Origin of the sequence: Paenibacillus sp. ALJ109b, from assembly GCF_010747435.1 — a bacterium.
GTDB classification, from domain to species: Bacteria; Bacillota; Bacilli; order Paenibacillales; family Paenibacillaceae; genus Paenibacillus; species Paenibacillus taichungensis.
This window is the reverse complement of record NZ_JAAIFP010000035.1, coordinates 57,672-115,342: the sequence shown is the minus strand read 5'-3', so window position 1 is coordinate 115,342 and position 57,671 is coordinate 57,672. Positions and strand designations below refer to the sequence as shown.

Sequence of the window (57,671 nt, the reverse complement as noted above, 5' to 3'; positions counted from 1 at the left end):
ATAATCAATGGTTACAAATGATTTTCCGGTCGAGACCATATCCTGCCACTGCTTGGTTTGCAATGATAAGAAATCGGGTGGGACCAACCCTTCATCATAAAAACTTTTCCACATCCCTACCATGGCCTTGTAGTTGTCTTCAGTCGGTCCATAACGCCATTCCTTCTGGTCAAAATCATAGTAGGCACCCTCACCCGTTCCGTAGTTCACCGTCATATTGGCATTCATCTCATCCGGGATCTGACCGTAACGGATGGAGAGAGGGTAACTGTCCGGGTATTTCTCCTTCAGCGTCTTCAGCGCCGCATGCAACTCTTCATAGGTTGTTGGAACCTGAATGCCTTCCTTGTCAAAAACATCCTTGCGGTACATCCAGATCATACGATTCGTCTCGCCGAAGCCCTGATTCGGGAACATATACATTTTGCCGTCGGCGGACAGGGCAGCCTTCGCTTCCTCGGGATACTGCTTCATCCATGCCTTCAGGTTCGGCATATTGTCCATATACTCCATCAGGTCCACCAGCGCGCCCTGTTGACCAAACTTGTTCGAATCCTTGCGATTAGGCATATACATCAGATCAGGCAGCGCTTTGGAGGCAATTGCAAGGTTCAGGCTCTCATCCAGCTTGCCGGAAGGTGTCTGAACTTCCAGCGTGACACCGGTCTTTTCCTTCAACCAGCCCCAGATGGGCCAACTCTTGGAATAGGGGAACGTGGCATTGTTGTCCAGCAGGGCCGTGAAGGTCTTTCCCGCCCCGGTTGAGTTATCGGTTATTCCAGTACTGTTCCCCTTGGTATCTGTTTGCGGGTCGGAACCATTGCCACCACTGCACCCTGCCACCATCGTTACTGCAATCAGCAGGGGAAGTATTACCGATTTCCATTTGCCCATAAGCTTCTCTCCCTTAATCTGAATTCGCGGTGCATTTCTTGCCTTACTTTAACCTTTGACCGCACCAACCATGGCTCCCTTGACGAAATACTTCTGTACAAACGGATAGATGACCAGAATTGGCAGGGTTGAGACCATGATGGTCGCATACTTGAGCGATTCCTCCACCACCAGGTTATCTCCCCCAATGGATGTTACGTCGCCTGAGCTTGCGCTGCCGGCCAACACTAGATTACGCAGCAGCACTTGGAGCGGAAACAAATCGGGAGACCGTAGATAGAGCAGCGGAAAGATAAAATTGTTCCACATACCCACAGCATAGAACAGGGCAATCGTCGCAAAGGATGCCTTGGACAGCGGTACAATAATACGTATGAAGATTCCAATATCGTTCAAACCGTCCATCCGGCCCGATTCCTCCAGCTCTTTGGGGATGCCTGAGAAGAATGTGCGCATCAGAATGAGGTTCCAGGTGCTGACTGCCCCCGGAAGAACCATACCCCACACGGTGTCCACCAGATTCAGGGAACGGACCACCAGGAAGGTTGGAATCATCCCGCCGCTGAAAAACATCGTAATTACAATCAAGACGGTGAAGCTATTACGCAGTGCCATGTCTTTTCTGGACAATGCGTAAGCTCCGGTGGAGGTGACCACCAGCGAGATTAGTGTGCCAAGCATGGTGTAAATGATCGTATTTCGGTAAGCCGTCCAGATTTGCGGATCGCCCAGCACCAATTTGTACATGCTCAGATTAAAACCCTTGGGCCAGAAGGAAATATTGTTTTGGATGACGTTTACGTTGCTGCTGAGGGAAACCGCCAGCATATGAAGGAACGGATAGAGTGTGACCACCACAACGAACAGCAGAATCAGCGATGCCACAACGTTAAACCAGGAAAATCGGAGTGAGTTCACGCCACACCTCTTTCTACCATAGACTGGTCTCACTTAATCGGCGGCTAAGCCAGTTGGCCGTATAGATGAAAATCAGACTGATGACACCCATGAACAAATCAATGGACGCACCATAGCTGAAATTCCCCTGTACCATACCCACCCTGTAAACATACGTGCTGATAATATCCGCTGTATCGTAGATCGCCGGATTCTGCATCAGGAAGACTTTCTCGAAGCCGATCTCCAGCACTTTGCCGATATTTAGAATCAATGTAATGACGATCGCGGGAGATATGCCGGGCAGTGTAACATGCCAGATTTTGCGCAATCGGCTTGCTCCGTCCATATCCGCGGCTTCATACAACTGCGGGTCGATCGCCGTCAGCGCAGCCAGATAAATAATGGTCTCCCAGCCGATGTGCTGCCAAATTTCTGACAGGACGTAGATGCCCCGGAACAGCCCGGGCTCATTCATGAAATTAATCGGTCCAATGCCGATGCCTGCCAGCAAATTGTTAATTAGCCCTCCCGTTGGGGATAGAAACATAATCACCATACTCGCCACGATTACATTCGAGATGAAATGCGGCAGATAGCTGACCGTCTGTACAAAACGCTTGAATGCTGCCCTTCGCACCTCATTCAGCAGAATGGCCAGCAAGATTGGGGCTGGAAAGCCGAACACCAGCTTATACAGTCCCAGCAGAAACGTATTCTTCATCAGCGGCCAAAAATCGGGATTCTCCAGAAACATCCGGTAATATTTGAATCCCACCCAATCACTCGCCCAAATTCCTTTAAACAGATTGTAATCCTTGAACGTGATGACCAGACCAAACATCGGCGCATAGCGGAAGATCAAATAATACAGGAGGCATGGCAGGAATAGCAGCCATAGCGCCTTGTTCCTGTTCCAGGTTCTGATCAAACGCGACTTCCGCCGAGGCGGCCGGTGCGCTTCTTTTTGCGGTTTGCTTTGCATTACGCTAGCATCAGCCATCGGCATGCCCCCTCTTGCTTAGATGAGTTAATTCGACTTGTATGTCAGCTAACTTACCCTGGAATTCCGGGGTTCGTATTCGAATTATAGCTATATTTCTTTAGAAAGCGCTATCTACATGTTATATAACTTTTCGCCTTTACTCCTTTTTTCCAGATATCCGCGTATAATTCAGTAAAAGTGTATATTGTTTGTGTCAGCTTTATGCCGCTATGATAGGATTAACTACTCGATCCGGGGCTTTACTCAAGGGGGAATGTCATAATGAAGGGACTGCTTACAAGCAAATTTGCGCTGAATGGACTGTTTGTCAAGCTAATGCTGAGCTTCCTCAGTGTCATCCTGATTTTGGCTTCATTTAATCTGTTCTCCCATCTGTACTTAAGCAACAAGGTCTATCAGGAGATGGTCAGACAAAATGAACTAGGCCTTGCGCAGACTGTTGAAGGGTATGAGAATCATTTCCGTCTGACCCAGAACATGATTCTGGCCCTCACCCAATCGGATACCTGGACAGCCAATCTGGGCATTATGAGCCACATTAAGGAGAACCGCCGTTACGATATTCCCGCTGAGGTGAAGTCGGACCTCTCCACGCTGTACGCTAATCCTTTTCTGCATATCGACAATTTCATTCTCTATTTCAAGCAAGAAGACTATGTACTGGAGAAGGAAGGTCTTAGCAGTGCCAGCGATATGTTCGGTAAATATTATTATAGTAAAGAATATCCTCCGGACTATTGGAAAACTCAAACGATGAACAACCAGTTCCTGAAAGTAATGCCTGCCGCAGCTTTTACGGAAAATACCCTTCACTCATCCCGCTCTCTCGGTCAACTGATGCCGGTCATGATGAAAGCCATTCCCTACGAAGATGTGTACGGCATTATTATGCTGGATCCACAACGTATGCAGGACACATATGGCGATGCCGCTAATAATCCGTTCTACATTCTGGACAACGAGGGGCGCCTGCTTTTTACCACGATGGAGGAGGAACTGCAGAATCCGCAGCTACCTGCAGACGGAAGCAAACATGAACGTATTGGGGATCAGTATTACTTCTATGAAAAAGGTATGCAAACCGGATTTACCTATGTCCGGGTCACCCAGGCCGCAGTAATCGCCGCGGAAATGCGGGGCATGCAGCTGCTGCTGGCTTTCCTGCTTGGCGCTGCTGTGCTGATTAGCGTGATCTCCTCCCTGTTTTTCAGCATAAGATTAAACCAGCCGCTCCAGCGCCTTATTGCCGCTCTGGACCGAAATCCGGACAGCGGACCAGACAAATGGAGCAGTGTAAAAGAATTCGCCTTGATCGGCGACCGCCTGAGCTCTATTCTGGAGAATAACCGTTACATTCAAAGCGACCTTGCGCAGAAGAACTCTCTCGTACGCCAGTACGCTTATATCCATAAGGTAAAAAATATACCGCTCAGCTCCTATCTGGCGGAGCTTGAGGATGCCCAGCATTCCGAGCAGCCTTATGTTTCCATTCTGTTCAAGGTGGGCTTCAAATCCCAGCCGGATGAATTCGGGCAGCATACCCTGTTATTATGGAAGCTAATTCAGAGCCTGTTCACTAGCAGCAAAACCAATAGCGTTGCCATTCAGCCCGAGCAGGACCAACTGCTCCTGCTGCTGTTCGATCCAGGTCCACAGAGTGGTATTCTTCAAGCGCTCGATACACTGAAGGAGTTGCTGGCTGTCGAGGAAACCCTTTATCTGACCATCGCGGTAAGTCCGGTGTATTCCGGAGAAATTCCATTTACCGATGCGTACAGCAATCTGTCCATGCTGTTGAAAGAGCGCAGGTTGAATGGTGAGACACAAGTTATTGTGGAGCCGCGCGCTTCTTCGTCAAATGCCTTCCATGTGAAGGTCACCTATGGGGAGGAACTGCACAACCTGCTGCAATCCGGCAATGAAGAGGCCGTATTCGCTTGGCTGGATCGCCAGCTGGAGCAACTGCAGCACAAGGATGCGGCCGCAGAAGACTTCCGCACCTTTGCCATCGGTGCAGTCGAACAGATCAGCAAGACGGTGATGAAGCTGAATTTGACGAACATCGAATCCGAGCTTCGCTCTTCTCCTCCGGGAGAGGCATTTGCTGGATTCCATTCCATGCAGCAATACAGGGAATGGCTTCAGGCGCTGGCTCAACCGGTACTTGCGGCAGTACGCAGCCAGTTGGAAACGCGTGATCCGGTTATCAGCTTTGTGCTGGATTACCTGGATCATCATTATGGGGAAGATATTAATTTGAATATTGTCGCCGACAAGTTGAATTTAACATCGGGGTACCTCTCCAGTATTTTCAAGGAAAAGACTAACATCAACTTCAGCGAATATCTGAACAATCTGCGGGTTGAGCGGGCCAAAGAACTGCTTATGAATGTAGATCTTCGGATCCAGGACATTGCGACACAGGTCGGCTATCAAAATGTGAACTCGTTCATCCGTATGTTCAAGCGTCGGTACGGGCTGACCCCCGGAGAATACCGCAAGCGTCATGCGGGTGATGAGCCATTCATCTCCTCCAGCCATGGTTAGCCAGGCATGAGCGGGTAAGGACCGAAGATTGTAATACACAAACGCCCGCTTCGGAGGCGGGCATTTGTGTATGATCTACATTAGAATTTTGGACAGGTGCACAAGAGCCATCGAAGGAATTCGCTGTTCTTCAGGGATATGTTCATAAAGCAGATGCCCTTTTCCCGCTTCAATCATTTGTTTGCTCATACCGGCAATCCGACCTTTACTATGATCAATAAAACGAAAATCCACCTGTCGCAAACTTTGCATTTCGGTCAAACGTTCGAATGCCTCAGCCTTGATCCCCTTATGGATCTCTTTCAGTTCCAGCACCTCCAATTGATCCGCAGTCCACAGGTTCTCAATCTCTTGCAGAGACTTCATGAAATCCAATTCAAGCTGACGCAGATTCTTCATGTGCGAGAAGTCGCACAACCGCTCGATTTTGGGCAATGACAGATGCAGATAGACCAGATGATGTAATGCCCCCACTGCATCGATCTCGGTTAGATTCTTTACGGACGATAATCTCAGCATACGGATATTCGATTCAGCCAGTACTTCGAGTGAACCAGCCAATGTACCGTGATCGAGAGCCAAATACTCGATAAATGGTAAGTCTACAACAAAATCAAGCTGATCAATGTCACAGTTCAGGACGAGGGTACTCAACCGAATGCAGTCCTCAATCGGCGAGAGATCGGGAAATTTCCCGCTAAGTGCAAGGTAATTCAAGTATTTGTAATTTCGGATGAAGTCCAGGTTTTGCTTTTTGGGTGAGCGAATGTTCAGAAACTCCATCTTTTGCAGCGCACTCAATATACTTAAATCTTGTGGTTGCTTGAGATCCAGCTGCAAAGCAGTGACATGTTTTAAACCAGCAAGTGCCTCCAGAAACTCTTCTGAATACCGCCCCTTCACATCTGTATTGGACACATTTAAAATCAAATCGGGTCGTTTGGCAAACACATGTTCATCCAATGTTCGCAGATCATGCATCTCGTCCAGCCCAACTACAAAGCTAATTGTAGCCCTGTTCCGCAGTTGTACGATAGCCTTGTCCATTTTATCCTCGTTCCAGGGAACTCCACTCATCGAAGCGGCCCACGGTTCGTTCATTATTGGTCACCCTCCAATTCTCTGATACTTATCCATGTCTAGCTTTCCTTTAATTGTAAATCAAGAAGAGTACATTGAGAAGTCGGATATTCGATTGCAATACTGTATTCTGCACTCTGTACTCGGTAACAACTGGTGTATTCATGAAAATGGGAAAGAGATAATCTTTTAAAATCCATAATGTTACATCTAAAGAACATTTATCCGATATAAAGAGATATCTATTTGAAAGAGGGGTGAAATCTGATGAATAGTTCATTAATAGGTCCTGGAACAGGACTTATTGCCATTGCTGCGGGTGTAATGATGATTGCTACTTCCAAAAAAGAAAAGCGGATAGAAAACAGCTTCATCTACAAACACGGCTTTAAACCAGGCTACGAAGATAAAGCTCGCAGAACATCAATACGGGCGAATCGCGTCGCAGGGTTCGGTTTGATTCTGATTGGTCTAGCTGCGATCGGAATTATCTAATACCTGTTAGAAGCTTTAAAGCTCATTTCGTGGTTACTTATCACCTGAAAACTCTGCTATAATACCTCCAAGTGTTATTCCCCAAGGGGAGATCAGGATGGAGGATAATCATCATGAAGTTTGCTAAACGTATGGAACATTTCAGTGAGGGGATATTCACACGTTTGCTGGAAATCAAGAGGAAACGACTGGAGAATGGAGAACCTGTCATCGATTTAAGTGTAGGCACACCGAATATTCCCCCTGCCCAACATATCATGACGGCTTTATGCGCGGCAGCAGCAGATGCTTCAAACTATACATATGCTGTAAATGATCAGAGCGAATTGCTGCAAGCAGTCAGTGAATGGTACAAGCGCCGTTACCATGTTGAACTGAACCCGAAAACCCAAATTTGCTCCTTGCTTGGATCACAGGAAGGTCTCGCCCACATCTCTTTGGCGATCGTTGATGAAGGAGATCTGGTCCTTGTACCCGATCCTTGTTATCCAGTCTTTGCTGATGGACCTCTACTTGCAGGAGCCAAACTGTATTATATGCCCCAAAAAGAAGAACATGGATATGTTATTCAACTTCAGGACATTCCTGAAGATGTTGCGCGCAAAGCGAAATTCATGCTTGTATCCTATCCCAACAATCCGACGACAGCAATGGCACCCGATCAGTTCTATCTGGATCTAATTGATTTTGCCAAGAAATATGACATTATCGTTCTTCATGACAATGCATACAGCGAGCTAGTGTTCGATGGGAAAACGTGCGGTAGTTTCCTTGCTTGTCCCGGGGCGATGGATGTCGGCATTGAATTCAACTCGTTATCCAAAACCTATGGATTGGCTGGGGCACGAATCGGCTTTTGTGTGGGAAACCCGGATGTGGTATCTGTGCTTAAAAAGCTGAAATCCAACATGGATTACGGCATGTTTCTTCCGATTCAGAAGGCAGCCATTGCTGCAATCACAGGGGATCAGAGTGAAGTTGAGCGGGTCAGAAATATCTACGAGGAGCGCAGAGATATTCTTTGCGAAGGATTCAGCAACCTCGGTTGGCATATTGCCAAACCCGAAGCCAGCATGTTCATCTGGAGTCGGATTCCAGACCACTACGATACCTCAGAACAGTTTGCCATGGATCTGGTTACACAAGCGGGTGTAATCGTAACGCCTGGGAGTGCCTTCGGACCTTCGGGTGAAGGATATGTGAGATTCGCTTTGGTTCAGGATAAAGAGACGTTGCAGCAAGCGATCCAATCGGTAGATAACTGTGGAATTTTAAAAAACAACTCCGTTATACCACGATAAGAGTTCAGCGTTACTTGTTAGAGTTATCCCCCAAGTCCTACACAGCGAGTATGAGTCTCACGTTGGTTAACGTGATCTCCATACACTGTGGACCAAGGGGATTTTTTACTTTCAGCCAGGGTAAATAAAAGGGATACCTTTCTAAATCAGAAATACGGGACAAACGGGTAATAAAAAGCCTGCTCGATGGCAGGCTTCCTGAATTTAAAATCATTATATTGACTTGCGCCAGTTGGAACGATACATCAGATACAGGAAATACGGTGTACCAATGATTGCAATGAGTATTCCTGATGGAATCTCTGTTGGCGCCATGACCGTTCTCCCGATCGTATCGGCCAGCACCAGCATGACAGCCCCCGCCAATGCAGATAAAAACATCGATCGTCTTAATTTGTGTCCCGTGAGCAGGCGAACCATATGGGGTGCAATAAGACCGATAAAGCCGACAGTCCCTACACAGGCAACAGCCCCTGCTGCCAGTAACACCCCTGTCGTCATCGCTAGTAATCGTGTACGACGCACACTCAGTCCAAGTCCTGATGCGCTATTGTCGTCGAAGACCAACAATTCAAATCTGCGAGCCAACCACCAAGCCACCGGAACCAGAATAATTAAAAACAGGCCGATAATTTTAACCTGATCCCAGGTCCGAGCATAGGTACTTCCTGTTAGCCAGATGTATCCACTACTACCGTATACCGCACCACGGACAATCAGAATCTGAATTCCTGCTCCTGCAATGGCAGACATCGCAATTCCCAGCAACACAACCGCAGACGGGTTCAGCCCTTTCTTCCAAGAGAGGGAGAAAACAACTACTGCGGCGATGGCTGCACCGATGATTGCTGCTATGGGCAGCAAATAAATTGGTAGACCCGGGAACAAAATGATGACCATCATTGCTCCAAGCCCAGCACCAGAGGATACACCAACAATTGAGGCATCCGCCAGCGGATTACGTACCGCCATCTGAATGAGCACACCACTGATTGCCAGTGCAGCCCCCGCACCTGCAGCAACTAGCGTACGCGGAATTCGAAGTTGAATTAACGCGGAGAATAGTCCATCTGATTGGAATAGACTCGGTAATAGATCGGCCAGCGGAATTCGCATACCGCCAAACATGGTACTGAGCAAGATCAGCAATACAGTGATGACCGAAAATAATACGGCCATCGGACCGAATGCAAAGCGACGTGAAGGTGCTCCTGTACTCATCGAAGTGGACATGCCCGACCCGTTCGCTGCCTTCATACGTGTGAGTACAAGCCAGATCAGCCACGGTGCACCAATAATTGCCATTACAGCCCCTGTCGGCAGCTCCATGCTGGAGTTATGCACCATCTTGGCGAGTACGTCCGCACCAACCAAGAGAGCCGCTCCCCATATAAAAACACCAGGCAGCAGCAATCGATTGGAGCGTACTCCACTCAATCGAACCAAATGTGGTGCCACGAGTCCCACGAAGCCAATCGGCCCGATTACACTGACAATCACCGCAGCCAGCAATACCGCAATAATCAAACCGCCAGCACGAGCGAGTCCAACCTTTTGTCCCAATGAGGATGCCGTTGATTCATCCAGTTCCAGCATATCCCACTGTCTGGACAAAATTAGCGCAAGAATGGTAATGCCCACCACCCAGGGCCAAGCATAAGCAACACCACTCCAGTCATTCTGAACAAGTGTTCCTGAGCCCCAAAGAAACAGTCCCTGCGTCTCCATAGAGAAAAAAATATGCAGTGCACTTGTAAATGAACCAAGTACCATCGATACAATCATACCCGACAACGCAAGTCGAACAGGGCTGGATGTTCGTCCGCCGCCCATGAAATAAGCTGCGAATGCTGCAAGCAAACCGCCAAGAACTGCAAACAAAAATGGCGACTGACTTAGCAAGCCTGGAAAGAGAATAGTTCCCAGCACCACGATAAAGTACGCTCCTGCATTAATGCCCAGCGTGTCTGACGCAGCAAGCGGATTTCGAGTAATCGTCTGTAACAGCGCTCCCGCTACAGCCAGAGCACCTCCTGCAATAATACCAATAACCGTACGTGGCATACGTAAATCCCAAATCATATTATGCTCTAAAGTATTCTGTCTGCCAGTAAGTGCGTCCCAAACGGTGTGTAATGAAATGGCTGCCTCACCATAACAAAGGCTTACAAAAAAAAGCACGATGAGAGCGGTTAGACCGCCCCCATATATGCTTATTGTACGCCAGTTCATTGCTGGCCTAGTTGCCTGAACCGAACTCATTTGGTAATCGCCTCAACAACGCCATCAACCAATGCTTTGGAGGAAATGGGTCCACCAAATGTCCATGTCGTGCTATCCAGTTGATATGTGCGTTTTTCCTTGACAAAGTTGAGTCCGTTCCACACCGAGTTATCTTTCATTGCTGTGCCAAAAACATCATCGTCTGGCTGTGTAATATAAATGAAGTTACTATCCTGCACATCAGATAAAGATTCAATCCCCACTGTAGAGAAACCATAACCTTCTAATTTTTCTGGCTGCCAATCGTTAACCAAACCAATTTTGTTCAACGTGCCAATCACAACCGAGTTATCGGTAAACATGCGCAGACTGGCCGCATTTTGATACGTGAATGCCTGTGTCAGAGCAAAGTGGAAATTATCTTTACCCGCAGCAGCCAATTTTTCTTTGGCTTCTGCATAATGCTGATCCAGTTCATCCAGTACTTGCTTTGCTTTGTCCTCTTTGCCCAGAGCAGTTGCGATGTTATTAAAGATCTCTGTCATTTTGTCATAATTATAGCCATCGCCATCATACGGGTCGTATTCAATCGTTGGTGCAATTGCATTAAGCTGATCGTACACCGCAGTATTATTGTCTGCATTGGCAATGATGAGATCTGGCTTCAATGCAGCGATAGCTTCCAGATTCGGCTCACTCCGAGTTCCAATATCCGTCACACTGTCATCCAGTCCTGCTTCGGATGATACATAGACTTTGTAATTGGCGTTATCTGCATTACCTACTGGTTGAACGCCCAGTGCAACCACATCTTCGGTGTATGTCCATTCCAACGTAACCACACGCTCTGCTGGCTTATCCAGCGTCAGCTCTCCGCGTTTATGCTTCACCGTCACAGGACCTGCTGTCTCTTCTGCCGGAGTACTTCCTGAATCAGCATCCTTACTTGCATCTGTAGTAGTATTGGCTTTACCGCATCCTGCCAGGACCAGCACAAACGCCAGCATGATCAAAAGTCCTTTTAATCCTTTTTTCATATTTCTTGTCTCCCCTATTTATATGTATTAATATGATAACAATTATCATTATCACTAATGGATTATCCTGTAGAATTGCGATTTTGTCAATTCAAAAGAGCTATTATTTTCATTTGAAAAATATCCCCTGTTATCGCATGAACAGGAAAAATGGAAGAACCCGCATTTATGACGGGCTCTCATAACTGTTATTAATCTAATACTTGATTAAGTTAATTTCAGGATGCGCTATCCGAATTTCATCCAGAGTATGGTCGGTTATTCCTTTGAGATGCTGATCAAAGAAGCTCAGCGACAACTCATTAATAAGCTGAAAATTGGCTGATACATCGGCTCCTGCCTCATTAATGATTGGAGATACGCCAGCCAGATCGGTATAGCTCCCGTGATTGGTTTTAGGAATGGTGGCCGTATATGCACCCGGTTTCTGAATCGTTTGATTGCGAAGATAAGCCTCGGCAAAAAGCTCATCCCTATTCCCGGGCTCTCCCTTATTGGCCTCTTCCATGAATCGGATGGAAGCCTCGGAATTCAAGAGCAGAAACGCCTTTCCAGGACCATCTATCGGCATGGGATCACCGTATAATCCACCGTCCATATCGATCGCTGCCTTGATCCTTTCATCCTTAACCAGCATTTGGGCCGATGTTGCACCACCAAAGGAGTGACCCAGCATGCCAATCTGATCCGGGTTGATCATCGCTGCAATGGGCTTGAATGCTTCGTCAAAATCGCCGCCGATCACTTCATCCAGAACAAAGGATACATCCTGTTCCCAAATATGAATACGTTCATTTAAGAAGGTAATTGTGTTCTCAATGGGTGTAAAATCCACCTGATCTCCATCAGGGAAAACAGTTGTTGCGGCATCACCCGTAAAGTTGAGCGCCACGATAACATAGCCGTGACTGGCCAGCTCCTCCAATTGGAATGTATTTTGTTGTCCATATAGACTCATTCCCTGTGCGAACAGCAGTATGGGGAACTTACTGTCCGTTTGCACAGGCACTGCTTGGGTAAATGAATGGGTTTGGGTCACCCCAAGATGTGTGGTTGCAATATACGGAAATCCTTGAGTTACCGATAATTGCTTACTCAGCGCTTTTATATCTGCATGATATGGAGCCGGTTCACCTGTATTCTTTTCCGCCGGATAATAGACCTGTACCATCAATTCCCGGTGCACCTGGTGGTTGGGAACAACCAGCTCTTTTCGACTTGTATCTGTCAGATGAAAAGACTGCGTTCCCACTGCATAAGGTCCTGTAGGTGCAGCAAAAGTCAGAATTGGAAAGAGCATCGGTAAAGCAAACATCAGAATGGTGGCAAGGATAATACCCGTTCCCTTTAGCAGCTTCATCGCTTTTTTGCGGGATACCTCTATGGCTTTGTGCTTAATAAATACCTGTATTGTAACAGCGATCAACATCATATACGCCGGAATCATGCGCCAGTTGGCCCCCACTGCAATCAGGGTTGTCAATAAAGCAAGGTAGTCTACACCCAGAATGATGACGTTGTTTCTTGTTACACCTCGTTGTCTAAACGTAAATAAAAGGCTCGATAGAATAAGTACAGCTACAAATAGTATCTCGGTTAATTTCATATCGTAATCTCCTTAAGCAATTATACATTCAAATGAATGTATATAAGCAAAATAATAAGCTACAACATGTAGCCTATTTTTCTACCGCATCAAACAATTGAATAAATACGCCTTTCAGTTCCTCATTCACAAGTGCTATGCCTACACCTTCAAACAGCAAACGGATATGCTCTATCTTCTGCAAAAATTCCTCTCGACTGACTTCGAATATGCCTGGATTCATCCAGATGTCAAACAGCATCGTAAAGGTTTCCGCTGCTTGCTTGGGGTAGGCTACTTGCATGGAACCGTCCCGGTTTCCATCCTCAATGATTCTTTTGATGCCAGGAGCTACCACTCTTGCCCCTTCTGTAATCCGGCTAAATACAAATTCAGCTGAATGCATGTTGGACGAAACATTCGACAGGTCACCTTCCTTGATACTTTGCAAAATGGAAAAGGATACGCCCCGTCTTAGACGTTCAAGTGCATTTAAGCTGGCCAGATCAATAGCTTTGTGAAATACACTTTTTTCGGCCATGGTTTCTTTGGTGACCTCCTGGATCACGTCTGCGAGTGTTTTGAAATGATGATAGAATGCACCTCGAGTAATGTCTCCTACATCATTCACAATATCCTGAATGGATACATTGTTGTACCCGTTAAGGGTAAACAATCTCACAGCCGATTCCATAATGCGCCTTCTTGTAATTTCCGGATATTTGTTTCTCGCCATATGAACTCCCCACATACATTCATTTAAATGTATCTGAATCGTAAATGAATTTATACCGTTTGTCAAACCGTAGAATAGACGATCAAGCACCCTTCTCTGTACGACGATTTAACTCAACTGCATCGTTGTGATACACGTATTATCTTCTTCATAGGTAGATAGCTGTGTCTCAGCAACCTTTCCATCATGCACCACACGAATGAGGTATGACTTATCTCTGGCTAACCAAAAATCCATAAAACCGTTGGAGCCTGCCTTCATCTCGGCATCCTTCATGAGCGTATTCCCTTCGGAGTCATGGATCGTCACAATGAACTTCTTATTTTTCATTTCACCCTGACATCCGGTCAGACTATGAATTGCACAGGGATGTGTCTGTTCCACATAGGGTGCAATGGAAAGGAAAAACTCCTTTTCAGGCAAGTCGTAGGTTGTCGTTTGGTTACCTTTGTCCGTGACGATTAACTGGGTGGCATTAATGGAGGCCGATTCAGGTGTCTCCTTGCCTGTACTGATATCTTCTACTAATTTCTTGATATTGGGCGCTTCTGCGTTATCTGCTTCTTCTGTCCCCACATTGTTTGCAATAAGGAAGGCCCCCAACACAATTACAACCACTAAGCTGGCAATGATCCACATTTGTTTTTTCATCTGGAGTTCATCTCCTCGTCCGTTTTAGTTTATTATAATGGAGAACGAATCATCATGGACTGAGAGCGTATGTAATTCACCATTTATTCACATATTTGTATGTCTTATTTGTACAAGTAATCGCATCACCCGTTGCTCTTCTGTCAGGGCGTAAATTCTGAAAAACATTTTGAACATATGAATCCATTATACGTGTCTAACTCATTCTAGCTTGAGCAGGAGGAATTTCAATTGAAGTGGCACCGTGTACATAAAGAAAAACCTAATACCATCCATTCCATCGACTGGAACGGATTCATCCCCAAACATATTGCAATCATGATGGATGGAAATGGAAGATGGGCTACGCGAAAAGGATTACCTCGAAGTGCCGGACACTATGCAGGAATGCAGACGATGCGGGAAACGATAAGCATGTGCCACAAAAACGGGATTGCTTCTCTTACTCTGTATGCCTTCTCTACAGAAAACTGGAAAAGGCCCAAGGAAGAGGTCGACTACATCATTAGTCTGGTGGTCGAATTTGTACAGGATACAACTGTTCAGGAACTGAATCAGAATAATATCAAAGTTAATTTTATTGGTGATATCTCGAAATTCCCAGACGAAACACAGGAAGCGATGCGCAAAGTGGTGGAACTAACCCAAACGAACAGCGGGATGGCTGTGTATTTTGCGATGAATTATGGAGGTAAAAACGATATTGTGCAAGCCATCAAAACGTACATTATAGAAAACAACGAAGAAAACAAAGAAACCTCGGAAATCTCCGAGGCGGAATTCGAAAAGTTTTTGTATACCGGACTCAATCCTGCCCCCGATCTGCTGATCCGAACAAGTGGGGAGAAACGGTTAAGCAATTTTCTATTATGGCAAGCCGCTTATTCCGAGCTCTGGTTTACGGATGTGATGTGGCCGGATTTCAACGAGCAATTGTTATATGAATCCATCTTGGATTATCAACAGCGCAAACAAAGAGCCTTGGACGATGTAACGCAGTAATCCAACATTGTTTCTGCCGCTCCTCAGCTTAAATGAGCTTTTAACCAGGGAAGGATACTAGGGAGAACGGTACTGGGCTGCATGGCTTTGGTGTGATCCATATCCGCTCCCTTGATTATTTCGACGGTCCAGCCGAAGTTTTCAAGAATTTTTTTATTCTTTTGCAACCGTCCGGCGATATCCACCGTCACATTCCCAAACTTTTCACCATATACAATTGTATCTTTCTCACCTGCAAAAGTTAATCTCGGGATACTCAGCTGATCTTGAATGAGTTGGTCATCAAAATCCAATAAACTTTGGTACATGGTCACAAATTGTTTTGTTTGAGCCGGATCAATTTGGATCTGAATGTTGTCCCAATCCACTTCTTCCGGGCACATCTGCTCCGAATTCATCGATGCTTGTCCTTCTGGTTCATGTTCCAATTTCCCATGCTGCTTCAATGCTGCTTCATATGTCCTAGCGGTAACTACTCGCATTTCCTCATACGGTCCTTTGTATGGCGGAAATCCTCCCATGATGAGACTTTCGAGTCTATTGGTTCGAATGGCGACCTGCAACCCGACAAGCGCCAGCCAGGAGTATCCATAATAACTGAACCGCTTCACATTCATTTGATCCGCAATCCTTAATAAATCCTGGGTTATATACTCAGACGTAAAATGTTCCGGATAGGGATGCGCCATATAGTGGCCTTCATAATCAAAATGCAGAATCTGAAATTCATCCGAAAGTCCAGCGATAAACTTTGCACCCAATTCAGGATCAACACCCCATAATTTTAGGGTTTCGGCTTCTTGTCCGGTTACGGACTTTTTAGCGATGGGCAGCATAATGACTTTGCGATCTGGATTTCCGGTTAATCCCACTTCCAGCTCTGAACCGTTTTTCATTTTAATCATTTTCTTCAATTGCACCACTCCTTTGGCGAGTAAAACATTCATAATATCGTTTTATTAGACTCTTCATCTTATAGCAACAGCTTCCTCGTGCTTAAGTATCTTGTCCAGCTTTTACGTGACGTAGGGCGTAATCTCAGTGACCTTCATCCCTTCGGTAGATACCAGCACCGTGAACCTCTTACCAGACTTTGGCGGCTCGGCTTCGGAAACGAAAGAGAGCAGCGGCGATGTCTCTTAGCTTCATCGTCCCGCCGCTCTCCAGTCCCCGATAATTCAGACTATCTTTTAGAATAAATAGACTTATTGACTGGATAAAAGACATAAACTTTTATTTTTATGCTCACATAAACTATATTGAGAATCGGAATTAAGGAGTCAATTTCAGAATTGTCAAAGTGGTATTTAGATTGTTATGCAACTGTGCAGGAGTTGCATTCGCATTTACCAGTTGGATCGTCGTCGGAACTGTTGTGACCGTAATAATAACTTCAGCAGATATGGGCCCTCCTCCATTACCCGTAAAAGGTACTGGTGTTATGGGTGTTCCATTAACCGTAAGGTTGAAATCCGCATTACCCTGATTATGAATGGTGAAGGAGATAAAGTAACTTCCTGTTTCATTAATTGTTATCGTCGAAGATGGCGGCACGAAGGTGAATGCTCCGCCTACATTAGCCAAAACTCCGGTTAAAGTGATTGGTGAGTTTCCTGGAACGGTGTCAGTACCTGTACCGGGATCTGCTCGAAAAACACTCAAGAAATCGGATATTCCAGCCCCGGCTGGACCGGCTGGGCCCGTGGCTCCAGCAGGGCCAGTTGCACCTACTGCACCTACTGCACCTACGGGGCCGGCAGGGCCGACAGGGCCCACTGGGCCAACTGGGCCAGCAGGACCAGCAGGGCCAACTGCTCCGATCGCGCCAGCCGGACCCGCTGGTCCTTGTATACCAGGAACCCCCTGCAATCCCGCTGGTCCCGGTATCCCCTGAGCACCAGTCGCCCCTTTGGGACCTATCGGTCCAAGTGGGCCAGGAATCCCTGGAGAGCCTTGCGGTGCATTAACAACAATTTTAGGTTTAACCCTTAAAAAAATCTTACCCTTAACTCCACAATGCAAATGTTTTTTGAATTTACGTCTACAAATACGTTTCCCATGACGATTTATCAATTAACTCACCTCCGTGATATTTCTCCTCATACTATGTGTAATGATCACGGGGGGCATAGACAATTAACTATAATTCAGAAAGTTATAGCGCCTATTATGAGATAAGTTGTCTATTAAAACGATTAATTCACATCACATCCTTCTTCAGTTCAGTGTCCAACTCCCCACCATTTCAGTTTTTTTGCATTTTAATTATTTTCTTTTTAATACTACTCCTTTGCTGTTTATACATTCAGTCTATAACATTGATGCAATATTCCGGTTTTTATTATAAAATGCGGATCAAATATGAACTTTGGCGCGTTATATGTTAGTGTAGCACTTGAAGGTTTTACTTGAAGCATGAGGAGTAGAAGCAAATGAACTTTACATATACACCTGGACAGATTGCAACTGAACTGGCTATTAGCACAACCACGCTGAGACGTTATGAAAAGGAAGGCTTGATTCCCCATGTTCCACGGACCCCAAGCAATCACAGGTACTACACGTCCATTCACTTCCAAGCATTCATCGCGATTCGTTCGTTATTAAAGGGTTATGAGATTCCGGCTGTATATGAAGTCTTGAGGAAAGTTAAACGTGGGGAAACCAACGACGCACTTTGGCTCGTGAACCAGCAGTTGTATAACAGCCAACTGGAGAAGCAACGAATGGAAGACATATGGAAGATGGTGCAACAGGTGGATTTTGCTAACGAGCGAAAGGTTGGAACGACAGAGGCGATGACGATTGGAAAAGTCGCTGAAGCAGCCGGGGTCAACACTTCTGCTATCAGGCATTGGGAAACCGAAGGCTTAATTTTCTCGGAAAGAGACCCTAACAACGGTTATCGTATGTATACCCGATCCGAATTAAGAAAGATATTGGTCATTAGCAGTTTAAGAAAATCTGTCTACTACATTGAACATATGAAAGAGCTTCTGAACACTGTCGGCACGCAGGATTATACACAGATTAATAAAGCCTTCCAGCTGGCCCTGCAAAAGCTTAACAGCCAACTGTCCCTGCAATTTGCAGGCGTGAAGGAACTTATGACATATATCGAATTACATCAGGAACCACAAGGGTAACGTATTGGTTAGTTGACTTCCATTGAGCCATCTACTCTATGTTGTTGGGCATTTTTGTTATCCTTTCTGTGGCTGTCGTGTTATTAACTCTACAATACACGAAAACCCGCACCATCAGGTACGGGCTTTTTTTAATTTATACGTGTTTCCGTTCCTTTCCTATCATCCAATAGGTGAGCACACCTGACACACAGAAGGAAATAATCAAACCAACGCAGGCATGTAACAGATTCAGGCTCCCTGCTTCCATAAATAGCGGAATTTCCAGTAGACTTCCGGACCCACCCAATGCAACTGCTTTGACGGACATCAGCCCGAAATACAGTCCTCCTGCAGCACCACCCAGCAATGCTGAATAAAAAGAGGCCCTCTTTCTCATATTGACCGCATACATCGCAGGCTCTGGAGTACCTAATAAAGCAGTTCCTGTTGCCCAGAAAGCCAGCTTCCTGAATTCCCGCTGTTTGCTTCTTAGCCCAGTAGCGAGTGAAGCTCCTGCTTGTGCAACGAAGGCAACCAACATGACAGGGATAATGAGGGAGAAACCATTCACCATCAATTCATTGATTATCATAGGTAAAAGCCAGTAATGTAATCCAGCGATCATCATTAGGGAATAAACTGCTCCCAGCAGCATAATTGCTACAATCGGGGCATCATTCAGTAATGAATCCACCACATCCGGTAACTGCTGATCAATCCAAGCACCAATTGGACCAAGTATCATTAGAACCAGTGGAACGAGAATCAGAAACGTCAACAATGGAGCAAGAATTCCTTTGAAGGCTCTTGGGCTTATTCGCTCAACGACTCTTTCCAGATAGGACGCCGCACATATCGTCAAAATCACCCATATTGAAGCTGAAAAAAAGATCGCTTGTGACACAATGGGTACTCCCATAAAATGAACATCTTCTTCACCTGACAGTAAAGCGGTCATTTGTGGGTAGAACATTAGTCCGCCAATCGCTACGGCAACATAAACATTGCTTTTTAACCGATAGGCTGTACTGATGGCTACCAGGATTGGCAACAGATAATACACACTATCTCCAATAGATTTAAATATCAGGAATGTCTGACTGTCCATCAACGAAGAGAAATCTGTAGAACTGTAAACGTTAAATAACGTAATGATAGCTAGCACAATCTTGAGCACTGCAGCTCCCAGGATGGCGGGCATCAGAGGCATGAATACATCAGAAATAAAATATAATAATGATTTTTTACTTGTACGCCTTGTTTCTGGCAGTGTGTCGCCTTCTTCTTTCCCTACTCCCATGGCCAGTAGCGTATGGTATAGTTGGGAAAATTCGTCCTCAAGTGTTATGTAGCATTGATCACCTGTTATACGAATATCGGCGCCAAGATTTGATACAACAGGCAGGGACAAATTTACACCTGTACGGTTACGCAATGTCAGCGTAGTGGTATTCTCGTCATGCTGCACAAGACGAATATTTTCCTGTCCCCCTGCGAGATTCATGAGTTGTTCGATGCTACTGTCATTCATATGTACCTTCTCCTTATGCTGCGGTAATCCCGAGTTTTATGATGTGCCCCTATCTATATACACATTTCCATGAAAAAACTTCAATAGGATAAAAAAACTAATTCACCTTATATTTCATGATTTTTGCGCAAGGTATAATGACCTAATTCAAGCAAAGAGCTACTTACTATGTAGGCTCCCGTTCAACTTGTTTTATGAATCATTTCCCCCGTACTCACCACTGACATCTAATGTTTCAGATAGCCGTACTCGTCATCACTCATCGCAACTTTGGACAACCTGAGCATAGCGTTATGTCTATGTTGCCTTTCAAATGAATATTTCTTCAGGGCCGGCCTGGTATCTTTTAGATAATCTGTTTATGAGCTTCACAACTATATTAACCTTCTAATTTATCTTCCAAGACTATCATCCAAGCCATCACTTGATCCTCAGCATATCCTGTCGAATAGCGCATTCTGTCATAGACAGTTTGTGTGAAATCAGAGGAGGAATCATTATATGGTCAAACAAGTTTCTATCTCACAAATTCACCCTCGATTAACCGTGTACAGTGAAGAGAATTTCAGAGGTCTTCGAAGAGTGTATCGTGGCAACCTCGGAATTGCCGATATTGACGCCGTTCTGACAGGGATCGAAAGTTTGAAATTTTTCTCAACAAATCCAAACGCCACACTCGTGTTATTTGATCGTTCACGTTTTCGTGACAATTTCGTTGTATTGCGGGGCAATCGAATCATTCGCGAACTGGATGACTTCTTGCGCAGAGGTGATGTGGAATCTCTCATCGCTTCCAATCAGCGGTTAACACTAGCACAGATTCGCCAAATTAGAAGAACCGGTGAGCTTCCTCCCGGATACCGATTAATCTAATTTTAGATGCACCGACGTTATTCCGTTCAACAATTCAGTGATGCATGTCTTGTATGTGCATCACTGAAAATAAAAAAATTAAAAACAGGCATATCTGGACTCCTTATGAAAAATACTGTGTACATAAAAAATAATGAAATGGAACGATTCTATATTTTGCTCGTAAGGGTAATACAAGTGAAGCACATTGAAATCTATGATCCAAGGAGCTGGTCATTTGCAACATTACAGACACAGTGCAGAGGAGACACTTCAGGACGTTCAGAGTTCCACGGATGGACTCACAACCTCCGAGGCTGCGAAGAGACTAGAGACGGAAGGCTATAACGAGATAAAAGGAAAAGCTGCAACCCCCATCTGGAAGTTATTTATTGAAAATTTTAAAGATCCCATGGTTATCGTGCTGCTGATCGCAGCAGCTGTTCAGATCGTCCTTGGACACCTGATCGAATCGCTAATCATTTTTCTGGTCATTCTGTTAAATGCGGTAATCAGCGTTGTGCAGACCAAAAAGGCCGAAAGTTCTCTGGACGCACTCCGGCAAATGTCTGCTCCCGAAGCCAAAGTCATTCGTGACGGGCAGAAAAAAACGATTCCCGCGCGGGAACTTGTTCCCGGCGATATTGTCTTGCTGGATGCAGGGGATTATGTTCCGGCAGACGGCCGTATTTTGGAATCAGGCAGCTTGCGCATCAACGAAGGCATGCTGACAGGAGAATCCGAAGCAGCGGAGAAACACGCAGATGCCATCCCGGAAGAAGCTCCAATCGGTGACCGTCGCAATATGGCATTCAGTGGATCACTGGTGGTGTATGGTCGGGGTACGCTCGTCATTACGGGTACAGCGCTGAAAACGGAAATCGGCAAGATTGCCGAATTAATTGAAAATGCAGAAGCGAAGGAAACTCCGTTGCAACGCAAATTGGAATCCTTTAGTAAGAAGCTTGGCTTCTTTATCCTAGGCTTGTCGATTCTTATTTTCGCCATCGAAGCAGGACGTGTCTGGCTAACTGAAGGAACGGAAAATATCGGACCCTCCATTGTCAATGCCCTAATGTTCGCAGTTGCCGTAGCAGTCGCCGCCATTCCTGAAGCCCTTTCCTCCATTGTAACGATCGTATTGTCTCTGGGAACGAATAAAATGGCCAAGCAGCACGCCATCATCAGACGTCTACCTGCCGTGGAAGCCTTGGGTTCTGCAAGTATTATCTGTACTGACAAAACAGGAACGCTTACTCAAAACAAAATGACCGTGGTGGACTATTACATACCCCATGGCACGAAAGACCAATTCCCCGATGATCCCAAACAGTGGTCTGCAGAGGAACGCCGTTTGTTACATATTGCAGTACTCTGCAATGATTCGAATATTAACCAGGAAGGCAAGGAACTTGGTGATCCCACCGAGGTAGCGCTCATCGCCTTCAGTAACCGGGTGAACAAGGATTACAATGAAATTCGTGACCAGTTTCCGCGTGAAGCCGAGCTTCCTTTTGACTCGGATCGGAAATTGATGAGTACTGTGCACACATTTGAAGGACAGACGGCTTTGCTGACCAAAGGTGGCCCGGATGTGCTGTTCAGTCGCTGTAGTCATGTGTTTATGAACGGTGAAGTTCAGCCATTGACACCTGAGATTCGCACGCAGTTTGAAGAAAAAAATGAAGCTTTCTCCAAACGGGCCTTCCGTGTGCTGGCCTACGCCTACAAAAAGTTTGATGACAAAAATCAGGTCACGGTAGAGGACGAACATGATCTAACACTTGTTGGTCTGACAGCCATGATTGATCCACCGCGTGAAGCGGTATATGGTTCCATCGAAGAATCCAAGAAGGCGGGCATTCGCACGATCATGATCACTGGCGACCACAAAACAACAGCCCAAGCGATCGGTATTGATATCGGACTTGCAGGCCCGGATGATCTGGCCCTTACCGGAGCAGAGCTGGACAAACTGTCGGATGAAGAACTCGATCAGCAGCTCGAACATATCTCCGTGTATGCACGTGTATCTCCTGAAAATAAAATCCGCATCGTGCGTGCGTGGCAGCGCAAAGGCAAGATTGCAGCGATGACCGGAGATGGCGTCAACGACGCACCTGCACTGAAACAGGCCGACATCGGTGTAGCGATGGGCAGCGGGACGGATGTCGCGAAAGACGCGGCAGCCATGATTTTGACGGATGATAACTTTGTCTCCATCGTGAATGCAGTCAGTGTCGGGCGGATGGTGTTCGATAATATCAAAAAAGCCATTGCGTACCTGTTTGCAGGAAACCTGGGGGCGATTATCGCTATTTTGTTTGCACTAGTGGTCGGTTGGGTGAACCCCTTCACGGCCCTCCAGCTGCTCTTCATCAATCTGGTGAATGATTCCCTGCCTGCCATTGCACTGGGTACGGAAAAAGCTGAACCGGATGTCATGCGGCGGAAACCGCGGGATATCAACGAAGGCATCTTTGCTGGCGGAACGTTGCAGGCTGTCATTACACGTGGTGTTCTGATCGGGGTGGCTGTCATCGTGTCCCAATATATTGGACTTGGGATCTCGGAGGAAATGAGTGTGGCAATGGCCTTTACAACCCTAATTCTGGCACGGAGTCTGCAAACTTTTGCAGCGCGCTCCAACACACAGACGATTTTCCAGGTCGGCTTCACCACTAACAAATATGTCCTCGGCTCCATCCTGGTTTGTCTCTGCCTGTATGGAATCACGCTGATTCCAGGGGTTCGCAGTATCTTCGCCATCCCGGCAGCCTTTGGCTGGAATGAGTTTCTCATCGCAGGGGGACTTGCTCTCGCCGCGGTCATTCTGATGGATGTCATCAAGTGGATTCGCAATCGTGGCACACAAACCAGCGCAGCCTAACAATAATAGGCGCCCTTTAAATTTAGGGCGCCTATTTTTTTTATAACATCCTATACAACCTTGACGATCCTGGACAAGGAAAATGGAGTCTAATTTTTTCACCCCACTGTATTTATGACATTATTGCCATATAAGAAGATTGAGCGTAAAATGGTTTATTGAATTCATAGACAGGAATGGTTACGTGAAAGATAAAATTGTAATGCCTCTCTGGACTTGTTGCCTGTTCATCGTTGTGATGAACACCACCATGTTTAACGTCTCTTTGCCCGTTATTATTCATGATCTTCAGATTACATCGGACCTGGGTTCCTGGGTCATTTCAAGCTACTCGATTGGTTATGCCTTGTCCACGGTGATTTACAGTCGATTGTCTGACCGTATTCCGGTACGCAAACTGCTGACGGTGGGCTTGCTGATCTTAGGCTTATCTTCATTACTCGGATTATTTGCGCACAGCTTTGCGATCCTTTTGCTGACACGCATTTTGCAATCTGCGGGTGCAGGGGTCATGGCCGGACTTGGGCTTGTCATCGCGAGCCGCTATATCCCAGTGGAGCGACGCGGAGCCGCTATCGCACTGATCTCATCAGGCAGTGCCATGGCGTTTGGACTTGGCCCCATTGTCGGCGGAGTCATTAGTGAGTACTGGGGCTGGAATGGACTTTTCGCTATTACGGTGCTTGTCCTGCTTGCACTGCCCGTACTGCTCTATTTTCTCCCGCGTGAAACGGCCAAACCGGAGAATCCTTTTGATATGATCGGTGCAATATTAACCGTGATTAATGCGACCACTCTTCTGGTTGCCATCACTCAGCAGTCTTGGTTATGGCTGGCCATCGGTGTCATTTCACTTGTTGTGCACATCGTGTATATTCGCAGGGCGAGCCTCCCTTTTGTGAATCCACATGTATTCCGAACACCCGGGTTTACCCGGCTACTGATCATCGGTTTCTGTGTTCTGGTCGTAAATCTAGGCAATCTGTTCTTGATGCCGCTAGTGCTCGCTGATCTGTTTGGCCGTTCGTCGCTGGCTATTGGTCTGCTGATTGCTCCTGGAGCCATCGTCTCGGCATTCTGTACCCGCTTCGTAGGTCGCTGGATCGACCGTTATGGCAATATGCGTTTTCTGATGATCGGGCACATATTGCTAGCCGCAGTACTTGCTCTGTTTATGCTGGGTCTGAATCAGTCGGCCCTAATCATCACCGGCGGATATCTCTTTTTCTCCCCGGCACTCTCCGCCTCGATAGCTTCGCTGAATAATGAAGCATCTCGGATGCTTCCCAAAGCGCAGATCGGTTCCGGTATGGGCTTGTTACAGTTGATCCAATTTTTTGGCGGCTCGGTATCCGTGGCTGTCTGCGGTCTGCTGCTTCACGGCATTCCGGGCGTTCCGATAGAGGAAGCCTATCATTATGTATATGGATGTCTGCTCTTGGTCTGTCTGGCCTCGCTTGTGATCGTGGTCTGGCATAACAAAGCTGCACGATCAACTTCTACGGTTACGATGACTGAGACTGGATAGGTAGCAAGTTAGAAAGTGAGCTACATCGTTCTAAAAAGCACTTAAGTATTCGTTTGAGTAAAAGGCCCGCGCATAGCGCGAGCCTTTTATCGTTCACGAGGATATTCAAACGGTGAATCACTCAACTGGATCACTCGGTCTGGTTTTTTAAACAAGCTATGAATGCATTGAAATTGACAGCGATCTCTCGTACATTTTCCTCCAGCAGTTGCTGGGCTTCCTCCGGTGTTTCTGATTCACTCTCAGCATCTTCGCGCACCATCGCCTCTTCATGATCCATAACCAGTACGGCAGGAGATTCTGAACTCTTTCGGTAATCCAATAAATAGTTGTTGCCGCTGCTGACACTCCAAGCAAACGGAATAATCCGGCGTGGATCGGGATTCACATCATCTACCAGATTGATGTTATTTGCAATGAACTGATTATCGAGAGCAGAGAAACGAATTTCCCAATCGACAACCTCTCCATTTTCAATCATATCAAATGCTTGACCGTCGGCCTCCCGTTGAAACTCCAAATATTCGTGCGGTAACACAATGCCGTAATGCTTCTGAATGTTATCGATATTCAAGTTATTCATATACTCCCTCCGTACAACCCTGTCATAGCATATCATTTCCCAGCCAATGCTGCCTTCCAGGCTTCCTCCACCGCTACAGGAGCTTTGCTGCTGCTCTCGCCGCCGCCCTCCTCCGTCCAAAGCGGTGGATAATACGCAAATACTTGTCCTGTCTGAAGCTGTCCCATGTCGTTATGCCAACCCTTCCAACGAAAGGTCTGATAGTACTGCTCCAGATCACCATTAGCCAACCAGTTGATGAAGCCCGAGTAAGCCAGTTCTGTCGATTCCCATTCCAGCGTGTCAGGGGCAAAATAGTATATATGTCCTGTACGGCCATACTTGCCCATATCCATTCCGAAAAACCCACCCGCGGCATCGTAGGCGACGATCATCATGCCTTCCAATGCGGGTACACACAGCTTGTCTCCCAAACCATTCCAACTGGTCAGACTCCCAAAAATACGGTCACCACCCGATCCAAGTAACGTAATCCAGCCATCATCCAGCACGATTCCCTCTGTCTCATAGGCAACGGCTCCCAAATAGGATTTGGTGCTTACTTGGAGCCGATAGAGCGCATCCTCTCCGGCCTCCCGCTGTGCAGGAACATAGGTGTACTTGTTTTGTCCATGGTCCAATAGCTCCTTGAGTTCCTCCCAAGCGTGATGTTCCCGATCCACTAATTCGTTTGCAGATAGTTTATGCATGATCATTTCTCCCTTCCAGCTGCTGCTATTCCTCCACACATGCTTGTTTTGTATGAGCATATCACGCCCTATTTCACCATTCAAATCTGCTATAATCGAACTTCATAGTCAATTCATGAGGAGGAATCAACTTGTATCGTATTGCTGCAATTGCACTCCTGGCCCTGATCCTGTTCGCAACCGGTTGTCAGAAGGATGAGGCTTCATCCGTCCCTTCTCCCGAGGCCGTGCAGGTACCGGATACCCAGAAGATGTATTACATATCACCACAAGGAAACGATTTGAACAAAGGAACCATTCAATCTCCCTGGAAAACGTTGCAGCATGCTGCCGACCATGCTCCCCCGGGAAGCACCGTTTATTTGCGGGAAGGTGTCTATCACCAAAAAGTCAAAATCACTCGAAGCGGTAATTCCTCCGGCAATCCAACCCTGTTTTCCAGCTATCCACAGGAGAAGGCCATCATTGATGGTGAAGGTCTGTCGGTACGCGGCATAGAGGGTTTGATTGAAGTCGAAAATGCCAGCTATATTACGATTCAAAATCTCGAAATCCGCAACTTTACAACCTCACTTCGGGGACAAGTGCCTACTGGAATATATATTCACGGGGCAGGAGAACATATTCAACTGCTGGGCAACACCGTTCATTCCATTGCCAATGAGGCTAAACCTTCAGGACCAGATTTACAGGGCAGAGATGCCCATGGAATTGCGATATATGGTACGGAGCATCCCCAAGCATTGCGGGACATCATTATCAAGGATAATGAATTGTATGATCTCGTGCTAGGCTCAAGTGAGTCACTCGCAGTCAACGGAAATGTGGATACGTTTGCCATACTGGACAATACGATCCATGATACCGACAACATCGGCATTGATCTGATTGGGTATGAAGGAACTTCGGAGGACGACACTTACGATCTGGCGCGAAACGGGATTATACGGGGAAATGAGGTCTATAATATCTCTTCCAATCTTAATCCGTCCTATGGAACGACTCTCCCCAATGATAGCAATTCAGCAGGAGGAATCTACGTGGATGGAGGCAAAAATCATATCATCGACCACAATCGGGTATATCGCAACGATATCGGGATCGAGATTGCTTCAGAACATGCCGGACGTTCGACCAGCAACATTACGTTGCAGGATAATCTGATTTTTCATAACAGGCTTACAGGCATCGCCATGGGCGGCTATGATGAAGAGCGCGGTTCTACCGAGGACAGTACGATTATGTACAATACGTTAGTGGATAACGACCTGCTGGATGCAGGCAATGGGCAGTTATTCCTGCAAGCCCAAACGAAGAACAATACGTTCAAACGGAACATTCTCGTATCGGGCAACTCTGACGTGCTCATTTACAATGAATACACCAGTAATTCGGGGAATGTGTTTGATCATAACGTGTACTACTCCCCTGCACCTCAAGAAGAGGCGCTGTGGGTCTGGAAAAACACGGAGTATTCCGGCTTCACCTCCTACATGGAGGGATCAGGAAATGACGCACATTCATTGTATGTGAACCCCCTATTTGTAGATGAGGTCAACGGAAATTTCACTCTCCAAGCCAATTCACCTGCACTGGGAAATGGATTTATGAGCCATGAGTAGATTGATATGATTCCAATTGGTGAAACTCTAAGCAAGACGAAAAAACGCTCAGCCATGATGGTGGTTGAGCGTTTTTTCGTCTTTAGGATTTGAAGTATTAGGCATAACGAAGCAAATTATTATTCAGCGTCGTCGGTTATTTTTTCGACCAGTTTCCGCAAGCCATGATTGGTTTCGTTCAATTGATCAATTACATTCATAAACTCTGTGACCAGTTTGGCCTGTTCTTGTGAAGAAACTGAAATCTGGGCAATCTCCTGCTCCATGTTCAGTACGGATTTTTTCACAGCGTCAAGAGACTGCTCTATTCGTCCCGTGGCTTCTTTGGTACCTGTTGACATTTTACGGATTTCCGTGGCTACTACTCCAAAGCCTGCGCCGGCTTCACCGACCCGCGCAGCTTCAATTGCAGCATTTAAACCCAGCAGATTGGTCTGTTCTGAAATTTCTTTTATGTAGCTAACCACTTCATTCACATTACTGGAATCTTCAACCGCACGTTTCGTATTGCTCAAAATTTCTTCCGAGGTTGCACTCAACTCTTCCGAATGAGCAGCTACATGCTGGATACCCTCAATCAGTCTGCTTGTAACTTCTCCTGCCTGATTCATCAGTTTTTTCAATTGATCCTGGGTATCCATACTATATGTAATGCAAAGAACTGCTTCTATCTCGTTATGTTCATTCTTAATCGGAAGGAAATAGGAATCCGTAGCGATACCAAAAACCTCAGCCGGATAATGCTCCCTTGTCTTGGATTCATTCTTTAACATTTTAAAGTCTCTGTGTATATCTGCAATTGGGTCTCCTGCCTTGAAATCATATTTCAAAGCGTTGCCGGATTCGAAAAATAGGAGCTTTTCCCGGTCCATGACCGATATGGAAACATCCTGACGTGTAGCTTCGCGAATAAATGGCATTGCAGCCAAAACAGCCTCAACCTGATTCATAATAATATATTCACTTCCTCTAATAGAGATAGTAGTGCTGAATATTATATCGACAGTTATTAATCAATTATGAAGGTTTACTACTATTACTCGCTGCTTCGGCTGCATGGGTCACCCGATTTCGCCCACCTGTTTTGGAGGCATAAAGCGCCTGGTCCGCTTTTTGAAACAAAGACTGTTCTGTATCTTCCTGCGAAACCGTAGCCGCGCCAATACTCACTGTAATGTTATACTCGCCCCAATCGGCAGAGGCGATCTGTGAACGGTATCTCTCTGCTATAGTCACAGCTTGCTGTCGATCACAATCCGCAAGAATAATGACAAATTCTTCTCCGCCATAACGCGCCACCACGTCCGTGCTCCGTGACACCGATTGCAACAAGCCTGCCAGGTTACCCAGAACTAGATCTCCAATCGGATGTCCATACGTATCGTTGATATGCTTAAAGTGGTCAATATCAACGACCAGAAGGGAGAAAACACACTGAGTTTCCTGGAAGAGAGCCAAACTTTCCAGCATTTTATCCTGAAAAAATCTGCGGTTCTTGAGTCCCGTAAGCAGATCCGTCGAGGCCATCATCTCCAGCTGATCATTTACTTTAATCAATGCCTGCTGCTTCACTTTATATTCTTCGTGCAATCGTTCAAGCTCCTGGTTCGCCTCATTTGTCGCTTGATACAGTTCCTGAAGCTTTGTTTTGGTGTTCATTATATCCTTCTCATGTTCAATTCGCTTGCGCATGACAACTACAACACAGTCGATTACGCTCTCTCCATTGCGTGTCCGGCGAACCCCGTTCAGAAGAACCGGAACATCCTGTTGGTCGCTGGTCCGAAACGAGAAGTACATCTCATCCACATGTCCATATAACTGAATGTAGGGATAGAAATACGTATGAAAAAAAAGCTTGTTGGTCACCGACATGGTTGACTCCATATGCCGTCCCAGCAGCTCGTTGCGTTCATATCCCAGCAGAGTCAGCAGGGTTTGATTGATGGATTGAATGATTCCTGAATCAGCGATTGAGAAATAGCCACATGGAGCCATATCTAATTGAATATCCATTGAAATAATTGTCTTTCCTCTCATTTTACTTTACACGCTCTGCAAATAGTCTTTAATGAAGCGGCTTGTCTCTTCGGGCTGACTTAAATGTGGATAATGCCCCTTCGCCGTCATCTGTTGAAGTCTACTGTTCTTCAGATGCGCATGCAAGTAATCCCCCACTTCAACGGGAGCGATGCTGTCATCCGAGCATTGAAGAATGAGCGTAGGTACCGAGGCCTGCTCCAATTCATTCCGACAATCCGAGAAAAACGTCACTTCCGCAAATTGTCTCGCAATATGCGGATCTCTTGAACAGAAGCTTTTTTCCAACTCTTCCGTCAGCTCTTTCCGTTCCGGATTCTGCATAACAATCGGAGCGAGATAGCTGGCCCAACCAATAAAGTTCATCTGCATCATTTCCAGCAGCTCATCAATGTCACGCCGATCAAATCCGCCATAATAACCTGGAAGATCGTTTACATAACGCGGGGAAGGCCCCAGCATGACGATTTGCTTGAAATATTTAGGTTCATGAATGGAAGCAAGCATGCCAATCATACTGCTGACCGAGTGGCCAACAAATATGACATCTCTCAAGTCGAGCGCTTCCATAATCTCCAGCACATCCTGGGCATATCCTTGAAGATCACTGTATTTGTTTGGATCATAATAGTTAATTTGAGATTCACCTGAGCCTACATAATCGAATAAAACAACTCGGTAGTTCTCCGTAAAACTCGGAACAATATAGCGCCACATATCCTGATCACACCCAAACCCATGTGCAAAGATAATCGTTTGGCTGCCTTTTCCCAACACTTTCACATTGTTACGCACGAGGACGTCAATCGTCATCCAAATCACCTCTCTGAGGTAGTATCCTTTTGCTATGACCTATCTGGTTATTATATCGGAAATTATTGGGTTATGGATAAGAAATATTAATTTTCATTACTTTGGATACATAAAGAACAATCCACTTTGTATGCCAAAAGGCCCTCTCATCACGAAAGGGCTCTTTGTACTTATTTTTTTCTTGGCTACTTTACAGTGAGAATCACACGTTGATAATGCTTCAACTTATGCTCCCCTTTATCAATTAAAATGTTTAGTTCAATTTATATAACCAGGGTGTAAGCTTTTCCCATTTTGATATATGATAATGCTTATGACTATGAGTGAATGTAACTGCTTGAAAATAAGCTTAACACCAGGAGGGATCAGAAACCGATGGAACAGCTGAATGCCGCCCTAATCCGTTTTGTGGAGCAGCAAGATTTATATAATGAAACTTATGGACTTTTCAAAAATCATGATCTGCGTCCTCGTGAACAACACCGCCAGCCGGAAGTGGACGAACGAATCCCACTCTCTCCAGAGCTGCAATATCTGTACAGCCACTACGAGATGATCGATGAACAGGCCAACGGCACACTCAAAATGAAAAATGCAGCTGTCGAGATCGGTGATGCTGCTCTAATCTTCTTTGTTGCCCCTGAGCATCTCCATCGTCAGCAACTGGGGCACCGCTGGATCGGAGTGAACGAACCTTATGAGGAGTCTGCCTCTTGGCAAAAAAATCATGTTGTCATCGCGAATTTTAATGATGATCCCTTAATTGTGGATACAGCTGCACCGAACTCGCCTGTATATTCGGCCTTTGCGGGTGAAGAACCTAAGCTTATTGCCGATTCATTAACAGAGTTTTTTAATGCACTGGCCATCCTGATTGAAGCTGCACGGACCTATGCTGGAGAATTAAAGGACGACGAAACTTATGAAACCAAACCCGAGTATCTGGAGCATGTCGAGCCTATATTGAATGATTTACTGGGAGAAGAGCATACTGCACATTTATTCGAGTATTTGTCATTTCGTTAAAAGTAAAGGATCACAAGATACGGAGGGTTGAATCATGATTTATGTTGCTTTGCTGCGGGGCATTAATGTGGGCGGGAATAACAAAATCAATATGAAGCAGTTAAAAGAAACGTTTGAGCAAGCCGGCTTGCTGGATGTGGTGACATATATCAACTCAGGAAATATTATCTTTGCCGATCATCAGGAACGCGTGGATGCGAATACAGAATTATCCCAGATTCTTGAACAAGCCATAGCTGTCGATTTTGGCTTACAGATCAAAGTGATGGTACGTAATCTGGATGAAGTCCGAACTGTTATTCAGGCACTACCGGAGGACTGGACGAATGATGCCACGGCCAAAAGTGATGTCATGTTCCTCTGGGATGAAGTGGATGATGCATCCGTTCTGGACAAACTGCCCATCAAACCGGAGATCGGCACATTGCTATATGTTCCCGGAGCCATTTTATATTCCGTCAGTAAAGAACTTGTCATCAATAGTGGTATGAACAAGCTCATAGGCTCCAAGGTCTACAAATATATGACGGTCCGGAACGTGAACACGACCCGCCAGATTTACAAGCTGATGCAGGCTGCGGCTGAGAAGTAGGTTGAATCAGCTGAAACTGCGGTCTTCCAATGACCAAGATTTAGGCTGTAAATGTTCAATCAGACTGGTTAAACAAAGATATGAAAATTCCCCAGGCGAGGCCCCGGGGAATATCATCAAGAACGTTTCCTGCTTGCTGCCTGCCATGAGGGATGGATAACGCTCCTGTATTCACATATGTGTCAGTCAATCTGAATGCTTTTTCGGCTGTGATCTTCGCCCGGCAGTTTCGGAATGTCTAGCTTCAGCAAACCATTTTCCAATTTGGCCTTGATGTTTTCCTCATCAATATGCTCCACATAGAAACGTCGGATAAATTCACCTGAACGTCGCTCCTGCCGAATGATTCGATTCGTATCATCCTTCTGCTCAGTCATTTCATTCCGTTTGGCACGGATGATCAGTTCATTACCTTCAACCTGAATGTCTATATCCTCTTTCGCGATGCCGGGAAGCTCGGCTTCTACCAGATATTTGTTTTCTTCCTCTCGAATTTCGGTCCGAAATGGCTGTAAGCTGATTCCGAATGGAGAGAGGAATGGAGACTCAACCATGTCATTGAAGGATTTCAGCATGTGTCCGAACAAGTCTTCATTTCGTTTGCGAAACGGAATCAGATCAAACATCACAATCAGCTCCTTATGTGTGGTTGGTTTAGTTGTTGCTTACACGTCTAATTATAAAATCGATCCCTAAATTGCTCAAAATCCGTTAAAGCTCAAAAAGAACGATTTTTCCACGCCAAGATTCATTCCCTTAAAATAGATTCTGCTTTCTTCCACTTTGACCTTTTTTGACCTTCTGGCTTTATCTGACTATGATGCAGAACGTATGGCTTCCTTTGCGTTCGCTGGACCAGATTGATCTTTTTTAATGCCCAGCATAATAATACCCATGATGAGAACCAATAGGGCTACCAGCATGAATGGAATATGTTTATCCACCTGATACAACGTTGTTGTCAGTAAAGGGGTAATCACAGCAGATATACCTTGAATCGCTGCAACCAATCCGGCTGCGCCGCCCTGCTGTTCTTTGCTAACCGAAAGAGAAGCTCCCGCCATGAAACCAGGCATCATCAGACCCGAGCCCATGCCGAACAGGAAGAATGAGAGATAATAGACAACCAATTGACTGGAGATCAGAAACAATACCATGCTTGCGAGCAGAAAAAGGGACCCCAGCAAAATCATCGGCCGCGGCTGCCATTTCAACCACTTCATCTGGATCACCTGCATAATCAGCATCGCAGCCCCAGAGAACATCAGTCCGAACGAAACCATTCTGGCTGTAGCCCCTGGAGATAATGCGAGTTGATCCTGAAAATAAAATCCACCTACAACCTGTACCGTCATAATGCCAATCATTGTAACCAAACCCGCAGCAAGATACATACGCAAACCGCGTTGGAACGGGTTAACTTTGGGCGCTTTCTCCTGAATGACCGGTTTGGCAGCAGGAATGAGCAACAAAGCGATAATAAACGCCGCTACCGCAATAAAAATACCAAAATAAAGCGGCCACAGGAGACCGATAATGGTAAAAGCGCCTGCAATCGCAGGGCCAAATACAAGCCCCAGCCCATTGGCGGCACTAATAATCGCCATCCCGCTTCCCCGCTCTTCCCCTTCCGTCACATCTCCCATATATGCCTGAGAAGAGGATAACACTGCCGGAATGAACATGCCGATCAAGCTCCGCGTTACAATCAGAAGGGTTAACAGAAGGCCTCCTCCGATCCACGCATTTAATCCACTATACATCGCCAATGCAAACAACGCACAGCTTATGGACATGCCTATGAATCCAATCAATATGATGGGTTTTCTGCCTTTCAGATCACTGAACCTGCCCCATACCGGACCCATCACAGCCATGGCGATGGACCCCAGAGAAATAATTAGCCCGGAATGACTTTCTTTCATCCCCAACTCACGAATGAGCGGCGGCATAATGGGTGCAATAAGCATAAGACCCAACATGGCTGCAAATACGCTAAAAAAGATACTTCCTCTAATTCTGTTCACGCTCATACACTCCTTTATTTTTCAGTACAGTATCCACTGTACCTGGAGTATACAAGGCTGAGAGATTCTCGACTGCCTCCATACGGAACAATTAACGGTTAGACGGATTATTAATATATTTTTTTCATTTCCGATGGCTTCACGCCGAATTTGCGATAGAATTGCTGGGAAAAGGCACTGATATTACTGTAACCAACTGCTATCGCTGCTTCAGTGACGTTGTTCTCTTGGCTGCGCAGCAATTTCATGGCGTTATCCAGACGAAACTGACGCAAATATTCAAATACGGTGCTGCCGAATAACGCCTTGAATCCTTTTTTCAATTTGAAATCATTCAGCCCCACCTGTTTGGACAACGCCAGCAGGGATGGAGGTTCAACCATGCATGCCTCCATAATCTCACGGGCGGTATGCAACTTCCGTATATCCTCTCTGGAGAATCCCGAAGGAATTGGCGTCAGATCAAAAAGCTGAATCATAAACCGATTCAATATTTCCAATGCGGTCGCTTCCATCATTAAGGAAGATCTATAGGGGTTGTTCAATTCCCCAATCAGACTGTCAATCATCGTTCGAATTCTGTGATCCAGCTGAAATATGATCGGTTTGAACACACAATGTCCTAAAATGTCCTGAAACCGAATGGACTGGCTCGTTGCCAATTGTGCGCCCGCATAATTGAACAACGAGATCGGAATTCCGATGGCAAAAGAAGTATAGTTCTCCTGCGCAGGCGGATGGAACCAGGCTTCAAAATCACGCATCATAATGAGTGCTCCCTGTCCAGTGGGCAGCGTATATTGCTGACCGGATATGTCTACATAGCGCGCACCTGACAAGGCAAATTGCAGCTCAATGATGGGAATATTCGACGCAAAGAACGTAGAGCACGGTTCACTATATTTAATCTGAGAATACACAATTTCGATACCACTATACGTGGTTACTCTTTTTATATTGCCACTGCCCGCTTTAGCAGAGAGCAGATACGTATTTTCATCTTGCTGACTGAATGGTTCCTGCGTTAAGTAATGCTGATATACGACAGCTAACGAATCGAAACCCATGTGTTCTCACCTCGTCTATAACTTGATCATGACTCTCAGAAAGAGATTTGTTTAATTGAGAATAATTCTCAATAATTCTACCTCAATTTCTGTTTTTAGACCAGCCCCATGACGAGATCACTATTCTACATACGAAAAAAATCCAGAAACCACCTATAGATATGGTATTTTCACATTGAAGAATGAGGAGATGCGCCTGCAACTAAAAAAGAACACGAGAGAGCATTCTCTCGTGTCCTTTCACATGACTTACTCCCAGAAAAAACGTCCGGCAAATACCTTCTCCGTCAGCAACTTGTATGTCTTTTCTGGCAATTCTTTTTTCATTTTCGCCATTACGACATCCTTGCCTCCATTATATTGCGTAGACATGCCGATCTCCGCTTTCGTATCGGTTGCGTCCAAGCGCATAATTGGTGCTTCGGCGTCTTTTGACCAAGGTGTCCATTCGGCCAACTCCGAGAATCCACCACGACCCGGGTTACCTGTGTGAAGGAACTGCTTTAAATATGCTGCCATCGCGGCAGACAATGCCTCACGGCCAGGTTTGTTCTGTTCACTAAAATAACCTTCAGGGAAAAGGGCGGCGACGCCGTCTGCGTGTCCTGTGTAAAAGTCCATATCCGCGCCATGCGGTGCGCCTAGCATTGTTTGCAGTCTTTCGGAAATGACCCCAGGCTGTGTTCCCCATGCAAAACGATAGGCGTATACAAGTGGCTGTCCCGCTTCACTCGTAAGGCGTTCAGCTACCCGCTCTGTATTAAAGCCTGCATAAACCTCACTGCCGTATTTCAGAGCTGCGGCATATTGTTCAGCCTTGGTTTCATCTGTAAACAGAGTTTCATCATGAAATGAGGGTACAAAGTTTGGATCACCGAAAGCAAAGCTGGAAAACTCGGTTTCCAAACTGCCCAGCAGAACAGGCACTTGTGCATAATTACCGCTGTTGATAGCATTGAAACCCTCTTTCGGAATAACTGTACCGTCACGGAACAGATGTGGGAATGGCTGCATACGAATCGCCGTTGAACCATATACAGTGACCAGTTTGTCCGCAGGCAACTCACGCAAATAAGTCACCAGCTGTGCCTGAGACTGCTTGCCGATCCATGTTCTCGCATGTTCAATAGAGGTCACTTTGCCCTCTTGCACGAGCAATTTCACAAGTGCATCATCGGATTTTTGCTCGCCTTCCTCCGGTGCAGCCGTGGTCAGGCCACCACTGAAAGCAGCTGCTTTCTGAAATAACCCTTTGCTTAGCGGCGAGATTAACGCTGCCAGAACATTACGTGCTCCTGCCGACTGCCCGGCCAACGTAACATTGCCTGTATCTCCGCCAAAACCATCGATATTATCTTGTACCCACTGCAGTGCACGGAATGCATCAAGCAAGCCATAGTTGCCCGAATCATCAAGAGCATTTCCGGTTTTCAATGCAGCATTTTGAAAGAACCCAAGAGCTCCCAAACGATAGTTCACCGATATGATAATGCTGTTCGTGTTACGCGCAAGCTGTTCACCCTGAAAATCCTTGCCTGATCCGGTCATATTCCCGCCGCCGTGCAGAAACACCATAACGGGAAGCATGGAACTGATTGTATTCGGACGCCAAATATTGAGATACAGTGAGTCTTCACTTCCGGCTATCGTTTCGCCGGATAACTGCAAGCTGCACGCAGCAAATTCCTTGGCTGTTCGAGTCCCTATCCATGCATCCGGTTCACGCGGCGCTTTCCAGCGTAATTCACCTACCGGAGGTGCTGCATAAGGAACGCCTAGCCAGCCGAGCGTACCGTATTGTTCATAGATTTTTCCGTCAATGGCTCCATATTTCGTCTGTTGCAATGTTTGAGGTTTGAACCCCTGATCTTGTTTATGTTTCATCCAACTCTGCTCCAAGGTTCCACCGCCATTGAGCTGTGCCTGCAAAGCTTATGCTGTCGCCTCAGCCAACTGGCGATTGGTACGTTCGCATGTGCTCTTGCCTTGAAGCGCATTCACCTCCTTAACTGATATGTAAGTGAAAGCCCCTCCTTGGTTGTAGTTATATCTTTCTAGTGCGTCTTTGCCAATCTCTCCAGCAGTTCTACCGCAGGAGCCAACACTGCTTCATCAATATCAAATTCCGGATGGTGATGCGGAGCAGGCAGCTCGCTGCCAATAATCATATACGTCGCTTTCCCACCTTGTTCCTGTACGCGCCGAATCATGTAACTGGCATCCTCACTTCCGAGTGAAGCACCATCCGAAATAGCCTCCGCATGGGTAAATCCTGCGATGCCTTCAGTTTGTTGCACAGCAAGCTCTGCAAGCTCCATATCACAGTGAATAGGGACTGCACCGCCGATGACTTCAACCGTGGAGCTTAACTCATGCATCGCCGCGCTGTGCTCGATGATCTGACGCACCCGTCGCTCCAGCTCATGATTTGTTTCTTCTGTCGTTGAACGGGTTTCAATCACCATCCTTGCGTGCTCGGGAATAATATTGGCCCCTGTTCCGCCTTCAAGAATACCCACATTAATGCGTGTATCTGCCGTGCTAAACCGAGGCAACGCATGAATATTAAGCAGTGCCGTAGAGGCTCCCAGCAAAGCATTCCGTCCTTCCTCCGGTGTAGCTCCGGCATGAGAAGACACACCTGTAAAATGGGCTTCCAGCTTGGTCGTTGCCAGGAATCCAGCAGACGCCCCTCTGACATGACCGGAAGGCACACCTGTACCCAGATGTATGCAGAACAGACGGTCTACCTGTTCCAGCATACCTTTTTCGACCATGGCATACGCACCACGCACACCTTCTTCAGCAGGCTGGAACAGCAGACGGATCTTCCCGGCGAAATTTCGGTTACTCAAACGTTCTGCAAGTGCAAGCCCAATGGCTGTATGTCCATCGTGTGCGCAAGCGTGCATAATGCCTTCATGACTGGAGCGGAATTGCCCCGCTTGTGGTATATGTTTATCTGACTTGCTCTCACAGATCAGAAGTGCATCCATATCGAAGCGGAACGCCGTTGTTGGCCCTTCCTGTTCTCCTTGTAACTCAGCGACAACCGCCGTGAATCCCCCTCGCATCTGCTGCACAATCGCTGGATCTGCCCCTTCATCGATGGCACGCTGATATGCATCTTCCAACACTTCAGGTTTTGGCAGACCTCGCCGCGATGTGTCATCAATGGCATCTTTTCCATAAGTCACACGGTAACCATGTTCCGTTAACATCTGCACGACTTTGGCAGCCGTACGAAATTCAGTGAATCCCAGCTCGGGATGTTCGTGAAGGTCTCGTCGAAGCGCAATAATATCAATCATGATCACTCACCTCTCTCATCAATCTCTCTATTTCATCATGCATACACCTTTACACTACGAATTCTATACCATAGGTCGCTAATCCTGTTCGTGATTCTTATACACACGTGCTTCACGGCCAGCCCATACTGATTGAAAGCTCCTTGCTGGATATCTGCAGTCCTCTCCCCGTTCCGTCAAGAGAAAAGTGCTGGCTCATTGAAACACCTAGTCCCTTCCATAATGAGATGACGAATATTCAGTACCTATCCAGCCGCACTTCTCTAATCGTAAAATTTACATTTAGTTAATCGAGTACATGCGCTCATTTATCATTGATTGTATACACTGGTTTGGATACCAAACTATACATATCATTAGGAGGATGTGTTCATGTTAAATCGATTCAATACCCGTGCTGCCAAAATGATGCTCGCGGTTACGACCATTCTTACAGCTACGCTGGGAGGCAGTAGTGCAGCATGGGCTGTGGAAAACACCACCTCATCTGCTTCACCGATCAAAAATGTAATCATCCTGATCCCGGACGGTATGGCGAACGACGCAACAGCTTTGGCTCGCTGGTACAAAGGTTCCTCTCTTACACTGGACTCCATGGCTAGTGGCATGGTTCGTACACACTCTGCGGATGCGCCGATTGCGGACTCGGCCCCTGCGGGAACAGCCTTTGCTACAGGTCACAAATCACATACAGGGTATGTCGGAGTACTGCCTGATAAAGCAACGATGCCTGGACAAAAAGCCATCGCACCGGGAGATGCGAAAAAACCGGTCGCTTCTATCCTGGAAGCATCCAGACTGGCAGGCAAAGCAACTGGCATTATTGCGACATCTGAAATTATGCACGCCACACCAGCTGACTTCTCCGCCCACTATCCGGATCGCAAAAACTATGATGCATTGAGCAAACAGCAGGTCTATAACGGTATGGACGTTGTTCTCGGTGGAGGAAGCAGTTATTTGGAGCCTGCAGGACGCAAAGATGGCGAAAATCTGGTCTCATCCATCAAAGCACTGGGCTACGATTATGTGACTACTCCGGCAGCGATGAAAGCTTCAACTTCAGGCAAGCTGTGGGGGATGTTTGCCCCGGCAGGCATGGCTTATAATATGGATCGTGATCCAGCAAAACAGCCAAGTCTCGCCGAGATGACAACTAAAGCGATCGAAGTTCTTTCCAAAGATGAAGATGGTTTCTTCCTGATGGTTGAAGGCAGCAAGGTCGACTGGGCAGCACATGCCAACGATCCAATCGGCATTATCAGTGATGTACTGGCATTCGATGATGCCATCAAAGTAGCCATGGATTTTGCCAAAAAAGATCAAGAAACTGTCGTTGTCGCTGTCACGGATCACCAGAACGGTGGATTGACCATCGGTAATGCTTCAACGACAGGCACCTATGATAAAGAGCCGTTGTCCACATTTATCGGACCTCTGAAAAAGGCCAAGCTGACAGGCGAAGGTTTGGAATCCAAGCTGGATGCCAAACGCACTAATATCAAAGTTGTGATGAAGCAATACTATGGCATTACCGACCTGACTTCCGAGGAAATCGCTGCAATTAAAGCGGCCAGTCCCGGCAGCCTCAATTATACGGTTGGACCGATGATCAGCAAACGTTCCGGCATCGGCTGGACCACTGGTGGTCATACGGGTGGAGATGTTGTGCTGTATACGTACGCTCCGAATAATGATCGACCTTTCGGTGTTATCGACAATACGGATGTAGCCAAATACATGGCACGTGTGCTGGACCTTGACCTCGATAGCGTTAGCAAACAATTGTTTGTGCCCGCAAAACAGGCTTTTACTGCCAAAGGAGCAACGTACAAGCTGGATCTGACGGATGCCAAAAATCCGAAGATCCTCGTAACAAAAGGTAGCACCAAGCTTGAACTGCAAATCTACAAAAATATCGCGCTCGTTAATGGCAAAAAGACAACACTGGATGGCGTGATTGTCTACAATGGCGTAGAAGCCTTTGTGTCACAGGATGCGATTGATCTGATTCAATAAAAAAAGTGCCCGCTCATTGAACGACACTCTTAGCCAAACTGCCCAAGAATATTCTTGGGCAGTTTTTCGAATTCACTTTTAAATCCAACTTCTATATGTAAAGGTAGCGTAGTATGGTAGGCCCACGCACAAGCTTATCGTATAATAAGCATAACGTTGATAAATATGACGTAAAAAAGGAGAGACTCATGATGTTGATCAGATTAAACTGGATCACACTGCGGGTACGCGACCTGGAAGCATCGCTCCGTTTCTACCACGACATGCTAGGGCTGCCGATTCAGCGCAGATTCGAAAGCCGCGGACGGCAGATTGCCATGCTCGGCCCTGAAAATGAAACAAAGTTGGAACTGATTGAAGGTAGCGAAACCACTCTCAAGCCAGAGGCCGGTGTTTCGATCGGCTATGAGGTAAGGTCGCTGGACGAAGCCATGGAGCAGCTCGCTTCATTAGGCATCCCGATCGCACGAGGCCCCGTCCAGCCCAATCCGCATCTGCGGTTTATTTATATTGCCGACCCAGATGGCTTCGAAGTGCAGTTGGCCGAACATGCATAATTAAGGCGCGAACATATTTGAGGCTAATCTAAATAAGTGTATGTTTCACGATGACTGACCTGTTGTGTGTGGATCCAAACCTGCACGCGCACCCCACATAGGACGGCGTCAGCGCACTGTTGTGCATGTTTACAGCTTCATCCGACGCATCAGCGGCACACCTACGCGATTCAAAATCCGTTCAAGCAGCAGCCAGCACCAGCGTCTGCTCATTGGCAGATGGCGCTCATACACGGCAGAATACTCGAAATCCGACACAGCGCCACGGTTGCGTTTGAACTGCGCAGCACCAGCACTCTCATGCAACAGATGGCCGTTTTCACGGGCCTGTCCAATCAGGCAAGCTGACAGCATGCGGTACAGCCCGATGGACTGGGGTAGCGCCGTATCGTAACCGAACAACGGCGTTGTCATCACCCCATTTCGACAGAAGTATCCCATAATCGCATCTATGCGCCCTTCCTTCCGCAGACCATACAAGGTCAGCGCTCCCGAAGCTTTTGCTGTCGCAATGAACTGTTCACTGAATTGCGGATTATCATAAGAGTATTTTTCAAGGTATAGCAGCCTATACAACTCCGCGATTCGCGGAATATCTTCCTCCGTCAGATTCGCTCCGGAAACGAATTCATATCCATGTTTGGTCAACAATTCGTAATCCCGCTTCAGTAGCCAGCGCGACTTCGCATTGCCGAAATTTGGATCATTCGCCCGGTACAGATAGATTTGCCGGCTCGGAATTAGTTGACAGCCTACTTGCTTCAGCTCTCCCGTCAGATCAGAGTGAAGCCCTGTGCACAAGGAACGAAATACGACGGCATGCTCAGGATAACGTTCCCTTACTGCTGCAAGCAGACAAACCGCCTGCTCTCCTGACATGGCAGGATACAGGTTTGTTGATAACAGCCAGTTGTTGATATGTACAACTTTGTTTATTTGTGATTGCCGCATCCCCCACCCCACCACACTGAGCAGCGCGAAAAGCCCTTTTTCCAGCAACGGTTTCCGAAGCAGCATCAACTCCTGCTTGGCATACCGCACATAATGCGTATAAGGCGAACAAACGTAAGAATTTTCATACTCTGCATCATTTACCGTCAACGGAAGCACTAGATCGTCAATTCGAGCAATGAGTAAGGTTGTGTTAACATTTATAATGAAGTCCCGTGTCCCTTGTAACATCATAGGTTCCAAATACGCTCTTGCATCTCTAGCATCCTCGGTGTTAGGCCAGTCCATATCTTCGAGCGAATTCCGATCATAGAAACGAACGCGACTATCGCGTCTTTCATTCTTCGCTGGATCTGTACGATCGTGGCTATCCGACCTTTTTTCCTTTACTGCATTCTTCACGTTCTGCTCCCCCAATTGCCCAAACTTCCTGCATCAATCGTTTTTTCACAAATTCTTCTTCCCATTATAGTGGGCCTGGATGAACATCCACAATTGTTTCGTTTTCAACAGCCAGAGAGATCATCCCATCCAAAAAACAACCAAGCCTGCCCCCACATCATGCTTGGAGACAGGCTTAGTAACTGAACTTCGAATATAAATTGGTGTGATTAGGTGATTCCGATGCAGTAAGCCAGCTTCAGCCTGCTTTATTTTACAGCGTATCAGTAGTAGAACGTACCTCGTTCTTGTCCGATACCAACTCGTTCAGGTCCACAATCAATTGCTCCAGTTCTCCGAAGCTGTCAACCATCTTCTGGGTCAGATTGCGCTGTTCTTCCATACTGGCAAGAATTTCTTCCGCAGCGGCACTCGATTGCTGGGTCACACTTGAAATCTCCGAAACCTCATTAACCACTTTTGTAGAGGATTCCCTCATGGTGACTGAACTGATCTCAATATCTGCGGCCTGATTCAATACTTGCTGAGAATTGCTGTTGATCGTACGGAAAACTTCTTCTGCCGTTTGCACACTGTCTTTTCCTGCTTCCAAAGCGAGTCGAATACGCCCAAATCGATCCGTCAACGCCTGTGTCTGTCCTCTCAAACGGGACAAAATAGCAGCAATATCACTAGCCGAATGGCCGGAGTGTTCTGCCAGCTTACGAACTTCCTCCGACACGACTGCAAACCCTCGTCCATGTTCACCTGCACGGGCTGCTTCGATCGCTGCATTGAGCGCAAGCAGATTCGTCTGGTTCGCAATATCCGAGATGCTGTTAAGCATTAGAGACATGGACTCACTTTCCTCGTTAAACTTGCTCATATCATCGGCTGTGGTATTAATCGTTTCATACAGCTCCTGCATCTGAACATTCAGTTGATCCATCTGTGCACTGCCTGTTTCCGTGCTCGTTGCCATGCTGGATGACAGTTCTTTCATCTGAAGTGAATAGGAAGCAACATCGCGAATATGCTGATCCGACAAGGACAAGGACTCTGAAATTTCTGCTACACTAGTAGCCTGGAATTCAACGCCTTTGGCCACTTCACTGAATCCCAGCGTCACTTCATGGGTAATGGAGCCGGTGTCGGTTACTTTTTGCTTCAGTTGGTCCGTATAACGAGATAGGCCCTCTACAGATTCTTTGACCCTTACAAGCATTGTTTCCACTCTCAATTTGGAATGCTCCACCTCTTGCCAACGGGCCTCGCTATCCCAAAAGAGTCTTTGATTCAACTGGGAAACCATCATCAGAATGGCTCCAGTAAGTGCAAACAACCCTACATCAACAATATGGCCAATAAACTCCTCGGAGCTCTTTGTTTGCACTAGAACAACCTGAAGAATACTAATAGCAAGCAACACGAGAAATCCGGTTGTGAACAGTTTTTTGTCGGGATAGAGCAATAACACTGAAGTGATCACCAGACTTAAAGTGATGTTAACACTTCCCCAGCCTGCATAGACTCCACAAACCGTAATCAGGAGTGTACAAAGCCACGGGATCACATGAATATACTTCTTTTTGATATTGGCGTACGTTACCCAACCGGTGAATAAAATAGCTACCCCACTCGAAACAAGCAGCTTGGGTTCCAGAAAGGCCATACCAAAACCGATGGCAACAATAACCCACAGGATGATACAGATCAGCTTGTTCCTTTTCCAGATGATTTCATCATAACGATTCATGAATTTCCCGTCCTTTTTATCAATTAAATACGATGGTGAAACATTTCTGTACTATCTTTTATCAGTCTTTGGTCCTTGCTTATGAATAAATCGCAAAGTCCTAGGGCTTTGTTATAGTACATTAGGTCTTCATAAACATGAAAACACACTTAATATATATCGGATTTTTATTATAAATTTTTAATATATGAAGGAATATAATATGTACTAATATTTCAGATATTTTATTTGGTTTTCTTCATAGTAAAAATCCGGCCGCTTGCCTACCAACGTTATGTTGGATCCTGATCGTTCAGATTGCAAATTCAACCTTTTTTTACAACAGCAGTTCCCTTATAAAAAAAATGAAAAAACGACACAAAGTCATCTGCAAAAGCATGACTTTGTATCGCCCTTCCTCTAAACCTATTTGATTCTCAGTTCCAGCATATGTTTCTCCGCTTCCTGCAAGTCATCGTAAACTTTGCCGGGTTCACCGTGAAGTTTTAATACCAGAGATTGGGGGGCATCCAGCAGATTACTACTGAAGGAATAGATCATCCCATCTTCCGTCCCGTTACCTGACACACGGGACAACAAGGTCTTCTGCCTGTCCTTGGTGGTGGATACAATCTCGGTAGGGTTGACCACATCACTGACGGAGAGTTTAGTTTTATAATCAATCTTTTGATTAGGTTCATAGATAAATCTTACCCGTGTCACAAGTGGAGATACCTCTGCTTCAGATAACATTACCTCATGACCGCCAATCGTAAATAACTGATTAAGTTTGATCTTCTCGGTCTTGGGCACCGAAAATTTAGGGTCCAGATCGAAGCTCACTTCCATCGGTTTCGAAAATTGGTATTTGGTATCTTTTTTAACCTTATTCGTGTCAGTCAGCAGATCAGGAACTACAGATGAAATGCGAAAATTGAACTTCACTTGTCCAGGAAGCGGTGTATTCCCATCCATTTCAACGGTGCTACGTCCATAAAGTGTATACTTTCCATTGGAGCTATACAGGCTGCTTATACCGCCATTGCCAAGTGATTGGTTCGTCATGCCATTGACCATACTCGTTTTGGGAACCGAATATATCTCCTGGGAAGCATCCGTCTGGGCTGTGTACAATATGATCATCTTGTTTTCATCCGCCATCACTGCATTGACGGTTAACTGATATATTCCTGATTTCACAGAACGATCCACGAGCTGCACATAACCATTGTTAATTGCGGATGCAATCGTATTTCCGTCTACATCCTTTTCAGCCAACTCCCGAAAAGGTTCAAGTACTCCCCAATACTGTGTAGGTGCGCTATAGGTTGCCTGTTGTGGTGTGGAACTGCCAAGTGGACCCATTAGCAGCCAACCGGCTGCCAGAGCTGTTACGAGCACTGCCGTAATCCACTTTAATTGCACATGACCTGTCATTCGCCGAGTTCTTGCCTTTGCCAGACCTCGCTGAATGGCAAAGGCCGTGTCCGCCGGATTCAATTGCTGTCTCTCCAGCTTAACCTGGGAAGCATCTGCGAAAAGTGCCTGTTCCTCCGGACTAGTTGTCATGCCAATCCCCCCTGTTCTTCATCTGTTTCCGTAACAGTTCCAACCCTTTATGCTGCCAGGTCTTGATGGTGCCCTCCGGTTTGCCGAGAATGGAGGCAATCTCAATCGACGTCATGTCATTATAGTATTTCAGCAGTAATACATGGCGGTATTTAGGTTTGATTTTCTCAAGCATGGACCACATCGCAAGTCTGTTGTCGCTGCATTCTGCACTACCAGACTCGGATATAACCTCTTCCACCCCCTCGCTCGGCAGTGGTGTGGCCCGTTTGCGACGTCTTTGTTCATCAATGCACACATAGATCAGAATACGAATAATCCACGATTTGAACGCCTTCTCATTTTTCAGTGAGCGACGCTTGATCCAGGCGCGGCATGTCATCTCCTGCACGGCTTCGAGCGCATCGTGACGATTACGCAGGTAACTGTAGGCAATGGAGATCAGCGTGTCCTGATGCTCCATGATGGATTGGACAAATGTCGTCTCATCTTCGCTCTGTACAAACATCATCTTTTTCATCTCGGCTTTGGTTTCCACCCCGCAATCCCCTCCTTCTCTCTCTTTCTGTGGTTTAAGACGGATGAACAAGCCAAACCGTTTTTTTATTTATTTTCCATCACAAAAAAGCCCCGCCTAATCCTGAGGAGGAAGCTCTTGTATTGATTTCCGCATCATTATTTAAAGTTCAAACCATTCCAGCTCATTATCATCCTGATTCGTAGCTGCTTCCATCTGTTTCAGCCAGTTTGCCGCGAATTCACCTCCTACATGAAACAGACAATATATGTATAACTCTCCCTCTAGAATCTCATCCATTCCCGATGCCACTTCAATCGAGACTTGTAGAGCTTCAGGCCAGGGCGAACCCTCCTGAAGCACCGCAAACCCATCTTCATCATGCTCCAGCTTATACAAGTCGGAGAAAGTTAAGGAATCCGCCAGTCGCTTCACAATTCGAGGTAAAATGATAGGATTTGTTGTTCTGATGCCATATTCCCAGCCCACATGGTACCTCCTTTAATCTAAAAGTTGCTAAAAGCTACTACTCTTGCTCATTCAATTCATTGATCGAGCGGTCCAGCCACAATTCATACCAGTCCAGAAAACTCAGCCGCTCCGTGTTGCCCATATAATAATCCGGATAAATTCCATTACTGTTCGCTCGATCATCGGTCCAGATCTCTCCGTAGGACAATCCCTTCACAATCAGATTAAGCGACACGCCGCAGCCAAAATCGCTAATTCGCAGCATCCCTGCCGACCATTTCGGAGCATAATACTCATGTTCAAGCGCTGCCCACTCGTCCTCTTCTTTGCTGTCGTCGTACCAATCAACATCCCAATTCCAGGATTCCACATGTGGGAACGGCTCGGAAATCGCATTCAACTCATCATCATAATCCATCACTAGATATATGCCGTTCTCCGGCTTTTCCAGCCCATAATAAGGACCTGCACCACCACTTCCAATCACTAGCAAAAAAGCTTGATACTCTTCGGGCAGCTCTATCTTCCATTTCTGTTCAAAAGCTTTAATTTCGTCCAATGTCCATACCGGAGCCATCTTATATTGATGATTCTCTGCCCCAAACAGATTCCGCTTCGGGTCCAGAGTCTGGAGTTTGTTCAACTTTCCCTGTATGCGTTCCAACTGTACCTTGTACATGTACGTAAGCCTCCTTCCATCGCGTTGTACCTATAACGTCAGATTCGAATCAAGTCATTCAAACTATTTTCGCTTTGCAGACTGGGTTTGATGTTAATCCATATTCGGTTGTTGTTCCTCGATATCGCGCACGCATAATTTCCGGGTTTCAACTGGAGCAATACACCGCCGCACGACTCATCCGGCTCTAGCTCACCCCCACTGACATCATCTGCAGCTCCCAGATACACTTTACCGGAAGGGACACGTAGATGGTATACCTGTGCATTCTCCACTTTTATCCCCGCATCATCCAGACTCCATGTCACCTCATACTGTTCATCTTCACCCAGATTCAGAAACAAACAGTTGCCTGCATTTACCTCAATCAGTTCATCTTCTGCAATAGACCACCAGTCCGGTGTATCTTCAACACGATGTTTTAGCGCCGCCAGATCATACAGGCACAGTGCTGCCGTATCCGTGAAGAACTGAAACTTCCCGTTCATTCTATCTCTCCTTTCTAATTCAAAATAAACACCTTGACCCTAGGTCAGACCTAAGGTTTATAGTGGAACTATTCCATTCAAGCAGACAGGAGCCAGCATAATGAACAAATACATTACGATTAGCGAATTATCCAAATTAATGCATGTTTCAATCCATCAAATTCGATACTTTGAGGAAAAAGAAATACTTTTCCCGGCATATGTGGATACCAACCACTACCGTATGTATGGAATGGATGAGATCTACCAGCTTTCTCACATTCTTTTATTGCGCAAGTTGAATGTCCCTGTTCAGCAAATCAAAGAGTGCATGCTCTCCTATTCCGCAGATGACTATAACCGATTATTAACCGATTCACTTCAAGCTGTACAATCACAGATTGATTCGTTAATGCATATGAAACAATTCATTCAAGGCATATTGCAGGAACAGCAGGAATGGATCAGCCAATCACAGCAGGATCAGTGTATACCCACATATGAGATAAAGGAAATTCCTGTTCGGCATTTCACCACTTGGATCACCATCCAACCAAACGAATCTTTGCATGCCCGTGTACTTTATCAGCATCGTACGGATCAACCTGCATTGTTTGAAATTGATTTACACTACTTGTATACCTTAGGCCAGGTTGCAGTCTGTGTTCCGTCTTCTAATGCTACCAGCGATTCTTTTGTTGAAAAAGGGTTGTATCTAACCAGATCATTCACAGTGACATCCGAAGAAAATATTGCCCAGGAAATTCATCACCTTAAGGAATATGCATTTCAAGCCACTTACGTGCTGGTAGACCCTATAATTTTGATTGAAAAGTCCTATCTCTCCATGTTAGGAACTGATCAATTACACTATGAGATTCAGGCCAGAATTGAGGTCACTCCTCCTAAAGTGAAAGAAAGGAACCCATTATGAACCTCACGACTCCAATTCAAATTGTGGACTATGATGATCAAAGTCAACATCAACTGGCTGTCCGAAAGTTAATAGTCCATTCTTTTGCAACCAAGTTTGAGGCTCTTGTTCGGCTCGCCCCAACGGAAATAGTTGACTTACTTGGCGCTATATGGATTGATCAGGGAAACTCACCCTCCGGTAGGCAGTTCATTGCAATGGATGGAAACCAGGTTGTCGGGGTTCTATGCCTGAAATGGTGCCTCAAAAACCCCCTACAGATAAAAAAGGATATCCATCACATTCCACTCCGTAAGCTTTGCAAGCAATACGGACTACGCAATGTCTGCATGTTTATGGTCGGAATGATTGCCTTGGAATATAAGCCAAGTCCACACGAATGTTATATTGAGCATTTGGCTGTAGCTTCAAGTCACCGAAAGCGTGGGATTGCCAGACAGTTGCTGATTACAGCTCAGCAGTTTGCAAACCAACATCTCCATTGTAAATATATATCTTTGCACGTATCCAGCAGCAACACACAAGCCATTCGTCTTTACCAACAATTGAACTTCAGAGTGGAATCATCACACAACAGCCTTTCCCGAAAATTCCTGTTCCGTGAACCTGAATGGATTTTCATGATGATCCCTATCTCTAACATACAGGAGGCATTTCAGTGTTTAAACAACAACCCCCTAGACTAAGATTATTTACGACCCCAGTTTTCAAATGGCTGATCGGTGTAACAATCATCATTCTGGCTATTGTGTCTTGGCTGCTCATTCAGAACACATTCAACATGAAAGAAACACGCATCTCCATTCCAACCTCATATGGACAATTAACGGGTATACTCACACTGCCCAAACAGCATTCAGATAAGGTTGGCCTTGTCGTTTTTGTACATGGTGATGGTCCGATTAATGCCAGTTATGACGGGGGATACCGACCTTTGTGGGAAAAGCTTGCCATGGCGGGGTATGCCTCCCTCTCGTTGGATAAACCTGGTGTTGGCGGTTCCTCGGGAAACTGGCTTGACCAGACCATGGAGGATCGTGCACAGGATGTCTTAACCGCCATTGAATGGGCCAGAAAAGAACCCTCTATTGATCAAGATCAAATTGGTTTGTGGGGTGCCAGCCAGGCTGGATGGGTCATTCCAAACGTCGTGAAACAAGATCCGGATATTGCATTTAGCATTTTGGTTTCCCCCGCCATCAACTGGATTACACAGGGCAGATACAACACCCGGCAGGAAATGCTCCAGAAGGGATATACCGAGGAAGAGATCACTGCAAGGCAGCTCTATAATGACCAGGTTCTGCAGCTGATTCGAAACAAGGCCACCTATGATGAATATATACTCATAGCTAATAAGGACCAACTCATTTCCAAGGAGCGTTGGACGTTTATCGTCAACAATGTGGAATCGGATGCCACAGATGAGCTCGTTTCGTTTCATAGTCCTGTTCATCTCGTGCTTGGAGGTCAAGATATAAATGTCGATGTTCAAGAGACAGAGCGCGTGTATCGTCAGATGATTCCACAATCACTGCTCAGTGTAACCAAGCTACCGGATGCTGATCATTCGATGCTGCCCTCTTCACTGGTGCATTCTACGTTCAAAACCTATGCAACCGCCTTGTTCTCGCCACGAAAACTAATGGACGCACAGTATTTGGATGATATTGTTCAATTTTTGAACTCTATTAAGGATAAATCTTAAAGATTGATTACATTCATTGTATAAGCCACTCCAGCCGACGGATCAGGTCGTTGTCCAGTTCAGATCGACACCATTCCAAATATTGATGAAGGCGCTCCAGCTGTACAATGGTCAATCTAATGCCATAACTGCGATTTGGGAATTCAACCCAGTTGTGTAATTGACGAAGAAGCGTGTGCTTCACCCATTCAGGTTGGGCTGTTGGTAGCAGTCGAAGTAGGAGACCGAGTTGAGTCCATCTACCCATAACAGACATGATACGTAGCACATTGCGGATTACATGAGGCTTGGCAGCTTTATCCGCCAACAGCTCTGCGACTTCATCTGGAGGAATGAGATGAGGATGACGCATCAATGCTCGGCAGGCTTCACGCGAAATACCTGGTTGAGGATCTTGCAGCATATTTATAAAATAAGGACCGTAGGAAGAAGGGTTTAGCCGCGTCAGTCCTCTTATGACAGCCTTCCTTACCGCAACTACTGAGTGCTGCGCATAATCAAACACAACCTCAGCGTCTGCCTTTTCCCCTGTCTCTCCAAGACCGGCAATAGCAGCAGCGAGGTGACCTCGCTCCTCACTCCAGATCATATCAAGGTACCACTCCGCATAACTCCCCTTCATCCATTGCTTCCCGTGCCTTCGAGCTGTATCCCTTACCGAGAGGTCCGGGTCCAACAGCCGATCCGCTATAATCTCTTTCGCATCCTCAGGAAACATGGTAGCCAAAGACGCCAGACTTTCCCGGCGGATTGAAGGTATACTGTCCTGTAACATGCGAAGAAGCGCTTCTTTCAGATTCTGTCCTGACAATATGCCATCCACCCGCCACGCAGCCCACCTACGGATGGATGGATCGTCGTCACGCAGTGCCTGCTCTATAATGATGCCGTCATCTGTTCCATTTTCTTCAACCGATATGCGAAACGCCAGGCGACGAATATAGGCATCCGGTGATACCCTTGCCGAATGAATGACATACCTGCATTCCTTTTGACGCAGCAAGTTATGAATAGATTCAATCCACTCCTCGAACAAATCCCGGCCACAGATTCGAAGTCGTTCCACCAATATGATATTTTCCATCCATAGCTTAGCATATTCGGGCTTGCGCTTGCGCTCGAGTGCCAATTTGGCCAAATCACGGATTTCGGGCACCCAATCATTTAAACGAAGCAGCAAATAAGGAAAGGTATACGGTTGATCGTTCTCGATCATTTTTCGAACCGATGCCTCTCTGATGTATCCACTCCAATGCATCGTCAACACAGAAAGTCGGGTAGCACTCGCTAGATCCATGGTACGCATTTCTCGTTCGACAGACTTCTTCCATTCCAGAGGAGACGGACGCCATTCCCTTACATGTTCATTCAACCAAACCAGTTCCGTAAGAGGGCACACCGCAAGCAAAGTGGCGACCGCCTGCTCCGCTGCTTGACTAATGGCTGAATGACGATTATCCATCATCCGTATTATGGCCGGAATTGCTGCATAGACCCTGGACTGGCCCACTTCACGCAGTTGTTCAACTGTTTGTTGAACATTTCCGGTTCCCAATCGATTAATTTTTTCCTGAAATTCCGAAGAAAATTGACGCAACCTAATCCGCTCCTTCCCATTCTGATCCAGGCGAGAAAATCAGAACCATATCCAACCATCATTATATCAAGCCGTACACAAGGGTTAAAGGAACCTCGGGGCTATCCTTGATCCTGCTGCACTTTAGAAAATTGAAGGTGTTAGCAAACAAGGTTAATCTCTTCATTTTTTTAGCAAAAATGACGATATAATCATAACTGACTTTTTTTGATTTTGTGGAGGAAACCATGGCTATCAACCTTAGAAGAGAACCTTTTCGCTATACTTTAAAGGAACCGATAATGTTCGAAATTTTTATTCTCAGCATTAACGGCGCCTCTGCACCACCCAAACCCATTCAAGCGGAATTATGCGATATCAGCCGATCGGGCTGTCAGCTTTCATTTCCGTTAAATCTGCATGTGGAGTCCAATAACATCCGAATCGGCATGAACTTGTTGCTTTTTGAAGACCCCTTGTATTTGGAAGGAACGCTGCGCTGGGGCAAAGAAGAGAATAACCGATGGCACTACGGCGTACAGCTGGAGATCCAGCAAAGCAATCATGAGCGTTTATCCAGAGAAATGAGAATGCTTGCGGGGCAAGGCAAAATTATGGTGAAGTAACCCGGGGAGCACCAACCTAACAAAAAAACAGCCCGGTGAACCGGACTGTTTCAATATTTTAGATATTCAGGCTGCTTTGGTCGCAGTCGTAGTATTGTCCATCTTGGACCAATCCACTGTGGTTTCGAGCAAAAGTGACACCACAACCCCAATGACAAGCCCATTGCTAATGATCGGAATGAGATACATGGGTAGAGCCTGAAAAGCTTCAGCAGGGATGTTCATTACAGCAACACCTGTAAGAACCGGCAGTGCCACACGATAGATTGTTTTGGAATTAAAGGTGGTGCCTTCAAGTGTTCTTAGAGCTGTACCAAACATTTGCAAATAGGCAACAAATAGCACGGCACTCCCTACACTGGGAGGAATTTGTGCGAAAAAGGCTGTCACAGAAGGCGTCAGTCCTAATATACATAACATGCCTGCTCCAACAACAAACGCAGCCCTTTTCAGAATACGAGTGCTCTCCAGAAAACCAATCGAAGAGGCAAATAATCCGAACGGCAGCACACCTACACACGCAGATAACATGCTGAACAATCCCGTGAGCATGTATGATCGTTTATATTGTTGGCTGGACGTTTGCACTCCATATATTTTTTCGACAGAGCTTAACGTGGTTATGGAGTTTGTCATATTCACCAGCCCGACAAAAAAAGCTGTGATGACAATACCCGGTTCCCACTTCGGCGTCCCCCACGGAAACCAGGAAAACAGGTTTAAATTCTGATGACCGGATGCTCCTGCATGCTGTCCAGGGAATACAAAACTGTAGGCAATCCACCCCGTCACGATGCCAATCAGGATGGAGTAGTTACCGAGCTTGCCTTTTCCCTTAAGCTGGATTAAGGCCACTAGAAACGCTATGGCAACGGACAACGCCGCTACAGGCAGGTTAAAATTGCCGAACTCGGTATATCCTATCATGCCTTTGAAGAAATTCATGGTCAATTGAATCGTCATCAGAAATAACATCGCACTCTTGACCATTGGTGTGAACAGCTTCTGAAGCACATGCGCTGCTCCAAGTCCGCCCAGGATCATCATCGTCAGACCCGCTAACAGAAAACCCGCAGCCAATCCTCCCCCGATACGTTCCAAACTCATGCCGGCTGATGAAGCCGAGGCCGTTAAGCTTAGTGTCAGCCCCCACCATAATCCCGAGGGACCATCCATCACGGCATAACGATGTCCAAAGAACGCCTGTAATATACACACAGCCCCAGTAAGCAAAAAGGCATGCTGCATCGACGCAGCAATGGCCTCCGGTGAAAGCTGAAAATTATGTCCGATGGATAACGGCACCACCACAGTGTTGGTAAACAGGAAGAAGAACCACTGAATGCCTGCCAATGCAAGCGATGACGCACCCTTTATATTATTTTGCAAAGATTGCTCTTGATGTCTGTTCATGATTGAGTTAACATTCGCTCCATTTCTTTATAATGATGCCTCCGGGCATGCGCAAGTGCTGTAACTCCGTCCCGGTCAGCAATGAAAGGATCAGCACCATATTGCAAAAGCAATGCTACGATCTGCTGATGACGAGTGCCGCCATCTCCCAGAATGACCGCTTCCAGCAAAGCTGTCCAGCCCAGATTGTTGATATGGTTCACATCCACATCCGTGCATTTCAGAAGGATCTCCACAATATCGACATGACCTCGATCTGAAGCAGGAATCAAAGCTGTGCCCCCAAACCGATTCGTAATCCGGGTATCAGCACCTGCTTTTATAGCCAGTTCGACCATTTTTCGCAAACCTTCCGCACTGGCATACAGCAGCATGTTGTCCAGTCGTTGATCCTGGATGTTCACATCCGCTCCCGCTTCAATAAGCGTACTTGCCGTCTCTGGCTTGTTGCCATGTACCGCGGCCATCAGAGGTGTACGTCCTCGAGCATCCCGGTCATTCACTCCAGTCCCTTGTGCGATAAACCGCAGCACATCATCCGTATGTCCAGCTTCAGCAGCTGCATGTATTGTTTTCAGCATCGCACCTTCACCCTCCAATTTGTCGTCATCCTCACGGCATATATTTGATACATCATAATCTACATGTGTGATTAGAAGTGTTTAAACCTTATGTATGTTAACATAGGATAATAGTATATTAAAAATACATGTTTTGTTGGTTTCCCATATGAAAATCATATCGCTGCAAATAAGGAGAACACACGTGGATATCAAACAATGTCGCTATTTCATCGCGATTGCCGAGGAGAGACAGATCACGGCGGCAGCGCGCAGATTACACATGGCTCAACCTCCTCTAAGCCAGCAGCTCAAGCTGATGGAAGACGAGCTCGGCGTAGCTTTGTTTGAACGCAAAGGACGCAGCATGGAACTGACACAGGCCGGTCGAAGCTTCTATGATTATGCGGTTACGATGACCAAATACATGGAAGAAGCTGTCATGGAGATGCAGAGCTTCCGATATGGCATTCGGGGCAAGCTGTCACTTGGCATTAATACCATTTCAGATCGTTTGATCCCGCAGGCGCTCCAGCAGTTTCGGACAACACACCCTCAGGTGACCTATAAAATTCAGCAAAATGAATCTGCACAGCTCTGCCAGCTCTTGGGCGAAGGCAAAATCGAGCTTGCCTGTGTGCGGATGCCTGTCAAAACAGAGCAATATGAAGTGCTGCATCTACCGCAGGAAGCTCTCTTCTATATTTCCTCCACACCGCTGAAGTCAGCGGATGAGCGCGGGATTTATTTTCAAAAGCTGGCCGATATCCCTCTCTTGCTTCCTAGCACTGAAGGACTTGGGATGTTCGAACTGATATTACAGAAATTCCGTGAGCATCACGTGAATCCTTCCATTGCTGGCGAATGCTCGGATATTAACATGTTGCTGGAACTTGTGCGACTCGGTTTTGCAAGCTCCATCGTGCCTCATACGGTTCTTCAGCTTTATCATGAGCATCCGTTTCATATCTATCGTATTCAAGATGCGCAATCTACCGTAGATTCTGCGCTTGTGTGGCATCGCAATCGTCATCTTTCCAAGCCCGCCCAGCACTTTGTGCAATTGGTTCAGGAGCTGCTGCCTTCTCGCTCGGTTTAGTGTCCAGCAGACATCGGCCATGAAGAATATCGTCCATATACTAAAAAGCAGCAGCCTTGCCGGAATAATTCCATCCGGAAAGACTGCTGCTTTTTGATGTTCGTTAAGCTTTTGCCGTGAACAACAATTCTTTTTCCTTAATCGTTGTACGTCCGGCAGACTCAATTGAATTATATTGATGCATGTTCGTAATGATGACCGGCGTAATCGTTGTGTAACCGGCTTTTTCGATTTCTTCCCGGTCGAATTCCATCAGTACATCACCAACGGCAACCTTCGCTCCTGCTTGAACTTTAGGGGAGAAGAATTGACCTTTCAGTTTCACGGTATCAATCCCGATGTGAATCAGCATTTCAGCGCCGTCATCACTAACGAGACCAATGGCATGTCCACTCTTCGACAACGAGAATACTGTTCCGTTGATCGGAGAAACCACGCGGCCTTCCGACGGCTGGATGGCAAAACCTTTACCCATAATCTCTTCCGAGAATGCAGGGTCAGGAACTTCACTCAGTGATTTAACTTCACCAGTAATTGGGCTAAATACGTCTTGATCCAGTGCTTTAGTTTCTTCAACAGCAGTTACTGCGGAAGCAGAAGTCGTTGCTGCTGGTGTTGCAGGTTCAGCAGCTGGTACTGCTTCAGGAACATCTTCAAATCCAATGATATACGTCAGAACCGCTGAAACTACAACAGCAACGATAATTCCGATCAGAGCGTATACAAATGTCGGACCAATAATCATCGGAATCCCGGAAAGACCTGCCAGACCACCGATGACATAAGCTTTGGTTTGGAAGAAACTAACGAACGCTCCACTAATTGCTGCACCAATCAGGGCTGCGACAAATGGTTTCTTGAAGCGCATGTTAACCCCGTACATTGCCGGTTCTGTAATTCCCATAAGCGCAGTAACACCCGTTGATGCAGACAGGGACTTGATTTGTTTGTTCTTGGATTTTAAAGAAACACCCAGAGCACTACCTGCTTGTGCAAAGTTTGCCATCATCATAAGTGGAATCAGGTAATCATATCCCAATGTTGCAATAGAACCGATCATGATTGGAACCAGTGCATAGTGCATACCTGTAATAATCAGGAGTGAGAATGCACCGCCCACAAGCAATCCTGCAAATAAACCTGCGTTGTTGAATAACCAGTTAATTCCGTCTGTCAAACCATTACCGATAATAACGCCAAGTGGTCCTACAGCGATCATCATCACAGGAACAATAATAAGCAAAGTAACTGTAGGT

General features: G+C 46.2%; 51 protein-coding genes (2 of these 51 cut by a window edge). 18 read left to right on the top strand and 33 right to left on the bottom strand.

Features of this window, described 5'->3' with window-relative positions; translation table 11 throughout:
* The 3 genes in view from G3352_RS28485 to G3352_RS28475 are tightly spaced (at most 48 nt apart) and all read right to left on the bottom strand, a layout consistent with a single transcriptional unit that may run on beyond the window.
* Positions 1–894 carry the 5' portion of an extracellular solute-binding protein gene (locus G3352_RS28485; RefSeq protein ID WP_163761431.1) on the bottom strand. It extends 666 nt beyond the left edge of the window, so 894 of the gene's 1,560 nt are visible here — the first part of the coding sequence; its start codon is at positions 892–894; its stop codon lies off the left edge, out of view.
* 48 nt (positions 895–942) lie between these two features.
* Positions 943–1,812: a carbohydrate ABC transporter permease gene (locus G3352_RS28480; RefSeq protein ID WP_345940822.1), complete on the bottom strand. Its 870-nt coding sequence runs from the start codon at positions 1,810–1,812 to the stop codon at positions 943–945.
* A 13-nt stretch (positions 1,813–1,825) separates the two neighbouring features.
* On the bottom strand, positions 1,826–2,794 hold the full coding sequence (locus tag G3352_RS28475; RefSeq protein ID WP_079696277.1) for an ABC transporter permease: 969 nt from the start codon (positions 2,792–2,794) through the stop codon (positions 1,826–1,828).
* A 264-nt stretch (positions 2,795–3,058) separates the two neighbouring features.
* On the opposite strand from G3352_RS28475, the gene G3352_RS28470 reads away from it, so the two are divergent.
* Positions 3,059–5,344, top strand: coding sequence for a helix-turn-helix domain-containing protein (locus G3352_RS28470; RefSeq protein WP_163761430.1), 2,286 nt, complete (start codon positions 3,059–3,061; stop codon positions 5,342–5,344).
* Between the two features lie 75 nt (positions 5,345–5,419).
* On the opposite strand, the gene G3352_RS28465 is transcribed toward G3352_RS28470, so the two are convergent.
* The gene (locus G3352_RS28465) at positions 5,420–6,445 is read right to left on the bottom strand and encodes a leucine-rich repeat domain-containing protein (protein WP_163761429.1); all 1,026 of its coding nucleotides are present in this window, start codon (positions 6,443–6,445) and stop codon (positions 5,420–5,422) included.
* Between the two features lie 246 nt (positions 6,446–6,691).
* Here G3352_RS28465 and G3352_RS28460 point away from each other — a divergent pair, with 246 nt between their 5' ends.
* Positions 6,692–6,919 carry a hypothetical protein gene (locus tag G3352_RS28460; RefSeq protein WP_163761428.1) on the top strand — a complete coding sequence of 76 codons (228 nt, stop codon included), beginning with the start codon at positions 6,692–6,694 and terminating at the stop codon, positions 6,917–6,919.
* Between the two features lie 113 nt (positions 6,920–7,032).
* Complete coding sequence (locus G3352_RS28455; RefSeq protein WP_163761427.1) at positions 7,033–8,220, top strand: aminotransferase class I/II-fold pyridoxal phosphate-dependent enzyme; 1,188 nt, start codon at positions 7,033–7,035, stop codon at positions 8,218–8,220.
* A 213-nt stretch (positions 8,221–8,433) separates the two neighbouring features.
* On the opposite strand, the gene G3352_RS28450 is transcribed toward G3352_RS28455, so the two are convergent.
* The 5 genes from G3352_RS28450 to G3352_RS28430 all read right to left on the bottom strand — a co-directional run bounded on the left by G3352_RS28450 (position 8,434) and on the right by G3352_RS28430 (position 14,452).
* Positions 8,434–10,482, bottom strand: coding sequence for an iron ABC transporter permease (locus G3352_RS28450; protein WP_163761426.1), 2,049 nt, complete (start codon positions 10,480–10,482; stop codon positions 8,434–8,436).
* Positions 10,479–11,480, bottom strand: coding sequence for an ABC transporter substrate-binding protein (locus G3352_RS28445; protein WP_163761425.1), 1,002 nt, complete (start codon positions 11,478–11,480; stop codon positions 10,479–10,481). Before G3352_RS28445 ends, G3352_RS28450 begins: the two co-directional genes overlap by 4 nt.
* Before the next feature lie 196 nt (positions 11,481–11,676).
* Complete coding sequence (locus G3352_RS28440; RefSeq protein ID WP_163761424.1) at positions 11,677–13,086, bottom strand: alpha/beta hydrolase family protein; 1,410 nt, start codon at positions 13,084–13,086, stop codon at positions 11,677–11,679.
* A gap of 73 nt (positions 13,087–13,159) precedes the next feature.
* Positions 13,160–13,801, bottom strand: coding sequence for a TetR/AcrR family transcriptional regulator (locus tag G3352_RS28435; protein WP_163761423.1), 642 nt, complete (start codon positions 13,799–13,801; stop codon positions 13,160–13,162).
* A 108-nt stretch (positions 13,802–13,909) separates the two neighbouring features.
* Complete coding sequence (locus tag G3352_RS28430; RefSeq protein WP_163761422.1) at positions 13,910–14,452, bottom strand: CueP family metal-binding protein; 543 nt, start codon at positions 14,450–14,452, stop codon at positions 13,910–13,912.
* A gap of 231 nt (positions 14,453–14,683) precedes the next feature.
* Between G3352_RS28430 and G3352_RS28425 the strand changes: the two genes are divergently transcribed.
* Positions 14,684–15,454, top strand: coding sequence for an isoprenyl transferase (locus G3352_RS28425; protein WP_163761421.1), 771 nt, complete (start codon positions 14,684–14,686; stop codon positions 15,452–15,454).
* Positions 15,455–15,477: 23 nt separating this feature from the next.
* Here the strand turns inward: G3352_RS28425 and G3352_RS28420 are convergent, their stop codons facing one another.
* Positions 15,478–16,359: an alpha/beta fold hydrolase gene (locus tag G3352_RS28420; protein ID WP_449007373.1), complete on the bottom strand. Its 882-nt coding sequence runs from the start codon at positions 16,357–16,359 to the stop codon at positions 15,478–15,480.
* Between the two features lie 367 nt (positions 16,360–16,726).
* On the bottom strand, positions 16,727–17,527 hold the full coding sequence (locus tag G3352_RS28415) for a collagen-like domain-containing protein (protein ID WP_163761419.1): 801 nt from the start codon (positions 17,525–17,527) through the stop codon (positions 16,727–16,729).
* 359 nt (positions 17,528–17,886) lie between these two features.
* Between G3352_RS28415 and G3352_RS28410 the strand changes: the two genes are divergently transcribed.
* Positions 17,887–18,600 (top strand): MerR family transcriptional regulator, encoded by a 714-nt coding sequence (locus G3352_RS28410; RefSeq protein WP_163761418.1) that lies wholly within the window; start codon positions 17,887–17,889, stop codon positions 18,598–18,600.
* Between the two features lie 136 nt (positions 18,601–18,736).
* Here G3352_RS28410 and G3352_RS28405 read toward each other — a convergent pair whose 3' ends face one another.
* A complete protein-coding gene (locus G3352_RS28405; protein ID WP_163761417.1) occupies positions 18,737–20,113 on the bottom strand; it encodes a PTS sugar transporter subunit IIC in 1,377 nt (458 codons plus the stop codon).
* A gap of 501 nt (positions 20,114–20,614) precedes the next feature.
* On the opposite strand from G3352_RS28405, the gene G3352_RS28400 reads away from it, so the two are divergent.
* The 3 genes from G3352_RS28400 to G3352_RS28390 all read left to right on the top strand — a co-directional run bounded on the left by G3352_RS28400 (position 20,615) and on the right by G3352_RS28390 (position 25,383).
* Positions 20,615–20,986, top strand: coding sequence for a hypothetical protein (locus G3352_RS28400; protein WP_163761416.1), 372 nt, complete (start codon positions 20,615–20,617; stop codon positions 20,984–20,986).
* Between the two features lie 217 nt (positions 20,987–21,203).
* On the top strand, positions 21,204–23,855 hold the full coding sequence (locus G3352_RS28395) for a cation-translocating P-type ATPase (protein WP_163761415.1): 2,652 nt from the start codon (positions 21,204–21,206) through the stop codon (positions 23,853–23,855).
* Between the two features lie 202 nt (positions 23,856–24,057).
* Complete coding sequence (locus tag G3352_RS28390) at positions 24,058–25,383, top strand: MFS transporter (RefSeq protein ID WP_205525108.1); 1,326 nt, start codon at positions 24,058–24,060, stop codon at positions 25,381–25,383.
* Between the two features lie 130 nt (positions 25,384–25,513).
* On the opposite strand, the gene G3352_RS28385 is transcribed toward G3352_RS28390, so the two are convergent.
* Positions 25,514–25,966 (bottom strand): SMI1/KNR4 family protein, encoded by a 453-nt coding sequence (locus tag G3352_RS28385; protein ID WP_163761413.1) that lies wholly within the window; start codon positions 25,964–25,966, stop codon positions 25,514–25,516.
* Positions 25,967–25,998: 32 nt separating this feature from the next.
* Positions 25,999–26,655: a DUF2625 family protein gene (locus G3352_RS28380; protein WP_163761412.1), complete on the bottom strand. Its 657-nt coding sequence runs from the start codon at positions 26,653–26,655 to the stop codon at positions 25,999–26,001.
* 131 nt (positions 26,656–26,786) lie between these two features.
* On the opposite strand from G3352_RS28380, the gene G3352_RS28375 reads away from it, so the two are divergent.
* Positions 26,787–28,277 carry a right-handed parallel beta-helix repeat-containing protein gene (locus tag G3352_RS28375; RefSeq protein WP_163761411.1) on the top strand — a complete coding sequence of 497 codons (1,491 nt, stop codon included), beginning with the start codon at positions 26,787–26,789 and terminating at the stop codon, positions 28,275–28,277.
* Positions 28,278–28,396: 119 nt separating this feature from the next.
* Here the strand turns inward: G3352_RS28375 and G3352_RS28370 are convergent, their stop codons facing one another.
* The 3 genes from G3352_RS28370 to G3352_RS28360 all read right to left on the bottom strand — a co-directional run bounded on the left by G3352_RS28370 (position 28,397) and on the right by G3352_RS28360 (position 31,130).
* Positions 28,397–29,227 carry a methyl-accepting chemotaxis protein gene (locus tag G3352_RS28370; RefSeq protein WP_163761410.1) on the bottom strand — a complete coding sequence of 277 codons (831 nt, stop codon included), beginning with the start codon at positions 29,225–29,227 and terminating at the stop codon, positions 28,397–28,399.
* A gap of 67 nt (positions 29,228–29,294) precedes the next feature.
* A complete protein-coding gene (locus G3352_RS28365) occupies positions 29,295–30,293 on the bottom strand; it encodes a sensor domain-containing diguanylate cyclase (protein WP_163761409.1) in 999 nt (332 codons plus the stop codon).
* 30 nt (positions 30,294–30,323) lie between these two features.
* The gene (locus G3352_RS28360) at positions 30,324–31,130 is read right to left on the bottom strand and encodes an alpha/beta fold hydrolase (RefSeq protein WP_163761408.1); all 807 of its coding nucleotides are present in this window, start codon (positions 31,128–31,130) and stop codon (positions 30,324–30,326) included.
* Positions 31,131–31,505: 375 nt separating this feature from the next.
* Between G3352_RS28360 and G3352_RS28355 the strand changes: the two genes are divergently transcribed.
* Complete coding sequence (locus G3352_RS28355) at positions 31,506–32,156, top strand: hypothetical protein (RefSeq protein ID WP_163761407.1); 651 nt, start codon at positions 31,506–31,508, stop codon at positions 32,154–32,156.
* Between the two features lie 34 nt (positions 32,157–32,190).
* Positions 32,191–32,748: a DUF1697 domain-containing protein gene (locus G3352_RS28350; protein ID WP_163761406.1), complete on the top strand. Its 558-nt coding sequence runs from the start codon at positions 32,191–32,193 to the stop codon at positions 32,746–32,748.
* A gap of 182 nt (positions 32,749–32,930) precedes the next feature.
* Here the strand turns inward: G3352_RS28350 and G3352_RS28345 are convergent, their stop codons facing one another.
* The 5 genes from G3352_RS28345 to G3352_RS28325 all read right to left on the bottom strand — a co-directional run bounded on the left by G3352_RS28345 (position 32,931) and on the right by G3352_RS28325 (position 39,153).
* The gene (locus G3352_RS28345) at positions 32,931–33,374 is read right to left on the bottom strand and encodes an Hsp20/alpha crystallin family protein (protein WP_163761405.1); all 444 of its coding nucleotides are present in this window, start codon (positions 33,372–33,374) and stop codon (positions 32,931–32,933) included.
* Positions 33,375–33,563: 189 nt separating this feature from the next.
* On the bottom strand, positions 33,564–34,775 hold the full coding sequence (locus tag G3352_RS28340; protein ID WP_163761404.1) for an MFS transporter: 1,212 nt from the start codon (positions 34,773–34,775) through the stop codon (positions 33,564–33,566).
* 110 nt (positions 34,776–34,885) lie between these two features.
* Positions 34,886–35,842 (bottom strand): helix-turn-helix domain-containing protein, encoded by a 957-nt coding sequence (locus tag G3352_RS28335; RefSeq protein ID WP_163761403.1) that lies wholly within the window; start codon positions 35,840–35,842, stop codon positions 34,886–34,888.
* Between the two features lie 249 nt (positions 35,843–36,091).
* Entirely contained in the window at positions 36,092–37,726 is a 1,635-nt protein-coding gene (locus G3352_RS28330) for a carboxylesterase/lipase family protein (RefSeq protein ID WP_163761402.1), read from the bottom strand.
* 170 nt (positions 37,727–37,896) lie between these two features.
* On the bottom strand, positions 37,897–39,153 hold the full coding sequence (locus G3352_RS28325) for an amidohydrolase (RefSeq protein ID WP_163761447.1): 1,257 nt from the start codon (positions 39,151–39,153) through the stop codon (positions 37,897–37,899).
* 405 nt (positions 39,154–39,558) lie between these two features.
* On the opposite strand from G3352_RS28325, the gene G3352_RS28320 reads away from it, so the two are divergent.
* Positions 39,559–41,172 carry an alkaline phosphatase gene (locus G3352_RS28320; RefSeq protein WP_163761446.1) on the top strand — a complete coding sequence of 538 codons (1,614 nt, stop codon included), beginning with the start codon at positions 39,559–39,561 and terminating at the stop codon, positions 41,170–41,172.
* Between the two features lie 113 nt (positions 41,173–41,285).
* On the top strand, positions 41,286–41,729 hold the full coding sequence (locus tag G3352_RS28315) for a VOC family protein (RefSeq protein ID WP_240343269.1): 444 nt from the start codon (positions 41,286–41,288) through the stop codon (positions 41,727–41,729).
* Between the two features lie 129 nt (positions 41,730–41,858).
* Here the strand turns inward: G3352_RS28315 and G3352_RS28310 are convergent, their stop codons facing one another.
* From G3352_RS28310 to G3352_RS28280, 7 genes are all read right to left on the bottom strand, one after another.
* Positions 41,859–43,082, bottom strand: a complete 1,224-nt coding sequence (locus G3352_RS28310; RefSeq protein WP_345940821.1) for a GNAT family N-acetyltransferase — start codon at positions 43,080–43,082, stop codon at positions 41,859–41,861.
* Between the two features lie 253 nt (positions 43,083–43,335).
* A complete protein-coding gene (locus G3352_RS28305) occupies positions 43,336–44,817 on the bottom strand; it encodes a methyl-accepting chemotaxis protein (protein ID WP_163761401.1) in 1,482 nt (493 codons plus the stop codon).
* Positions 44,818–45,222: 405 nt separating this feature from the next.
* Positions 45,223–46,365, bottom strand: coding sequence for a DUF4179 domain-containing protein (locus G3352_RS28300; protein WP_163761400.1), 1,143 nt, complete (start codon positions 46,363–46,365; stop codon positions 45,223–45,225).
* Entirely contained in the window at positions 46,355–46,828 is a 474-nt protein-coding gene (locus G3352_RS28295; protein ID WP_481856343.1) for an RNA polymerase sigma factor, read from the bottom strand. The genes G3352_RS28300 and G3352_RS28295 overlap by 11 nt, the downstream gene beginning before the upstream one ends.
* 216 nt (positions 46,829–47,044) lie before the next feature.
* Positions 47,045–47,371: a hypothetical protein gene (locus G3352_RS28290; RefSeq protein ID WP_163761399.1), complete on the bottom strand. Its 327-nt coding sequence runs from the start codon at positions 47,369–47,371 to the stop codon at positions 47,045–47,047.
* A gap of 37 nt (positions 47,372–47,408) precedes the next feature.
* Positions 47,409–48,032 carry an SMI1/KNR4 family protein gene (locus G3352_RS28285; RefSeq protein WP_163761398.1) on the bottom strand — a complete coding sequence of 208 codons (624 nt, stop codon included), beginning with the start codon at positions 48,030–48,032 and terminating at the stop codon, positions 47,409–47,411.
* Positions 48,033–48,070: 38 nt separating this feature from the next.
* On the bottom strand, positions 48,071–48,520 hold the full coding sequence (locus tag G3352_RS28280; RefSeq protein WP_163761397.1) for a DUF6386 family protein: 450 nt from the start codon (positions 48,518–48,520) through the stop codon (positions 48,071–48,073).
* A gap of 100 nt (positions 48,521–48,620) precedes the next feature.
* On the opposite strand from G3352_RS28280, the gene G3352_RS28275 reads away from it, so the two are divergent.
* Genes G3352_RS28275 through G3352_RS28265 form a run of 3 tightly spaced genes read left to right on the top strand, consistent with a single transcriptional unit; the run spans position 48,621 to position 51,141 of the window.
* Complete coding sequence (locus tag G3352_RS28275; protein ID WP_163761396.1) at positions 48,621–49,433, top strand: MerR family transcriptional regulator; 813 nt, start codon at positions 48,621–48,623, stop codon at positions 49,431–49,433.
* A 23-nt stretch (positions 49,434–49,456) separates the two neighbouring features.
* On the top strand, positions 49,457–50,119 hold the full coding sequence (locus tag G3352_RS28270) for a GNAT family N-acetyltransferase (protein ID WP_205525104.1): 663 nt from the start codon (positions 49,457–49,459) through the stop codon (positions 50,117–50,119).
* Positions 50,092–51,141: an alpha/beta hydrolase family protein gene (locus tag G3352_RS28265; protein ID WP_345940819.1), complete on the top strand. Its 1,050-nt coding sequence runs from the start codon at positions 50,092–50,094 to the stop codon at positions 51,139–51,141. Before G3352_RS28270 ends, G3352_RS28265 begins: the two co-directional genes overlap by 28 nt.
* A gap of 13 nt (positions 51,142–51,154) precedes the next feature.
* On the opposite strand, the gene G3352_RS28260 is transcribed toward G3352_RS28265, so the two are convergent.
* Positions 51,155–52,738: a HEAT repeat domain-containing protein gene (locus G3352_RS28260; protein WP_163761394.1), complete on the bottom strand. Its 1,584-nt coding sequence runs from the start codon at positions 52,736–52,738 to the stop codon at positions 51,155–51,157.
* A 281-nt stretch (positions 52,739–53,019) separates the two neighbouring features.
* Between G3352_RS28260 and G3352_RS28255 the strand changes: the two genes are divergently transcribed.
* Positions 53,020–53,343, top strand: a complete 324-nt coding sequence (locus G3352_RS28255) for a PilZ domain-containing protein (RefSeq protein WP_240343268.1) — start codon at positions 53,020–53,022, stop codon at positions 53,341–53,343.
* A 66-nt stretch (positions 53,344–53,409) separates the two neighbouring features.
* Here the strand turns inward: G3352_RS28255 and G3352_RS28250 are convergent, their stop codons facing one another.
* Both G3352_RS28250 and G3352_RS28245 read right to left on the bottom strand, forming a co-directional pair.
* Positions 53,410–54,756, bottom strand: coding sequence for a uracil/xanthine transporter (locus tag G3352_RS28250; RefSeq protein ID WP_163761392.1), 1,347 nt, complete (start codon positions 54,754–54,756; stop codon positions 53,410–53,412).
* Positions 54,753–55,337 (bottom strand): ankyrin repeat domain-containing protein, encoded by a 585-nt coding sequence (locus G3352_RS28245; protein ID WP_163761391.1) that lies wholly within the window; start codon positions 55,335–55,337, stop codon positions 54,753–54,755. The genes G3352_RS28250 and G3352_RS28245 overlap by 4 nt, the downstream gene beginning before the upstream one ends.
* Before the next feature lie 184 nt (positions 55,338–55,521).
* On the opposite strand from G3352_RS28245, the gene G3352_RS28240 reads away from it, so the two are divergent.
* The gene (locus G3352_RS28240) at positions 55,522–56,415 is read left to right on the top strand and encodes a LysR substrate-binding domain-containing protein (RefSeq protein ID WP_163761390.1); all 894 of its coding nucleotides are present in this window, start codon (positions 55,522–55,524) and stop codon (positions 56,413–56,415) included.
* 103 nt (positions 56,416–56,518) lie between these two features.
* Here G3352_RS28240 and G3352_RS28235 read toward each other — a convergent pair whose 3' ends face one another.
* On the bottom strand, positions 56,519–57,671 hold the 3' portion of the coding sequence (locus tag G3352_RS28235; protein WP_163761389.1) for a beta-glucoside-specific PTS transporter subunit IIABC. Its footprint extends 737 nt past the window's final position; only the last 1,153 of its 1,890 coding nucleotides appear in the window; its start codon lies off the right edge, out of view; it ends in the stop codon at positions 56,519–56,521.

Coding starts and splice junctions, on each gene's coding strand:
- G3352_RS28430 (WP_163761422.1), bottom strand. CDS start 14,452: ATGAAAAAACAAATGTGGATCATTGCCAGCTTAGTGGTTGTAATTGTG.
- G3352_RS28420 (WP_449007373.1), bottom strand. CDS start 16,359: ATGATTAAAATGAAAAACGGTTCAGAGCTGGAAGTGGGATTAACCGGA.
- G3352_RS28365 (WP_163761409.1), bottom strand. CDS start 30,293: ATGGATATTCAATTAGATATGGCTCCATGTGGCTATTTCTCAATCGCT.
- G3352_RS28435 (WP_163761423.1), bottom strand. CDS start 13,801: ATGGCGAGAAACAAATATCCGGAAATTACAAGAAGGCGCATTATGGAA.
- G3352_RS28370 (WP_163761410.1), bottom strand. CDS start 29,227: ATGAATCAGGTTGAGGCTGTTTTGGCTGCAATGCCATTTATTCGCGAA.
- G3352_RS28285 (WP_163761398.1), bottom strand. CDS start 48,032: ATGTACAAGGTACAGTTGGAACGCATACAGGGAAAGTTGAACAAACTC.
- G3352_RS28325 (WP_163761447.1), bottom strand. CDS start 39,153: ATGATTGATATTATTGCGCTTCGACGAGACCTTCACGAACATCCCGAG.
- G3352_RS28410 (WP_163761418.1), top strand. CDS start 17,887: ATGAACTTTACATATACACCTGGACAGATTGCAACTGAACTGGCTATT.
- G3352_RS28355 (WP_163761407.1), top strand. CDS start 31,506: ATGGAACAGCTGAATGCCGCCCTAATCCGTTTTGTGGAGCAGCAAGAT.
- G3352_RS28300 (WP_163761400.1), bottom strand. CDS start 46,365: ATGACAACTAGTCCGGAGGAACAGGCACTTTTCGCAGATGCTTCCCAG.
- G3352_RS28400 (WP_163761416.1), top strand. CDS start 20,615: ATGGTCAAACAAGTTTCTATCTCACAAATTCACCCTCGATTAACCGTG.
- G3352_RS28460 (WP_163761428.1), top strand. CDS start 6,692: ATGAATAGTTCATTAATAGGTCCTGGAACAGGACTTATTGCCATTGCT.
- G3352_RS28245 (WP_163761391.1), bottom strand. CDS start 55,337: ATGCTGAAAACAATACATGCAGCTGCTGAAGCTGGACATACGGATGAT.
- G3352_RS28360 (WP_163761408.1), bottom strand. CDS start 31,130: ATGACGATTGACGTCCTCGTGCGTAACAATGTGAAAGTGTTGGGAAAA.
- G3352_RS28445 (WP_163761425.1), bottom strand. CDS start 11,480: ATGAAAAAAGGATTAAAAGGACTTTTGATCATGCTGGCGTTTGTGCTG.
- G3352_RS28465 (WP_163761429.1), bottom strand. CDS start 6,445: ATGAACGAACCGTGGGCCGCTTCGATGAGTGGAGTTCCCTGGAACGAG.
- G3352_RS28255 (WP_240343268.1), top strand. CDS start 53,020: ATGTTCGAAATTTTTATTCTCAGCATTAACGGCGCCTCTGCACCACCC.
- G3352_RS28250 (WP_163761392.1), bottom strand. CDS start 54,756: ATGAACAGACATCAAGAGCAATCTTTGCAAAATAATATAAAGGGTGCG.
- G3352_RS28335 (WP_163761403.1), bottom strand. CDS start 35,842: ATGGGTTTCGATTCGTTAGCTGTCGTATATCAGCATTACTTAACGCAG.
- G3352_RS28280 (WP_163761397.1), bottom strand. CDS start 48,520: ATGAACGGGAAGTTTCAGTTCTTCACGGATACGGCAGCACTGTGCCTG.
- G3352_RS28455 (WP_163761427.1), top strand. CDS start 7,033: ATGAAGTTTGCTAAACGTATGGAACATTTCAGTGAGGGGATATTCACA.
- G3352_RS28475 (WP_079696277.1), bottom strand. CDS start 2,794: ATGGCTGATGCTAGCGTAATGCAAAGCAAACCGCAAAAAGAAGCGCAC.
- G3352_RS28275 (WP_163761396.1), top strand. CDS start 48,621: ATGAACAAATACATTACGATTAGCGAATTATCCAAATTAATGCATGTT.
- G3352_RS28450 (WP_163761426.1), bottom strand. CDS start 10,482: ATGAGTTCGGTTCAGGCAACTAGGCCAGCAATGAACTGGCGTACAATA.
- G3352_RS28315 (WP_240343269.1), top strand. CDS start 41,286: ATGGTAGGCCCACGCACAAGCTTATCGTATAATAAGCATAACGTTGAT.
- G3352_RS28470 (WP_163761430.1), top strand. CDS start 3,059: ATGAAGGGACTGCTTACAAGCAAATTTGCGCTGAATGGACTGTTTGTC.
- G3352_RS28305 (WP_163761401.1), bottom strand. CDS start 44,817: ATGAATCGTTATGATGAAATCATCTGGAAAAGGAACAAGCTGATCTGT.
- G3352_RS28385 (WP_163761413.1), bottom strand. CDS start 25,966: ATGAATAACTTGAATATCGATAACATTCAGAAGCATTACGGCATTGTG.
- G3352_RS28330 (WP_163761402.1), bottom strand. CDS start 37,726: ATGAAACATAAACAAGATCAGGGGTTCAAACCTCAAACATTGCAACAG.
- G3352_RS28405 (WP_163761417.1), bottom strand. CDS start 20,113: ATGAATGACAGTAGCATCGAACAACTCATGAATCTCGCAGGGGGACAG.
- G3352_RS28440 (WP_163761424.1), bottom strand. CDS start 13,086: ATGAAATTAACCGAGATACTATTTGTAGCTGTACTTATTCTATCGAGC.
- G3352_RS28350 (WP_163761406.1), top strand. CDS start 32,191: ATGATTTATGTTGCTTTGCTGCGGGGCATTAATGTGGGCGGGAATAAC.
- G3352_RS28390 (WP_205525108.1), top strand. CDS start 24,058: ATGCCTCTCTGGACTTGTTGCCTGTTCATCGTTGTGATGAACACCACC.
- G3352_RS28380 (WP_163761412.1), bottom strand. CDS start 26,655: ATGCATAAACTATCTGCAAACGAATTAGTGGATCGGGAACATCACGCT.
- G3352_RS28295 (WP_481856343.1), bottom strand. CDS start 46,828: ATGGAGCATCAGGACACGCTGATCTCCATTGCCTACAGTTACCTGCGT.
- G3352_RS28345 (WP_163761405.1), bottom strand. CDS start 33,374: ATGTTTGATCTGATTCCGTTTCGCAAACGAAATGAAGACTTGTTCGGA.
- G3352_RS28320 (WP_163761446.1), top strand. CDS start 39,559: ATGATGCTCGCGGTTACGACCATTCTTACAGCTACGCTGGGAGGCAGT.